The sequence below is a fragment of the Melioribacteraceae bacterium genome, assembly GCA_035362835.1.
In the GTDB taxonomy this organism is placed as follows: Bacteria; Bacteroidota; Ignavibacteria; order Ignavibacteriales; family Melioribacteraceae; genus DSXH01.
In genome coordinates, this window is record DAOSDY010000002.1 from 230687 (window position 1) to 288357 (window position 57671).

A 57671-nucleotide genomic window follows, 5' to 3' on the forward strand; every position below is an offset into this window, starting at 1 on the left:
CCCCGGGACAACCATTCCCTGATGGATGTGGAAATTGAAGGTCTATTTCCTGTCGGTGAAGGGGCAGGATATGCCGGAGGAATTGTCTCGGCGGCAATAGATGGTGAAAGATCTGCCGATGCAGTTGCTTCTTTTATTAGAAAATAATCTCCACTTTTTGCGTCTATTCTTTTACACGTTCTACGTAACCGCCGGATCGAGTATCAATCTTCAACAAATCGCCTTCGTTTACAAATAGCGGCACATTTACAGTAGCCCCGGTTTCAAGTTTTGCGGGTTTTAATGTGTTGGTTGCTGTATCGCCTTTAACTCCCGGCTCTGTATAAACTACTCTTAGATTTATAAAAAGCGGAAGTTCAACCGCAACAATCTGGGTACCGTCCAGTAGAAGGTCGATATTTATATTCTCTTTAAGAAACTGCTGACCCTCACCGATCAGTTCCGGCGATATATTGATCTGCTCATACGATTCATTATGCATCAGTACAAAATCGGCACCGTCCCTGTAAAGGTACTGATATTGATGTCGTTCAACCCTCACATCATCAACAGCTTCTCCTGAACGGAATCTATTTTCAATTACTTTGCCGGTCTTCATATTCTTTAACCTGGTTCTTACAAATGCGCGCCAGTTACCAGGATTAACATGCTGGAATTCCACAATCGACCATAATTCATTATTCCATCTAATAACCATTCCCGTACGGAAATCGGAAGTTGTTGCCATTTAATTTCTCCATCAAATAAAATTTTGTGGGCTAAAATAATCAGATGCTACTCTAACTATCAATACTACGTGACTGTAAATCCTGCATTGGAAAGGAGATCTTTTGCTTTGGAATGAGCTGACTCTGTTTCGAATGAGATTCTGAATGTACCGCCTGAACCCTGTCTTACCTTAAGCAATTCGAGATCTTTTATATCAATACCGTTTTCGAAGAGGAGTGTTGTCAGTTTTGCAAGAACTCCGGGTTCGTCTTTTACATTTATGAAGAGGTCGAAAAGTGAATTGATAAATCCTTTTGTGTTTCTCGGAATCTCGTCCCTGCGAATCCTTGCATTTTCGAACCTGCCGGCAATTGATTCTGATTCTCCTGATGTGACCAGCTTTTTCAAAACGAGCAGATCGTTTATGAAATTATCGATTGCCATTTGAACATTTTTTTTATTATTTCTGAATACGGCATCCCAGATTTTATAATCGCTTGATGCAATTCTAGTCATGTCCCTGAAACCGCCCGCTGCAAAATCGAAGAAATTAATATCGTTCTCTTTAAGACTTGCTGAATTAATTAGAGAAACTGCCATCAGCTGCGGGAGATGACTAACGGATGCGACAACAATATCATGTACTTTCGGATTCAGGAACTTAATACGCGCGCCGAGAAGTTTGATTACCTGTATAAGCGGCTCGATTCCGCTGTTCGATTCATTCTCGCTTAAAATGTAGACCGAATTTTCAAAAAGGTAGGGATCTGAATTCTCAAATCCGCTCGACTCTTTGCCCGTCATCGGGTGGCCGCCTGCATAAATTCCTTTTGAGCCGGCCCGGTTCCAGATTTCCTGAAAAACCGATTTAACTCCGCACACATCCGTTATAACCTGACCCGGTTTGAGCAACGGGATTAAATTCTCGAATGACTTTAGGGATTCATCCACGGGCAGGCATAAAAAAATTATATCGCTTACGAGAGAATCTCTTATGTTTTGTAATCCGGAATCGATTACGTTTTCCTTAAGCGCTTTCCGGAGTACCTCAGGTTTATCAAAGCCGAGGATCTCATATTCCTGATTCGAATTTTTAAGAGATCTGGCAATTGATCCGCCGATTAATCCCAATCCTAAGATTGATACTCTTTGCAAAGCCAATTACAATTTCCTTCCTATCGCATTTGCAATGAGGCGGAGTTCGTCAACAAGTTTCGAAAATGTTTCGGGTAAAAGGGCCTGGGGCCCGTCCGAAAATGCGAATTCCGGATTGTCATGTATTTCAATCATCAGTCCGTCCGCACCTGCCGCAACGGCCGCGCGGGCCATCGGCGGAACCTGATCACGTAATCCCGTAGCGTGGGACGGGTCTGCAATAATCGGCAGGTGACTCTTTTTATGAACCACAGGAATTGCAGAAAGATCGAATGTGTTTCTTGTATACTGTTCAAATGTCCTGATCCCTCTCTCACATAAAAATACATTACTGTTACCGCTTGAGAGGATATACTCTGCGGACATCAGCCACTCTTCAATTGTAGCTGCAATGCCTCTTTTAAGCATAACAGGTTTGGAAACTTTGCCAAGTTCTTTTATCAGGGAGAAGTTCTGCATATTCCGGGCCCCAACCTGGAAAATATCCACGTATTGATCCATCAGTTCAATGTGATCGATCTGCATCACTTCGGTTATTACAAGAAGATTATATTCATTCGCTGCGGCGCGGATCATTTTCAATCCTTCCTCACCAAGGCCCTGGAATGAATAGGGGGAAGTACGCGGTTTGAATGCGCCCCCTCTCAGGATTTTTCCGCCTGCGGAAGCAACTTCCTTTGCCATCCGGAAAATCTGGTCCTCGCTTTCAATTGAACATGGACCGGCAATTAAAACAACCTGGTTGCCGCCGATTTCAACATCCTTAATCTTTATGACTGTATTTTCTTCATGGAAACTTCTGCTTGCCAGTTTATATGGTGTGGTGATCCTGTAGACTTCTGCAACGCCGTCCAGTATACTTACTTTCCGCGTATCGAAATTTGGTTGAACTCCAATTGCGCCTAATATAGTCCTTTCAACGCCGATCGACTTGTGAACCTGAAAACCATAATCCTCAAGATGTTTTACAACATTATCTACCTGCTGATCAGTCGCGTTTTTTTCAAGAATGATTACCAATTTTTACTCCGTAATTATTAATCGTGAAATTTTTTCTCTCCTGCACGGATTTCAATGGGAATAAAGTCCTCCTTTGTTGGAATAGCACATGAATACTCGGGGCTGTATGCGCAATACGGATTGTATGCCAGATTGAAATCGACTTCATAAATAAATTCCGGGTCAGGATGCTTTTCAAAATCAATGTACCTTCCAACCCCGTATGATTCTTTGTTTGTAGTTTGGTCTGTAAACCAGATCGAATAGTATTTCTGTCCTGTGCGTGACATCCCCTCATAAACATTGATATTGTATTTCTTCCCCCGGTAATCGAACTGGACATATCCGAAACGCACGGTTTTCCTCTCCTCACCTTTGGTACCGAAAATTATTACGGTGTCTTTCGGTTCATATTCGAATAACCTGCTTTTAAATCTGTATTCCGGGTCTACATCAAAATAATTCAATTCATGAAATTCAATTTTACTTTTGTAATTGAAGGGTGAATTGGGATCTTCTTTCATATAAGCATTTTTACCGTGCCTGTGTTCTTCTAAAGAGGCAAGATATTTTTCATCTTCGGGAGTTAAGCTTTTACCGCATCCGGAAATAATCAGCACCAGGAGTATTATACCTGTAGAAAAGAATACTTTTAAACCCGTAAAAATTAGAGGAGAATATTTTGACCGGTCAGTTTTTAATGATTTCATTCTGTTTTTCCAATTAACTTTTGTTATCATCAAGTTTTTTCTTTAACTCACTCAATTTATTTAGTGCTTCAAGCGGAGTAAGTTCGTTTATCGGTATATCCGAAATCTCTTTCCTTAATGAGTCATCTTTCATCTCAAAAAGACTTATCTGAAGGTTATCCTGATTTTTAAGTCGGGCAAGTTTAGCTTTCTTAACCTCGTACGGTGTTAATTCCTTGCTCTCAAGATTTGCCAGTACTTCCTTTGCTCTTGAAGTTACAAACTGAGGAAGACCTGCCATCTGGGCTACCTGGATTCCGTAACTGTGATCTGCTCCGCCCGGTGTAACTTTGTGAAGAAAAATAACCTTGTCGCCGTATTCTCTGACTTCAACTTTATAATTCTTTATACGCGGAAAAAGTTCCGCCATCTCATTCAGTTCGTGGTAGTGTGTAGCGAAAAGAGTTTTTGCGTTCAGATTCGGATTCTCGTGCAGGTATTCCGTAATAGACCAGGCAATGGAAATTCCGTCGAATGTACTTGTGCCGCGCCCGATTTCATCGAGAAGTATAAGACTCTTGCCAGTTGCGTTGTTGAGAATGTTCGCAGCCTCCTGCATCTCAACCAGAAAAGTACTTTCACCGGAGGAAATATTGTCGCTTGCGCCAACACGAGTAAAAATTCGATCTACAATTCCAATCTTCGCTTCTCTAGCCGGTACGAAAGAACCGATCTGGGCCATTAGAACAATAAGACCCACCTGCCTCAGATAGACCGATTTACCGGCCATATTTGGTCCGGTTAGTACGATTATCTGCTCTTCTGAAGAAGAGAGTTTAGAACTGTTGGGTGTGAACTTTTCGCCCGGCGGAAGAATTTTTTCAACTACAGGATGACGGCCGTCAACTATTTCAATTGAATCAGATTCATCCATAACGGGTTTAATGTACTTATTCTCATCGGCTGCTTCAGCGAGAGATTGATAACAATCCAGCATTGCCACCAGACCGGCATTCTCCTGGATTTCAGCCGACGCAGTTGCGGCTGAAGAGCGGACCTGATCATACAATTCAAATTCCAGTTTTGCGATTTTTTCTTCCGCGTTAAGTATTTTGTCTTCATACTCTTTTAATTCCGGAGTTATGTACCGTTCGCTGTTTACCAGCGTCTGTTTCCGGATGTAATCCTGCGGAACTTTGTCTTTATTAGCATGGCTTATTTCAATGTAGTAACCGAAGACTTTATTATAGCTTACTTTGAGTGAGGAGATCTTAGTTCTCTCGCGTTCAGTCTTCTGCAAGTTAGAAATCCAATCCTTCGCATTTGTCGAAAGACTTCTCAATTCATCAAGTTCCGGATTGTATCCCGTTCTTATAACTCCTCCGTCAGAAACCGAAAGGGGAGGTTCGTCGCTAATTGCTAATTCAATTTTCTCTACGAGCCAGTCGATCTGATGCAGCCTGCCGTTGATTTGTGAAAGAGTCTCCGATTTTGAAAGATCCAGAAGCTGCTTAATAAGCGGAATTTTTTTAAGGGAGGTTTTCAGATTGATCATTTCTCTCGGATTAGCTCTTCCGGTACAGATTTTGGAAGTGAGTCTTTCCAGGTCACCGATTTCTTTCAGTTCATTCCGGAGATTTTTCCTGAGTGTTTTTTCTTTATAAAATTCCTCAACAGATTCCTGCCTTTTTAAAACGGGTTCCAGTTTTATCAACGGTGCGGAGATCCATTTCTTTAGCATCCTTCCGCCCATCGCTGTCTCGGTCTTATCCAGAATGGATATTAATGTTCCTTCACGGTCACCGTCATTAATCGAAAAAGTAATCTCCAGATTTTTTTTAGTTGAAAAATCCAGAATCATATAGTCGGAAGGATTATATCTCGATATTTTATTTATATGAGGTAGATTTGCCTTCTGCGTATCACGCAAATAATTAAGAACAGCCCCTGCAGATGAAATTGCCTGGTTCATTCCTTCAATTCCGAATCCCTTAAGGGTTTTTGTATTGAAGTGGTTCATTAAAAGTTCTGAACCGTAATCATAATTGTAGATCCAGTCGTCTATCCTGGTTATCCTGGAATCGGGAGAAAATTTGTTTATCAGAGGTTCCAGATCATTTTTAAGTTTTTTAGGAATTAGTATTTCGGAAGGATTAATCGATCCGACCTGCTGATTCAATTCTTTGCGGTGCACCTGGAATGCCTGAAATTCTCCTGTCGATATATCGCTGAATGCTAGTCCAGCAATCTCATCCTCAATATAGACCGAAAGGAGATAATTATTTTTCTTATGGTCCAAAAGTTTATCGTTGAACGAGACGCCCGGAGTTACAACCTCTATGACATCGCGTTTCACAATTCCTTTAGCAAACTTCGGGTCTTCGAGCTGTTCGCAGACAGCTACACGGTATCCGGCACGTACAAGTTTTGGCAGGTAGCTGTCGATAGCGTGATGTGGAAACCCGGCCAGAGGAACATCCTCGGCAGCACCGTTAGCCCGCTTGGTAAGAGTGATTCCGAGAACTTTTGAGGCCACTTTTGCATCATCCTCGAATGTCTCGAAAAAATCTCCCATTCGGAATAATAGGATCGTATCCGGATAATTCTCTTTTATCCGTGCATATTGGGCCATTAATGGTGTTACTGACATATCCTTTTATGAAAATTCGGGTTAAAAATATACGAGAATAGGGAACGAATAACAATTTAAACTATCCCTTGCTGATTCAGTAATATTTAATCGGTTTTCAGATTTTTTCATAATTCATTACGGTTTATTGATAAAGAGGGATTAGTTATATTGTGCTGCAAATAAACCTGAAAATATCACATACGAGATGATAATGCCCGGTTCCAGAAAAAAACTGCACATATTAAATAACCTTCCGGTATTCGAATTCCATGTAGCGAAAGAGATGCGCCTGAAATTTGAAATGGAAGACGAATTCTTTTCGATCGCCGGGAATGTTGTGTTTATTAATAATGCAGCAGTAAGAAGATTTGTTAAGAAGATAAATGATAAACGGCCTGAAAACCTGAAAGTGAAAGTTGGAGAAGTAAACGGCGCAGGTCTTATAGATGAAATTTATCATTTCCTCTTCAGAATTTATGAGGCCCAGGTTAATCCGGGCGTTATTAAAAAGGCATTAGCTCATTTGAATGAATCGGTCGGCGAAGATAAAATAAGAAAACTCCTTTTCGATTTTGTTGAAGTATTCCCGCCTGTTGAAGTCTTCAGAGGGCAGTCGAGTGTTTATGATTACCTTAATTCCTTTACTGCTGATCGTTCAAACCTGGAAATTACTCTGGAGGAGATGATCCTCCTCTCCTTTGCCAATATTAATCCGGCTAACAAAGGGATACTTGAACTCTTCGACCGTAATTATCTGACCGAGAAAGAAACATACAATAAGAGTCTGGAACAACTCGATAACTTCTTTAAGAACGAGAAAAAATTCGGACCCGATAATCAGGACTTTTTTACTTTCCTTAAAACTCCGATACTTACTAACCCAGAAAGCATTGAAGCTCAGCTCGATTTTATCCGTGAGAAGTGGGGAATACTGCTGGACGAGAAATTTCTGACCAGGATTTTATCCGGCAAGGATCTTATTAAAGAGGAAATTATTCTGGGCTTCGGAGGCGGAGGTGCGCCGGTTTTTGCTCCGTTCTATAAACCTGGTACAGGTGAAGCCGATTTTCTTTCTCTCGGCAAATCGGGTTACCGATATGCGCTCGATGCCTGGAAAGATTACGATGAACACGAGAATTTTACAAAAGACATCGATTGGATGCCCCGAGTTGTAATGATTGCCAAGAATAGTTATGTATGGCTCGATCAGCTTTCCAAAAAATATAACCGTCACATAAAAACTCTCGATCAGATTCCTGATGAGGAGCTCGATCAGCTTGCATGGTGGGGATTCAACGGTTTGTGGCTAATCGGAATCTGGGAAAGGAGCAGCGCGTCCAAAAAGATTAAACATATACTTGGAAATATTGACGCGGTTGCGTCGGCTTATTCGCTCTACGATTACCAGATTGCCTGGGACCTGGGCGGAGAAGGTGCTTACCGCAATCTGAATGAACGAGCTATGAAAAGGGGTATCCGCCTCGCGAGCGATATGGTACCTAATCATACCGGAATTTTTTCTAAATGGGTCATCGAAAATCCAGACTATTTTATTCAGTCGCCTTATCCGCCGTTTCCTAATTACCGCTTCAGCGGTCCGGACCTTTCCGATGATCAGTCCGTTTCGATCAGAATCGAAGACGGTTACTGGAGCCGGAGCGATGCCGCTGTTGTATTCCAGAGAATTGATAACAGATCAGGTGAAGTCCGCTACATCTATCACGGGAACGACGGAACAAACATGCCCTGGAACGACACAGCGCAGCTTAACATGATACGTGCCGATGTCCGCGAAGCCGTAATTCAAAGGATATTCGAGGTTGCGCGTAAGTTTTCCATTATCCGTTTCGATGCTGCAATGACGCTCGCTAAAAAACATTTTTCCCGCCTCTGGTATCCTGTCCCCGGTAGAGGAGGGGATATTCCGTCGAGGTCCGACTATTCAATATCGCAGGATGAATTCGACCGGCTCTTTCCTCAGGAATTCTGGCGTGAGGTTGTTGACCGTATCAATTCCGAAATGCCCGAAACTCTCCTGCTGGCAGAAGCATTCTGGCTTATGGAAGGATACTTTGTTAGAACTCTTGGAATGCACCGTGTTTATAATTCTGCTTTCATGCATATGCTGATGAAAGAGGAGAATTCCAAATACAGGGATCTGATTTCCAATACACTCGAATTCGAACCGGAGATCCTCAAACGGTACGTCAATTTTATGAGCAATCCGGATGAGGAAACCGCGATTAAACAGTTCGGCACCGACGATAAATATTTCGGTATCTGCACTCTCATGGTTACTCTGCCCGGCCTGCCGATGTTTGCGCACGGACAGGTGGAAGGATTTACGGAAAAATACGGTATGGAATACCAGCGTGCTTATTACAACGAGACGCCAAATCAATGGCTTATCGACAGGCATATTCGCGAAATCTTTCCGCTTATGAAACGCCGTTACATTTTCAGCCAGGTTACAAATTTCTGGCTGTTCGATTTTTATGACGGTTACGGTCATCTTAATGAAAATGTTTTTGCTTATTCCAACAGCGAGTACGGCGAGAAAGGATTAATCTTTTATAACAATAAGTATCAGGGTACATCCGGCAGGATTTTCCGTTCATCACCTAAACTGGTTTCGTTTTTAAACGGTGTGAAGGAACCGCAAACAAAAACTGTTGGAGAAGCATTGGGAGTTAATCCGACGCTTCAGCATTATTATATCTTTCGCGAACATGTGTCTAATCTTGAGTATCTTAAATCCGGCCATGAGCTGGCGTTTGAAGGTTTCTATATCGAACTGGGTGGATTTAAATATCAGGTCTATCTCGATTTCCGGGAGGTCTATGATTCCTCGGGTGAGTACGAAAAATTAGCAGGGAGGTTAAAGGGAAGAGGAGTTGTATCTGTTGAAAGGTCTTTGAATGAAATGCGTCTTGAACCGGTTCATTCGGCAATCAAAAACTTTTTTGATGATGAATCATTAAGCCATTTCGTAAAGTCTTTTGTAATGAATGATGAGGTTGAAAAGGCTGAAGACCGGAAGGAGTATTCAGATAAAAAATTGAAAAAACTTTTAAAAGCCGTATCAATTCATTTCAACCTTGAAAAAGATAATAAACCGGTTCTTGAAAAGTTCGACAGGGATCTGGAAAGGGTAGGACTCCTCAATAGAATTATCGAGAAGGAATTTCCATCCGAAAACAATTATATGAATAACGGCCTGCATCATATTGTTACTGTTACCCGTGATCTTAACTATAATGAGAATTCACTCCTTCTTTTGATGTTCTTCTTAATTAATTCGATAAGAGATTTGTTTGATGCCCGGGGTGAGATCAATAACTCCAATTTCTTCGAAAGACTTCTTCTCGATATACCGGTTATGAAAGTACTCAGGCATTCCGGAAGGGGTGAGGAGGAATTGCAGTGGGAAGTACTTCTCCTGGATCTTCTTATTCAGTATAACGGTTTGATCGATTTCACAAATGCCGGTAACGAAAACCCTGAACTCGATTCGGAATATCTGCCTCTCGATAAGAACCGGATTAATATTAAAGGTTTGCGTGAATTACTGGATGAGGAAAAAGTAAAGATGTACATCAGTGTTAATGATTACGAAGGCAAACTTTATTACAATAAGGAAAGATTTGAAGAATTGCTGAAGTGGCTCTTTACACTTCATCTTATCAATTACGGACTTTTAACTGTTCCGGATGATGATCCCGTTGAAAATGAGGAACCGGGAATTAAAGAAATGATCCAGGAATCATTCCATAACTTCACTGGAATTCTGCAGTTGTCAGAGCAATCCGGTTATCAGCTCGATCGGTTGCTCTTAAGTATAAAACAGCTGGATTAGATTTTTAAATTACGGGGTCTTTCAGCTAATCCCGGCTTTTTCCTTTTCAATATCTTCAGCGAGCAGTTTATTTATTGACGCTGCTGCTCTTCTGCCTTCTCCCATTGCAAGTATTACTGTAGCCGCGCCCAGCACTATATCTCCGCCGGCAAAAATTCTATCGACAGATGTTTTCTGAGTCTCGTCAACAATAATGTTTCCCCATTTGTTAACATTCATCTGCGGAGTAGTCTGGCTGATAAGCGGGTTGCTTCCGTTTCCGATTGCGACTATTACCGTATCAACATCCAGAATAAATTCGCTGTCAGGAATTACGACCGGCCTTCTTCTTCCGGATTGATCAGGCTCGCCGAGTTCGTACCTCAGGCACTCCATCGCTTTAACGCGGCCTTTATCATCTCCTATGATCCGTTTCGCATTCTGAAGGAAGTAGAATTCTATTCCTTCCTCTTTTGCGTGTGCAACCTCTTCCTTACGTGCAGGCATCTCAACTTCAGTCCGGCGGTAAACCACATAAACATTTTTTGCGCCTAATCTCTTAGCCATTCTTGCAGCATCCATCGCAACATTGCCTCCGCCCAGCACGGCAACATTTTTGGATTCGTATATCGGCGTGTCCGAATGATCCTTATCGAAAGCACGCATTAAGTTAGCGCGTGTAAGGTATTCGTTAGCGGAGAAGACACCCACAAGACTTTCGCCGTCAATACCCATAAACATCGGAAGTCCTGCCCCTGTACCGACGAATATTGCGTTGTATCCGTCTTTGTCTATAAGGTCGGTCAGTTTTCTTGTTCTTCCAACAACAAAATTTGTTTTAAACTCAACTCCCATTTCGCGCAGGACTTCAATTTCCTTATCAATGATTTCGTTCGGCAACCGGAATTCAGGAATACCATATCTCAATACACCGCCGAGTTTGTGGAATGCTTCGAAGATGGTAACGTTATGGCCTTCGCGCCGGCAATCTGCTGCAACTACGAGTCCCGCGGGACCGCTTCCGACAACTGCAACCTTTTTACCGGTTTCAGGTTTTATTTCGGGTATTGCAATTTTTCCCGTCGATCTTTCCCAATCAGCTATAAATCTTTCAAGTCTGCCGATAGCCACCGATTTATCTACATCCTTCAAAGCTTTGCCCACAGCGCAATTCTGCTGGCATTGAGTTTCCTGTGGACAGACTCTTCCGCAAATAGCTGGGAGAAGACTTGCCTCTTTAATAACTGCTGCAGCGCTCTCAAAATCCGCATGCGCAATATGATCTATGAATCTGGGTATATCGATCCGTACCGGGCAGTCTTCCACACACGATTTTTTTACACACTGCAGGCATCGCATCGCTTCAATCCGTGCCTGTTCTATTGAATAACCGAGGGCTACTTCTTCAAGATTTGAACGCCGTTCATTTGGATCCTGTGCAGGCATCTCCTGAACAGGAATCTTAGTCCGCTCTTTCGGTTTCAGATCGTCAATCCGGCCCAGATATTCAACAATAAGTTTTTTAGCTTCTTCGGATAATTGTTCGGGAGTCTTGTGGTCCATTACTTCACCTCCCTCTGTCTGATTTCTTCGTCCAGATAACATGAATGTGCATCCTGTTCAATATTTTTATACGAATTCAATCTCGATATCATATTATCGAAATCAACCTGGTGCCCGTCGAATTCAGGCCCGTCAACGCAAACGAATTTTACTTCCTTCCCGATATTAACTCTGCATCCACCGCACATCCCCGTTCCGTCCACCATAATTGTATTAAGAGAAACCTGTGTAAAAACTCCGTAAGGTCTCGTTGTTTCGGAACAGAATTTCATCATAACAGGAGGGCCTATTGCAATTACCATATCGGGCTTCGGGGATCTTTCGCAAATCTCCTTAAGAGGTTCAGTCACAAGTGCTTTCCTGCCGTATGAGCCGTCATCAGTACAGACAATAAATTCGTCGGCAATCGATTTCATCTCATCTTCAAGGATTAATAATTCTTTGTTTCGCGCACCGATAATTGTAATTACGTGATTGCCTGCTTTTTTTAATGCCTGAGCAATCGGGTGGAGCGGTGCAACACCGATTCCTCCTCCAACGCAGACGACAGTTCCGAATTTTTCTATATGTGTCGGTTTTCCAAGTGGCCCCACAAGTGTTGGAATGTCGTCCCCTTCATTTAATCCGGAAAGTTGCAATGTAGTTTTACCGACAACCTGGTATATAATCGTGATAGAACCTTCTTCAATGCTTGCGTCGGCAATTGTTAAAGGAATCCGTTCTCCGTAATCATCATCTATTTGTAAAATAATAAACTGTCCGGCAGCGCGTTCTTCCGCAATAAGAGGGGCATGAAGTCTCATCAGAAAGACATCTTTTGAAAGCTGCTCCTTAAAAAGTATTTTTGCCATCATTTCTCCGTTTGTTGATCACTTCCACACCCGTATTGATGAGCACAGTGAAAGACTTTATAAAATTTTGAGACGCAAATTATTAAATATTTCTTACCTGCGGAAAATTTTTTGATCCGATCCTTCATTTTTTTTAATTAGCACAGGAGTATTGCTCTTATTTTAAAAGGAGCATTTATTAAAACCAATGAGCAATTTTTTTTAGCAGGTTAAAAATCATCCATATTTTTCACAATTATATGTGTTAATTCAGTTTTAACAAACCGGTATATGTGACACAAAAAACTTTTCGGGAGAATGACTGATATTTAGTCCAAAATTAATATCTTTGGTTTGTCGAAAATTTCAGTTTTTATTCCACACCTCATCTCGAAAACAAACCAAACAATTAAGTTAAGGAGTAATAGATGGTTATCGGAGTACCAAAGGAAATAATAGCAGGAGAAAATCGGGTTGCGTGTGTTCCGGATGTAGCGGCTAAATTGATTAAGAAAGGATTCAAAGTTCAGATCGAAAAAGATGCCGGAATGAGAGCCGGATTCCCGGACGAAAAATATATCCATGCCGGCGCTGAAATAGCAGCCGACTTAAAACAACTCTATGATTCGAGCGATATAATTTTGAAAGTACACCGTCCGGCAGAACATCCTGACTATAAAAAGAACGAGCTCGAACTGATGAAGAAAGGATCGCTTCTTATCTGTTTCCTCTATTCGCTTCATCAGCCGGAACTTGCTAAAAAGGGTGCAGAACTCGGTATCGATATAATTTCAGTAGATGCGATTCCAAGAACTACCATCGCGCAGAGAATGGACGCACTAAGTTCTCAGGCAAACCTCGCCGGATATAAAAGCGTTATACTCGCGGCAAATCATCTCAGGAAAATATTTCCGTTAATGATGACCGCTGCGGGAACCATTTCACCTGCTAAAGTAGTGATAATGGGTGCAGGCGTTGCCGGTTTATCTGCCCTCGGTACTGCAAAAAGATTAGGCGCCGTTGTAGAAGTCTCCGACGTACGTCCTGCTGTAAAAGAGGAGGTTCAGAGTCTCGGCGGTAAATTTATCGAGGTTCCGACAGATGAAACCATGCAGGACTCCGGCGGATACGCTAAAGAGCAGTCCGAAGAGTTTTTAAAGAAACAGAAAGCGCTGATCTTTAAGCATATTACTGAAGCCGATATTGTAATCACAACCGCATTGATTCCCGGCAGAAAAGCACCTGTACTCGTTACTGAAGAAATGGTAAAACATATGAGGCCCGGATCGGTTGTACTCGATATGGCAGTTGAATTCGGCGGCAACTGCGAAGTAAGCGAAAAGAATAAAACGGTTGTTAAACATAATGTAACGATTATCGGCGAACCTAATCTGCCGAGTCTTGTACCGTATCATGCGAGTGAAATGTACGCCAAGAATCTGCTCAGTCTGATAGAGTATTCTTCCAAAGAAGGGAATTTCATTGTTAATATGGACGATGAAATTTTCAAAGGCGCCGTAATCGTTAAAGACAGTCAGGTTGTTCACGAAAGAACTAAGGAATTATTGAAGTAACAATACTTTATCAGACTCGCTGAATTTATTGAGTTTGATTGAATACTGAATCGGAAATAAAAAAGAAAATAAATAGTAGGAGTAAATAATGGAAAGTATCGGATTAATAATGCTCTTTTATGTATTTGTGCTTGCGATTTTTGTCGGCTTCGAATTGATAACAAAAGTCCCGCCTACATTGCATACGCCGCTGATGTCCGGTTCGAATGCGATTTCGGGCATAACAATTGTCGGCGCAATTCTGAGCGCAGGCCTGGAGGAATTCACTATAAGCACCATACTCGGTCTGGTTGCTATGATCTTTGCTACTATCAATGTGGTCGGGGGATTCCTGGTTACAGATAGAATGCTTAAAATGTTCAAAAAGAAGTGAGTTGAAAAATGAGAATATTAATAGAGATTTCATATTTAATTGCATCAGTACTCTTCATCTTCGGAATAAAATATTTAAGTTCACCAAAGACTGCGCGTAAAGGAAATTTCCTTTCTGCTCTCGGCATGTTCATCGCCATCATAGTTACTCTCTTCGATCAGCATGTTCTTACATTCGAGTGGATTATAATTGGATTTATAATAGGCGGATTAATAGGAGTCTTAATGGCTACCAAAACGCCTATGACCGGTATGCCCCAGATGGTGGGACTATTAAACGGATTCGGCGGAGGCGCATCGTTACTTGTAGCGCTTTCGGAATATTATAAAATGAAAAACTTTCCAGCATGGACATTTAACGATGCAACCAATATAACCGTGGTGCTCAGTTTGATTATCGGTGCCGTTACGTTTAGCGGATCACTGATTGCATTCGGGAAATTGCAGGGAATAGTTACAGGCAAGGTTGTTAAATACCCGGGACAGCACCCGATAAATGTTCTTCTCTTTATCGGAGTGATTGCTGCAGGAGTCTTTTTCGTAATCGATCCGACATTAGAAACGTTGGTTCTCCTGATCGCTGCTGTATCACTTCTTCTTGGAGTACTTCTGGTACTTCCGATAGGTGGAGCAGATATGCCGGTAGCAATTTCTCTTCTTAATTCTTATTCAGGCCTGGCTGCATCGGCAACAGGATTTGTACTACAGAACAACCAGTTAATAATTGCCGGAGCTCTTGTGGGAGCTTCAGGAATAATTCTTACGCTTATTATGTGCAGAGGCATGAACAGATCACTTCTCAATGTTGTAATGGGCGGTTGGGAAAGCGCCGGCTCAACTGGCCCGGCAGTTGCAAGCGCATCATCGCCAAAGGGACAGGTTAAATCGGTCGATTCCGAAGAACTTGCTATGATCTTTGATGCCGCGGAAAATATTATTATCGTTCCCGGATACGGTATGGCCGTTGCACAGGCCCAGCATGCGGTTAGAGACCTTGTTAACATACTTGAGTCTAGAGGAAAGAAAGTCCGGTTTGCTATTCATCCGGTTGCCGGCAGAATGCCCGGTCATATGAATGTCCTATTGGCAGAAGCGCAGATCTCCTATGATAAGATGCTCTCAATGGAGGAGATAAACGACGACTTCCCGAATACCGACATCTCTCTTATAATCGGTGCTAACGATGTTGTTAATCCGGCCGCTCGAAACGATAAGAGCAGTCCGATTTACGGAATGCCGATCCTGAACGTCGATTATTCCAAAACCGTGGTTATAAACAAGCGTTCCATGAATGTTGGTTATGCCGGAATTGAAAACGAATTGTTCTTCTATCCTAATTCGCTTATGTATTTCGGCGATTCAAAAGATGCGGTTGCCAAACTTACACAGGAATTAAAAAATCTCTAATTTTATTTAAGATCGGAATTGAAATGCCATCTTTAACCGGATGGCATTTTTATTTTAAAGAGGGATTGAGATATAAAAACTTTGTACCGGTTGAGCCGTCCCTTCATTCTGTTTATGAATTTTTGAGACCCACTTTCCCACTGAATATCCGATCAACGCGCCGATGAATACATCCGAGACCCAGTGTTTATCCTCATATACTCTTGAATATGCTGTTAATATTGCCGGAACATAATAGAGAATTTTTAATGTACCGTTGCTCGTGTTTTCCGAGAGTATTGTTGAAAGTGAGAAACCGAGACTTGTATGGCCGGAAGGGAATGACCAGTCATCGTCGCTGAACAGAGTAAGAGGTGCAAAACTGAATGCGCCGTTATCATTGTAAGGCCGTGACCTGCCGAATGTTATCTTCATAAGCTGAGTTATCAATCCGGTGTAGAGTGCCGACTGAATAATTTCGAAAGCGACTTTTCTATTCAGATAGTCATCATTCACAATTCCCGAGAGGGTATTTATTCCGCTTATCAATGCAGTGTTATATGGTTCTCCCCAGATTCTGCCGAACTCTACTGCAAAATTTGTCTCCCCGGCCCGGTTAAGAATCACTTCATCCCGGATTGATTCATCAAACTGCATTAATAAAAATGAGGAAGCGGCTGCAAGTCCGATCATTCCCCAGTCACCCGATTCCCATTTCCCGGGCTGATTTATGAATTTTTCCGTTTCCCTTCCGAATTGCCTGAAATTCAACTCGTTTTGCGGGAAAACATCCTGATATGCAATTATAACAATGATAGAGAAAAGGAGAAAATTCTTTCTCTTGTGAAATAGTGCCGGCATTTTATCCCATCTTTTTACTTTAATTATTCTGAGATACAACAATTTTAATTCCTTCTGGGTCAAAATACATGTAACTTTATAAAAACTCCATAAGTCTAAAGTAGCAGATAAATTCATAAAGAGGGAGGAATGATATGAACAGCATGACCGGCAAATCGGTAACAAAAAAAGTATTCTGGATACTTTTAATTACACTTATAGGAACTGTCTTCGCGACGGATCTATTAGCTGATAATTTGAAATTGATAAAAGAGAAATCCTTTCAGGTAAAACCGGGTGAAAATCTTCTTGTTGATGCTTCCGGTGCTGATATTAAAATTGAAAGCTGGAATAAAGATGAAGTCTATGTAAAGATCTTCGGTAACCGTAAAGCCGAAGAAAAAATGGAATTTAAAATCGAAAGAACATCGGACGGTGTAGAAGTATACGCTAAGAAAGAGAGCTCCTGGTTCTTCAACTGGGGAGGTGGCTACAGTGTTAAAATTGAAGTTTATATGCCTGCCCGTTATAATAACAATATCGAAACTTCCGGCGGCGATATTTTAATTCAGAATGTTGAAGGTAAATTCAAACTTGATACATCAGGCGGCGATATCGATCTTAAAAATACTTCCGGTGAACTAAGATGCAAAACTTCCGGCGGTGATATTACTCTTTCGAATCATAACGGCTATGCTGACGTTTCAACTTCGGGCGGCGATATTAAAACCTACGGACATAAAGGCGACCTGCTTTCATCCACTTCCGGCGGTGATATACTCATTGAAGCCGGCAACGGAAAAATCTCAGCAAAAACTTCCGGCGGGGATATCGAAATAAAATATGACGGTAACAATCAAGGAATTTATGCTTCAACATCAGGCGGTGATATTAAACTCGCTCTGCCGGCAAACCTTAAAGCATCGGTCGATTTGGCTACTTCAGGGGGGGATATCGACTGCTATTTCAATAATTACAAAACTACAAAAGTCAGCCGTGGAAAACTGAAAGGGGAGTTTAACGACGGCGGCGAATCGATTGTCTGTAAAACCACGGGCGGCGATATAGTTGTCCGCGACAAATAAAAACCATCAGCAAGAGAATTATTATAAGGGAAGGATTACACATCCTTCCCTTTTATTTCCTATCAAACCTTCAAATCTTTATCAATTGTAAAAGAATCCTTTTTTAGCTACTTTTTGAACCGTAAAATCGATAATCAAATCAACGGGAACTTGAAATGAAAATGGATTGGAATAAGCATCTGGACAAAATGCTTAACATCACAATGAATGAAAATTACGGCGTTGTATACGGAAAAGGCGGCGATGAACACCCAGCTTTCTACGAGATCGTATTCAAAACCGGGAAACTGATCTCGGCATTTGAAGACGGACTTCTTCTCGAAGCTGTCCGCGATAAAAATAATTACAATATTTTCGTCCCTTACACATCAATCAAATGCGTAGAAATTTATTAAGCCTCATCTTTTTTGTAATTCTGTCAGGCCGGATAACTGTCGCAGCCGATTTCCAGATAAAAAGCCTCCGAGTTTATTCGTCAGCCGATCAGACCGAATTCCCGCTGATTGACATGAAAGATTCTACGCGGCAGACCATTACAATCGAGTTTGATCTCCAGTCAACCTACATCCCGAATTTAAATATTGTATTCAGATTCTGTAATTCCGGGTGGGTCCCTTATGATAATGTTTTTCTAATGAATCCCGGGTACAATACGGAATACAATCTCTGGTTTGAACGCCTCCCTTTAAGAATTAAAGGGGCACGGTATCACTATTCCGGAAATTTCCCTAATCGAAATGTCACTTTCCCTTTCTCCGGAAAGTGGATCTTTCAGATAGTCGATTCTCAGAATCCGGACAAGGTCTTTGCGACAGGCAGGTTTTATGTAGTCAATCCTGAAGTCCGTATCTATTCACAAATTAATAATGAAAGGGCTCAGTCATTTAATTCCGAAACTGCTGATTTGAACAGGACTTATATCATACGCAACACATTTGATCTTCCCGATTCACATTTCGCGGCTTATGTCAAATCTGTCGAAATAATTGAGAACAGGAAAATTGCTGATCCGGTGGTAATAAACCGGAATCAGTATTCACCGACACGTTTTTACGAATGGAACGGTGCGAACCGTTTTACTTTTATCGCGAGGGATCTTCTCCCGGGCAATGAGTACAGGCAGACTGATCTTCGTGATTATAACCGTTTCAATACTCAGAATGTAAATGCACAGTACGACGGAATTGAAACCTCCAATTTTTTTAAGAAAGGAAGAAGAGACCTCAACGGCGCTTCCTTCCTAACAGACTTCCGGAACGATTATGCCGAATACCTGAATGTAAATTTCCGCATCAGGCCTCCGGATAATATAACCGACCCTGTCTTTCTTGTCGGAAGTTTTAATAACTGGAAAGTTCTCCCGGAATATGAAATGTTCGATGACAACGGTCTTCTGAACCTGAGCATTGAACTGAAAAGGGGGATCTACGATTACCAGTTCGTAACGGCGGAGATTTATGAGAATAGAATAAACAATGTTGACTGGAATATTCTTGAGGGAAATTACTGGGATACATTAAACGAGTATCATGTTTTTGTCTTTTACGAAACTCCTGAAAAAGGAGGTTATGATAAAATAATCGGTTATAAAAAGATTAAATCCGGAGAGTTATGGAGAAACTGAAAGTAGGAGTAATTGGTACAGGGCATTTAGGAAAACTTCACACAAAATTATTCAGGGAGGTTGAAGGATCGGAATTCATCGGCATCTATGATAAAGATCCGGAAAAATCCGGTGCGGTTGCGGGCGAATTCCAGGTTAAAGCGTTTGAATCTCTGGACGACCTTATTTCGAAAGTTGATGCGGTCTCGATAGTCGCCACTACAAGCGCTCATTATGAACTTGCCAAGTACGCATTTGAAAAGGGCAAACATGTATTTGTCGAAAAGCCGATAACTGCCACAATTGCCGAAGGTGAGGAACTTGTTAAAATTGCGGATCAGAAGAACCTCTTTTTCCAGGTCGGCCACATTGAAAGATTCAATCCCGCGCTTATATCGCTTGAAAAATATGCGCTTAATCCGTTGTTTATCCAGACCGACAGGCTCTCGCAATTCAATCCGAGAGGAACTGATGTCGCGGTTGTACTCGATCTGATGATTCACGACATCGATATAATCCTGAGCCTCGTGAAAAGCGAAGTAGCCAACGTTAGCGCGAGCGGTGTCGCAGTTGTATCGGACACTATCGATATTGCCAACGCCCGTCTCGAATTTGAAAACGGAGCAGTAGCCAATGTTACAGCGAGCAGAATTTCGCAGAAGAAAATGCGGAAGATGAGAATGTTCCAGCGGGATACTTATATTACGCTCGATTTTATAACAGGCGTTTCGGAAGTCTATAGGCTCGTCTCGCCCGGCGATATTCCGGAGAATCCCTTTATTTCATTCGGCGAGATCGGAATAGGCGAAAAGAAGAAAGCAGTCGTTTACGAACAGCCGGAACAGAAGGAGATAAATGCTTTGAAGCACGAGCTCCAGCTATTTGTAAATTCGGTCCGGAATAAAACTAAACCGGCAGTAACAGGGGCTGACGGATTGAAAGCCCTTAAAGTAGCCGAAATGATTATTAAAAAAATTGAGGAGTCGATTGCACGTGCGCAGGTTAATTAGTCTTCTAATAATTTTTTCTTTCCTCAGCGGATGCAGCATTCTTAAAACAATGGAGAATATCTCGCGGCTGAAGTATAAAATACATTCGGCACTTGATTATAAAATTCTCGGCATCGATGTAAAAGGAAAAAAATCGATTAAGGATTTTAATTCGATAGAGATGCTCAAACTCACTTCCGGACTTCTTAAAGGGACTCTTCCGCTTACATTCACGCTTAACATTGAGGCGAAAAATCCGAATGACGGATCTGGCGGATACCCGCGAACCGATCTTACTCTTGAATCCTTCCCGTATAAATTATTTGTGAATGAGAAGGAGATTATCACGGGAAATATTAGTCAGCCGCTAAACGTTCCGGGTATCGGCGAATCGACATTAATAAAACTGAATATAGAATTCGACCTGGCAAAAAGTGTTAAAGAAAAAAGTCTGGATGATGTTTTATCGCTCCTCCTTAATCTGGGCGGACTCGGCGGCTCCACATCCAATTTAAAATTGCTTGTTAAACCGGTCGTTGGTACTCCTATCGGCAGTATCAATTACCCGAACGAAATTACAATTGTAGATAAAACTTTTAACTGAGGAATTCATGCCTAAGAAATACGCAATCGGAGTCGACCTGGGCGGGACATCAATAAAAGCCGGACTCGTTGATGAAAAAGGGAAGATAATAGAAAAGATATCGATCGACAGCATGGCCCACAACGGACCCGAAGCTGTGGTCGAACAAATTATAAAAGGCGTTAAGCAGATTTTAAAGAAACGGAACCATAAAATTCTCGGAATCGGAATCGGATCGCCCGGAACAATCCGCACTAAGAAGGGAACGGTTGAGAATCCGCCCAACTTTCCGGGCTGGGAAAAAGTGCACCTCGGTAATATCATTAAAAAGGAATTCAAGGTTGAAGTCTTTGTCGAGAACGATGCAAACGCCGCGGCCATCGGTGAACTGATTTACGGGGCGGGGAAAAGATTTAATAACTTTATTATGATTACTCTCGGTACCGGAGTAGGCGGCGGAATTATAATCGATAAAAAAATCTACCGCGGCGAAGTAGGCGGCGCCGGAGAGCTCGGGCACGTAACAATCGATTATAACGGCGTACCGTGCAAATGCGGTTCATTCGGATGCGTGGAAGCTTATATCGGCAACAGCTACCTGATAGAACGGGTTAAAACCGAACTTCAGCAGAATAAACAGTCGCAGATTCATAAACTTGCCGGCAACAATCTCGATTATCTAACGCCTAAAATTATACACGACGCTGCGGAAGCGGGCGATAAATTTGCGCAGTCGGTAATTGTAGATACCGGTAAAAGACTCGGGTACGGCCTGAGCAACGCGGTAAACATTCTCGACATAACCACAATCATTATCGGCGGCGGTGTTGCGGGCTTCGGCGAGCTGCTCTTCTCGTCCGTATCAGAAACTCTTAAAAGCAGGGTGATGAAACCGTTCCAGAGCAGAATTGTTGTTCTACCCGCGCGGCTTAAAAATGAGGCGGGCATTAAAGGCGCGTCGGCTCTTGTATTCTATAAATCCTGAATAATTCAGCATAAACCGTGATCGATGAGATTATTTATAACGATATTATTTCTCCCGGTTCTCCTTTTTGCACAGCAGAAGGATTCAACCGTCTCAAAGGTCTTAAGCGACTCACTCGGAATTACATCCGCTGATTCACTCTCTTCGGATTCAACCCGCACTAAAAAAAACAGCGACGTGGATGCAGTCGTTTCAGCATCCTCTCTGGATTCGCTGATCTATAATGTCAGGAATAAAAAAATGTTCCTCTACGGTTCCGGCGACCTTAAATACAAACAGACCGATCTTAAGAGCGGGAAAATATTCGTCGACTATGATAGAAACGAAATAGAAGCTTTCGGTATAACCGATACTTCAGATACCGCCAAAGTAAAATTGAAACAGACTCCCGTCCTTACTGAAGGGAGTGATGTTTACGAAGGTTCGAGAATCAAATATAATTTTAAAACGCAGCAGGGATTTATCTCGTTAGCAAAGAACAAGGAACAGACATCCCGCTACGAAGGGGAAAAAGTAAAGAAGATTGATAAAGATACCTACTTCATCGAGAGCGGAATTTTTACAACCTGCGAAGAAGACACTCCCCATACCTATTTCTCCGCGAGTGAAATGAAAGTTATTCAGCGGGATAAAATAATTGCCAAGTGGATCTTCATGCATATCGGCGGAGTCCCTTTCCCCATACCGCTTCCGTTCGCCGTAATTCCGAATGAATCGGGAAGACGGTCCGGAATAATTATCCCTACATTCGGACAGGAATTCAGGCGCGGGCAGTACTTCAGGAATTTCGGATACTTCTTTGCTCTAAGCGATTATTTCGACCTCGCTCTTACAGGCGATTACTTTACAAAAGGGGGCTACGGACTCAGGAGCCGGCTCAGATACGCCAAGCGTTACGATTTTTCCGGATCATTCAATGCCGGTTACTCAAAAATTATTTTCGGCGAAGAGACCGATCCGGGCAGACAGGAACAGACCGACTGGAATTTTTCACTCTATCATAACCAGCAGATCGATCCAACATCACGGCTCGATGTTAATCTTCAATTTCAGTCATCCAACTTTTTCAGGAATAACAGCATCAACTACAACGACCTTTTATCCCAGGATATTATTTCTAACGCCACATACAGCAAGAGATGGGACGAATCCGGTAACAGTCTCTCTATCAATTACAGCAGGACTCAGAACCTCTCTACCGGAAACATCTACGAATCGCTTCCGAATATTTATTTCTCGAAAAACATTACATATCCATTCAAGAGAGAGGGAGCCGAAGCAATCGGAGATCAGAAGTGGTATGAGCTAATCGCCTATACTTATTCCGGACAGTTCAGGAATGAAAGAAGAAAGACGGAAGGGAACCTGAAGATACGCGGCGGGGTTCAGCACGACCTTTCTTTCAACGCTTCTCCCAAAATCGGTTACTTTAATGTATCGCCGAGGATAGGATACCAGGAGAAATGGTACAACAAAAGAACTAAAATTGAGAACAGGGTAATAGAGGATATTGATCCGGTCACTGGAAAAGTGAATAAGCGCGATACGCTCGTTGTGTCCGATCTTAAAGAACTTAATTTTGTCCGGACTTTCGATATGAGCGTCTCAGCGTCAACCAAACTTTACGGCATTATGCAGCCGAATATGCTTGGGATAGAATCCTTCCGTCATACATTGATGCCTTCCATCTCATATTCATACCAGCCGGACTTTGCGGATAACACATGGGGATATTACGATTCGTATACAAAGTCGAACGGTGAAGTTGTTTATTACGATAAATACCAGAACGAAATTTTCGGCGGCGCAATGGCCGGTCAAAGACAGAGTCTCAGCTTCTCGCTCGGCAACGTATTTGAAATTAAGACGATGAAGGACCCGAACGATACAACTAAGAATGCGGAGGCGAATAAGATTCAGCTCCTCAATCTCAACGCGAGCATCGGTTATAATTTTGCCGCCGACAGTATGAAATTATCCGACCTCTCTCTAAGCTACAGAACGCAGATAGGGCAGATACTCAGTTTCGACGGAAGCTCCACTTTTACATTTTACGATTACGAAGGGAATTTCAGGGTAAACCGTTTTCTCGCGTCGGCGGGGAAGGGATTATTCAGGCTTACCAATTTTAATTTTTCTATTTCAACAAATCTGATCGGCGAGGCGGACCAAAACAGAAACAGCGCTCCCAAGCGGCCCGGCGAGGATTACGGAGCGTTCCAGAAAGCCGATTATATTACGCTCTATGACGAGAATGAATCGCCCGACCTCTCAATACCCTGGAATCTGAACCTGAGCTATAATTATAACCTTGTAAAGACAACGCCGAACCAGTCGATTGCATTTTCGAATCTAAGCGCGGACCTCGGATTCAGTCTTACGAAGAACTGGAAGTTCACAGTAAGAGGCAGTTACGATTTCGAGCAGAAGCAGATTATTACGCCGCAGATTTCTATCTACCGCGACCTTCACTGCTGGGAGATGAATTTTACATGGAACCCGATCGGTACATACCGCGGATTCATGTTCGAGATACGGATGAAAGCCCCCGAGCTTCAGGATATTAAAGTGAGCAAATCGAGAGGATTGTACTCCGGCAGAAGGTGATGATAAGCATTTAATTCCGATGAATGAAACGATCTCCTTTACGGATTTGTTTTGTAAGAAAAAGAAAGAATGATTTGAGAAATAAAGTAGTAATTATCGGCGGTGGTTTCGGCGGACTTAGTGCCGCCAAAGCACTGAAGAATGCCGATGTTGAAATAACACTCATCGATAAAACCAATCATCATTTATTCCAGCCGTTACTTTATCAGGTTGCTACGGCGGCATTATCGCCGGCTGATATTGCTGCGCCTATCAGGTCGATACTGCGCTATCAGAAAAACGCTAAAGTGATTATGGGCGAAGTAAAAGGGATTGATACTGTCAACCGCAAAGTAATCCTGGATGATGATCAGTTCGAATTCGATTATCTGATTGCTGCCATAGGATCGAGGCATTCTTACTTCGGTAAGGATGAATGGGAGAATTATGCTCCCGGATTAAAAACTATGGACGACGCCCTTCAAATACGCGAAAGTATTCTTCTCGCCTTCGAAAAGGCGGAGCGCCTTAATGACCCGGACCTGATAGAAAAATATTTGACGTTTGTTATTGTCGGCGGCGGACCTACCGGTGTAGAACTTGCCGGCGCCATCTCCGAAATTGCGCGCAATACAATGCTGAAAGATTTTAGAAATATCGATACCTCCAGGACAAATGTTATTCTTGTGGAAGCGGCCGGACGGCTTCTGAGCCAGTTTGATCCGGATTTGAGCAGAAAAGCTAAAGAGGATATTGAAAAACTCGGAGTTAAAGTTGTTTTGAACAGTTCCGTTACAATGATAAATGAAAACGGCGTCTTCCTGAATGATGAATTGATACAGACTAATAATGTTATCTGGGCGGCGGGGAATAGCGTATCGGGAATTCTGAAAGAGCTTTATGCGGAATACGACAGGGCCGGACGGGTTATTGTTGAAGATGACTGCAGCATTAAAAACCATCCGGAAATATTTGTTATTGGTGATGCCGCTTTGTTTAAAGAGAATGAAAAGATTCTGCCGGCAATTGCGCCGGTCGCAATTCAGCAGGGAAAGTTCGTCGCTAAGATCATCGCTAAAGGAATCGGTAAAGAAGCGCGGCCGCGCTTCAAGTATTTTGATAAAGGGATTATGGCAACAATCGGAAAAGCTAAAGCTGTTATGCAGATAAGCGGATTTAAAACTTCCGGATTGTTCGCGTGGCTTTCGTGGGTCTTTATTCACATCCTCTACCTGATCAGCTTCCGGAACCGTTATAAAGTCCTGGTAGAATGGATCTGGCTCTATATTACTAACCGGAATGGCATTAGACTGATAACCCGGAAACATGAACTATAATTAAATTGATTGACCGGACGGTCTAAAACTCTATGCGGGTGCAGACATTAATAAATTTTAAAACTAGAAATTAGTCTTCCCGCTTCCTTCGTATGTTAAGCGGTTTCTCCAACGAATCGATCGCTTCTATTATCTCATCAACTTTCTTTTGAAGCATTGCCTGGGAATCGTGAATCCCTTTATTGTAGAAGTAGGGACCTATCACGTCCGCAATAAAGTTGAGCAGGAACTCGGCTTCGAACCGGCCGAGCTCCTGGTCTAATTTGTCCGCAAAGTACTCCTGTATCTTCGAAACTAATTCCTCTTTTTCCTGCTTCGTAAAACTGATGATTGACATAAATTGATCCTGCCCGGTAAACTTTTATTTGATATCCATTAAGAGCTTCTGATTCAATAATCCTTCTATCGGCAGGTCGCCGAAATTTATTCCCCTTGCATACTCAATGGCTTTTGCAGCAGGGAAATCTTTGTACTTAATTAAATAAGCAGCAAAGATATGGCTCGCGCGCCAGGCAACCGTGCAGTGAATTAATGCTTTCCCTTTTACACTTTCTAAAGCTTTGGCGAAATTCTCCAGCGCTTCCGGTGTGTATGGTGTCTCCGTCCCGCCTATAGGAATGTGGATATATTTCATGCAGAGAGTTTCAACAAGTTCTTTTTCATTGAAAGGGACATAATTTTTGTTATCCATCTCTCTCTGTGTTCTCAAATTGATTACTGTGGTAACGCCGTTCTCCTTGAGCCGGACAAATGCCGCGCTGTCGGGCTGACCGCTTATAAATAGATTGCCTGTTTCTACTACTGTCCCCTGGAATCCGCTTAAGTCGAGTTTTTGGGGAAATGTAAACTCACCCTGGGCTGAATTAAGTACCGGGATAAAAAGAATTAACAGATATGAAATTAATCTATATAACATTGCTGTATCCTTTCTTATTAACTGCTAACTGAATATAACGGCGTGGCCGATAAGCGGCGCCCCAGAAAAGGAATGCCGAATAGTGCAACAAATTATTATTTATTAAAAATTTTATTTAACAGAACAACTTTGCACAAGAAACATTACACGGAACTACAAAGCCAATCATTATAAAATTGCCAAATGCGAAAACGGCGTCCGCTTGATTGGCGGGTTATATGCACTTATAGGTTTTTTAATCTTTCAATTTCTTTTTTGATTTCTTCAATCACTTCTTTGTTTAAGATTTCCTTTTTATTACCTACTTTGGCTGAAAAAATAATAAATACCTTCCCACCGTATTCTTCTTCAAATTCTTCGAAATTTGCACTCATTCGATCTGAAATAGAATAATTCCCGAAATTGGATCGGGCAGTAGTTGGTTTAATTTGAATTCCAAAAGCATATTCCCCGACTTTTCCTACATAATCAATATCGCCCGAATGATCTAAATCAGAATCAGATTCTTCAAATTCGACATCTGGAAATAATTTTGCAAGATTATCATTGATGACAGATTTTTCTAATAAAAATCCATTATAGGTTCTAACAAGTGTAACTTCGTAAATATAATCAATGCAGTCTTGAAGAGTAATTTTTTTAAATGCTTCACTCCATTCAGGTATTACAACCTCTGTTATTTTTTCATATAATCGTTCACCAAGTTCATCTAATGATTCCTTAGTAACTTTTATTGGTTTTTTAGTTTTTGTGAATGCCTTCTCGAAGTAGAATTTTTCCCATTCTTCAAATGCTGTCGGTTGGCACTCTCTGATCATTTCCATTACAGCACCAACTTTCTTGGGTCGGGTTAAATGATAAGTATTACTTGTAAAATTCAATACTTTTTCTTTTTTACCAAAAGCTTTTGCTAATTTGTCAGAAGAATTATCAGGCATATTCACTCCTTTTGTAGGTCGATAAATTTATTGAGGAATTTGTAATTATATGATATGTCAATATCTACAAGTTTATTTTTTATAAGATGTGTATTAAGAAATGTTTTATTCTTTAGATATACATAACACAGTAATCTGTTTTCAGAATCGTATTTTAGCTCATCATACTTCAAAAATACTTTTTGACCTTTTGCTTTTTTCAAAAGGAATTCTTTTGCATCTCCATTCGCTTCTTTTTTAGTTTTGATACCAATTAATCTAATTATTAGATCATTATTTAGTCTTATTAATTCCGGACTAATTATTTCTTTAACAGAATAATACTCTTCCCTCTTGCTACCATTATTATCGAGCTTTGAACCAAACTGAAGTTTCTTAACGTCAATTTTTTTATCAAATTTATGAGGGTCTATGAATTTGTATGGGTGATTTTTAATTTCTTTTTTGAAATCAATTTGAATATTTCCTTGGTTGATAAACTCATACGAATGATCTTCAAACATTTTGTTTTCGTCATAGGACAATTTTTCTTTGATATTAGGGATAAACTCTGAGTTGATTTCATAACCCACAGAATTTCGGTTTAAGTTCTTAGCTGCTAAAGAAGTAGTTCCGCTACCAAGAAATGGATCAAGAATTGTATCTCCAACAAAGGAAAACATTTTAATAAGTCGTTTTGGAAGTTCTTCTGGGAACATTGCAATATGGCTATCTTGTTTTGCACCGCCAAAATTCCAATGACCTTGAAAATATAAATTCCATTCTTCAGTGGTCATCTTAGAAAGTTCTTTATTTTCTTTAGACACTTTTGGCGCAATGCCAATCTTTTTAAAAATGAGAATAAATTCGTAATCTAACTTTAGAATTCCATTGCGCGGATAAGGGAAGGAACCCATAACAGTTGCACCACCAGTTGTATTTGTGGTTGTAACCTTTTGCCAAATAATAGCTCCCATATAATCAAAACCGATTGTCTCACAGAATTTTATAATTTCAGTTCTTATAGGGATTACTTTGTATCGTCCATAGTAAACGGATCGTGCAAATTGGTCGCCAATATTGATACATAAACGGCATCCCTTATGAAGAACACGATAAGATTCTTTCCAGACAAGATTCAGATTGTTTATATAACTCTCATAGCTGTCATTAAACCCAATTTGATCGTTGGATCCGTAGTCTTTTAATTGCCAATAAGGTGGAGATGTGATTACTAAATGAACAGATTCATCAATTAGTTCGCCCATCGCCCTAGAATCGCCATTTATTATCAAGTGATTAGTTTTCATTTTATCTCAATAAGTTTCTAAATATTGTTCATAAAATACCAAAACTTGGACACAAAGTCTAGAATTTAATCTGTGCATATAACGGCGTTGTTTTTAAGCCGCCGCCCAACACAGCATGCAGCCTTGGAAAACAAACGCCAATAATTTGTTAATTACTTCGTTTACTTAACTACATTCAAAAAGCTACTTACTTTTGCAACCAAATATTTTAATTACACAAATACCGCAACGTTTAAAGCGGTCGGCCTTGAAGAACGGGTTAGGCATTAATTAATTCCATCTTGAATTTTTCACGATAACTGTTTATTAGGTTCACTTCTGTAACAGATAACTTTTTATGATAGTGTTCCCATACTTGTGGTCTTTCAATTGGCATTTTGAAAACATTACTTTCTTTAACTAGAGTATCCAGAATTTCTTCTATATCTGTGATGTGCTTTTGATTCGAATCAACTCTGTCGCCTTCATAATATTCTAGTGGAACTACAAAATGACCATTACCAAAACAAATGAATTCAAAAAGTATGTTAATCTGCGAAGTAAAATATTCTATTTCTTCAAATCTAATTTTCGTTTCTTCATTTTCGGATGGGCGAGGGATTCCTTCGAAATTCAAATGCGCAACGGCGTTATGTCGAAGCAATCTTACTTTCTCTGATAATTCAGAAACATTTTTACTATAGTTATTTTTTTTGATCTCAGAAATGAATAGAAGTCTATCTTCATCTAGTTTTAAATTACCTATGATTTCATTCTTAATCTGATTCAATGTTTTCCCCTTGTCAAAAGTATTATCGACATCTATCTTCCATAAGCTAAGCAAGCATGATTCATAGAGAGATTGACGTAGAATTTGCCAAAAATGATCCTTTGTCAAATATGAACCAAAAAACTTGAAATTAAACTTCACAATTTTATTGAGGACGAATAATGTTGAATTTAGTTTTACAATTTCCCACCAAATCGATTCAATATCTTTAGTATAGATAGGATGATATTCTATCTTGAGTAAATCTTCCGGTTTTTGTAAAAATTTTTCCATTTTCACCTAGATGCCTAACATATATTTATCAAGAATGACTTCCATCCCTAATTTGGATGAAATGCCGAAAATTTTTCGTGATAAATTCCAAATGCTCTGTCGTTTATCACGACTTAATTAATTGAAATACTTCAAAAAACAAAGAAAACTTACCTGATAACATACATTTGTAAATGTTTTTATCACGATTTATTTTTCTTGATAATAATCTAATCTAATGGACTCCTCACTCCGTGCAGATTCTCAATTATATGTGTATATATCATCGTAGTCCGGAGTGATTTATGCCCTAATAATTCCTGAATTGTCCTAATGTCGTATCCCGAAGCTAGGAGATGTGTTGCAAAACTGTGCCTGAAAGAATGTGCAGTAGCAGGTTTATGAATCCCAGCTTTTCGTATTGCTTTTTTTATCTCCTTCTGAATGGTCGAATCATGAACATGATACCTGAATTTGTATCCTATCTCTTTGGTGTAAACAAACTTATTTGCAGGAAATAAATATTGCCAGCTAAAATCCTTGGAAGCGTTTGGATATTTTTTGTCCAATGCATCGGGTAAAATTGTTTTTCCATTTCCATTCTTTAAATCTTCTTCATGTAAAAGTTTAACTTGTTCTACTTTTTCTTTGAGTTCGGGTATTATTGATTCAGCAAGCAAGGTCGTCCTGTCTTTCCCTCCTTTCGATTGTCTGATTGTAAGACTCTTAAAACCAAAATCAATATCCTTAATCCTTAGGCTTAATGCTTCGTTTAATCTTAATCCGCCTCCGTATAAAAGGGAACAGATAAGCTTTATATCACCACTTGTATTTGAAATTACATTTTTAGCTTCTTCTTTTGTAAAAACTACAGGGAGCTTTGGTTTTATTGAAGAACGTGTTATATCTTCAAGCCATCCGATCTCTTTACCTATTACATTCTTATATAAATAAACAATCGCACATAATGCCTGTCCCTGCGTGGATGCTGAAACTTTTCTAGAAACTGCTAACCAGCTGAGAAATTTTTCGATGTGGGTTTTATCTAATTCGTTAGGATGGCGTTTATTGTTGAAAAGGATAAATTCTTTTATCCACTTTAAATATGCTTCTTCAGTTTTTCTGCTGTACCTTTTTGACCTTAATGATAATCTAACCTGGTCAAGAAGCTTCGGCTTTCCCCTCGTTAACTCCATTAAGCGTCCGGCTTAATTACGAATGCAAATTATAATTTCAATTTAAAAATAGCAATAAAAATAGTTCGGGGTTCTTAGTACTTGGTTCCCCGCAAAATTTATCCGCCTCTGGCGGAAGCGCAGGGCAGGCTTGGTTTGTAGTGCTTAGTTCGTAGTTCTTGTTAATCTGTTTAATTGTTGAATTGGTGCAGAATAAAATGATAAACAGAATCTGTGTGTTATAGAAATCTGTCATGCTGAAACCTGTCCTGTAATAAATCAGGATTAATTCAGCATCTGAGCTTAAGAAATGATTATACAACCGGATTCCGGGTCAAGCCTGCATACCGCAGGCAGGCCCGGAATGACAAGCGCCCTGTCATCCTGATGAAAATCAGGATCTACACGTCACGGGACTCTTTTACGTTCAGATTCCGGGTCAAACCCGGAATGACATTATCCTAAATAAGCCTCATATCCTCCAGGAAGGGGAGCTTCTCCCTTGTCTCCTTAACCATTTCAAAATCGAGATCAACCACGCTTATCTTTTCCTCTTCGCCTGCAGTAATAAGTTCTTTACCGAGCGGATCGTATACTGAACTGTAGCCGTTATACTTTAAGCCGGGGTCGCTTCCAACTCTGTTTACGCCGGTCATAAAACACTGGTTCTCAATCGCGCGGGCTTTAAGGAGCGTCCTCCAGTGGTCGATCCTCGCGACCGGCCAGTTGGAAATATTAACAATCATATCAACGCGCTCCTTGCCGTATAACCTGTAGAGCTCCGGGAATCTGAGATCGTAGCAGACCGTCAGGCCGATCCTGTGAGTACCGATCTTAGTAATTACAATTTCCTTCCCGGCTCTGTAATTATCGCTTTCCCCGGCGTATGTGAATGGATGAATCTTCCTGTATCTCGCGGCTATCAGTCCGTCCGCATCTAAATGAACGAGCGAATTATAAATCCCTTCTTCGCTCTTCTCAATAATTCCTGCAAAGATGTTTAATTTCATTTTGCGTGAGAGGTCCATAAAAAACAGGGTTGAGACGCCGTCGAGGTCCTCCGCGAATTTTACGGAGTTCATTGTAAATCCGGTAAGCGTCATTTCGGGGAAGATCAGCAGTTCCGGCTTTTCATTTAGCTGACCGGTAAGCTTTTCGATCTTCAAAATATTCTTTTCGGGATTCTCCCATTCGGGGTCGTATTGAACCAGTCCGGCCTTCATGCTTCACTCCGTCAATTAAGATTGATCTTTTGCAAGAAAAATTTTTTTTGCGGAAAGAATTTAATAATTTTCCGGCAATTCAATCATCCTTCAGGGATTTAATGCTAAATTATATCTGGTTCACACTGCTGCTGCTCGGTATAGTTACGGCGGTAACGGTCGATCTCTCCGATAAAGCGACCAATAAATACAGAAACGGCGAACAGCTCTATGTGCTCATTAAATTCGACCAGCCCAGAATCGATTCATCCAAATCGGTCAACGCTACTCTGATGGTAAGCAGCACCGTATTCAACGACTTTTATAACGTAAAGGAGCCGGCAGATATTTTTCAGAATTTACGACTAAAGTATAATCCCGGCGAAAAGAATTTCACTTCATTTTTCGAAGCGGGCGACGGGACTCCTTCCATCTGGAAAGAGATGGCTAAGGTAGGAGGAAAGGAGAACGACCTATCGGGAAAAGTTGTGCTGCGTCAGAAACTCGATTCACTCCTTTACACCGGTTCATTCTACCCCGAGGAGATTTCATTCTCGCGTATGAGGGAGGTAACCAACGCGGCTATCGATTACGCTTCCAACGCTGTTAAGATCGCCCTCGGACTGATCGGTATTATGGCCCTCTGGCTCGGCATAATGAAAATTGCGGAACAGTCGGGACTTATCTCAATAATCGCGAGGGGATTAAGGCCGGTAACAAAATTTTTATTTCCGGATGTCCCCCAGGATCATCCCGCGATGGGATCGATGATTATGAATATATCGGCTAACATGCTCGGACTCGGCAACGCTGCCACACCGTTCGGTTTAAAAGCGATGGAGGAACTCGATTCGCTCAATCCGGAGAAAGGAACCGCGACCAACGCTATGTGCACTTTCCTCGCGATCAATACTGCGGGGCTTACACTCATTCCGGCTACAGCTATTGCAGTAAGAGCCTCTGCGGGAAGCAGCGATCCTGCGATAATAATCGGCACTTCATTCTTCGGCGCCGCGTGCGCGACGTTCACAGGAATTCTCGCCGCAAAGATCCTGGAGAAATTCTCCATACCCGGTTATAATTTCAAAGAATGGTTCAGGTCGAATATAAAATTCATAGGCGGATTTTTTATCGCAGCCGCCGCAATTCTGCTCGCCATAGTAACCGGATTCTTTTCGATGGTTGATACGGATATCATCAAATCGATCGTTCAGGGGATCTCTTTTTTAGCAATACCTTTAATAATAATTTCGTTCGTCTTTTACGGCGCGTTAAAGAAAGTAAAATTGTACGAAGTATTTGTAGAAGGAGCCAAGGAAGGATTCAATGTCGCGGTAAGGATTATTCCATACCTAGTTGCGATGCTTGTTGCAATCGGAATTTTCAGAGCCGGGGGAGCGATGGACCTTCTTATACTCATCATCTCACCTGTAACGAATCTGATCGGAATGCCCGCCGAGGCATTGCCGATGGCTTTGATGCGTCCTCTGTCCGGAAGCGGATCGCTCGGAATTATGTCCGAAATTATTTCCGTCCACGGCGCGGACTCTTTCATCGGAATACTCGTATCAACTATTATGGGAAGTACCGAAACAACTTTTTATGTGCTCGCTCTCTATTTCGGGACTGTTAATATTAAGAGGACGCGGCACGCAGTTGCAGCCGGTGTACTTGCCGATATCGCCGGAATTCTCGGAGCCCTTTTTATTGTGGGAGTATTATTCGGTTAATCTATGAAAGTATTTATAACGCAGGAACTGCCCGGAAACGTTGAGGAAATTCTGAGAAGAAAAGGATTTGAAGTTGACGTCTACCGGAAAAATAAAATTATTCCGAAAAAGGAATTGATTGAAAGGGCCAAGTCCGCAGATGCGCTGATCTGCCTCCTCACAAACAGTATTGATAAGGAAGTAATCGACAGTTTTAGGAAGTGCAGGATAATCGCGAATGTTGCCGTCGGTTTCAACAATATCGATGTCGGCTATGCAAAGTCGAAAGGAATTGTCGTAACAAATACTCCGGGAATTTTAGACGACGCTACAGCGGATCTTACGTTAGCGCTGATACTCGCATGCGCCAGGAGATTGAGGGAAGGGGATATTTATACGAGGGAAGGGAAGTTTAAAGCGTGGATGCCGCAGTTACTCCTCGGTATTGAGATGGCCGGAAAGACGGTGGGAATTATCGGTGCCGGCAGAATAGGCCTGGAGGTTGCAAACCGTCTCATACCTTTCAAGACAAAAATTATCTACTATAACCGGAACCGTAAAACCGGATTTGAAAAAAAGACAGGTGCAAAAAGAGTATCGCTCAATTCACTTCTTAAAAAATCCGATTTCATTTCTGTTCATCTTCCATTGAATAAAGAGACATTTCAAATACTGAATAAAAAGAATCTGAATCTGATGAAAAAGACCGCTGTAATCGTGAATACATCCCGCGGAGAAGTGATTGAGGAAAAAGCTCTAATCGATCTTTTGAGGAGGAAAAAAATATTTGCAGCCGGACTCGATGTATACGAAAACGAGCCCCGGTTGAATCCGGAACTCTTCGGGCTTGATAACGCTATTCTTCTGCCGCATATCGGAAGCGCTACCGTTGAAACCCGTAGTAAAATGGCCCTTTTAGCCGCCAAAAATGTGATAAATCTGTTATCGGGCAAAAGACCGGTCACACCGGTTCAGATTTAAATGAATTGTAGAAAGAATTTTTAATAACTATTTTTACATAAAATAAATTAGACAACACTATGCGAATTGGAATCCCAAAAGAAACAGCCAGAGAAGAGAAAAGAGTATCGATTGTTCCAGCGGGAGTCGACGCTCTTGTAAAAGCAGGACATACTGTTTTTCTAGAAACAGGTGCAGGATTCGAGAGTCATTTTACTGATGAAGAATACCGGAATGTAGGCGCGAATATTGTCTATACCGCCGAAGAGGTATATCAGCGTTCCGAGATGGTGGTTAAAATCGCTCCGCTTACGGATAATGAAGTGGATCTTCTTCAGGATGAACAGATTCTTTTTTCATTCCTTCATCTGGCAGTAGGCAAAAAAAATGTAATTGAAAAACTCCTTCAGAAAAAAGTGACGGCTATTGCCTATGAGCTTATTGAAAAGGAGGATCAGCTCCCGGTGCTTCAATCGATGAGTGAAATAGCCGGTCAGCTGGCAGTTCAGGTCGGTGAGAAATATCTCGGAAGCGATTCGCCGATCGGACGCGGAATACTGATGGGCGGAATAGCGGGAGTGGCTCCGGCCGCGGTTGTTATTCTTGGCGCAGGCGTCGTCGGATTTAATGCTGCGCGCGCCGCTTATACAAGAGGCGCTCACGTGATCGTTATTGATAACGACATGAGAAGATTGAGAAGAATCAATACAGATATTTCTAAAAATATCAGCACCGTTGCGGCCAATCCGTTTACAATTGCGCGCGGCTGCAAGTTTGCCGATCTTTTCATCGGCGCTATTCAGATCAAAGCCGAGAAGACTCCTCATCTAGTTACAGAACAGATGGTAAAGACAATGAAAAAGGGGGCGGTTATTGTTGATGTCTCTATCGATCAGGGCGGATGCATCGAGACCAGCCGTCCTACAACAATCTCCGATCCGGTATTCAACATGCATAATGTAATTCATTACTGTGTTCCGAATATGCCGGCTCTGGTCTGCCGTACCGCAAGTTACGGATTGACAAATGCGGCGCTCGAATATGTGGATGAGATTGCCGGACACGGTTTATCGCAGGCACTCCTGGGCGATACGGGACTTGCCAAAGGAGTTTGTACTTACAACGGTTTCTGTACAAATGAAAGTATCGCGGAAGCATTCAATATAGAATATAGACGGCTCCATATTTTTTCAAAAAATTAAGAAGAGATTTAAAAGATGACACTTGATCAGATCAAAATCGATAAGCCGGTTAGTGGACCATGGGTGAAGAAATATAATTCTAAACTTGTTTCGGCTGAAGAAGCGGTTAAAGTAATTAAATCGAATGATAAGGTTGTTGTGCAGCCCGGATGCGCCGCGCCGCTTGATTTAATTAATGCAATGGTACTGCGTAAAGAAGAACTGAGTAATGTAGAGATTTATCACATCCTTGTAGTTGGCGACCTTCCGTATGTAAAACCGGGTATGGAAAAGCATTTTCGTCATAAAGCTTTTTTTATCGGGGGCAATACACGAAGTGCTGTAAATGAAGGCCGTGCAGAGTTTATTCCGATCTTCCTTTCCGAAGTTACTATGCTTTTTAAGAGAGGAGTTTTACAGGCGGATGTTGCTTTGATTCATGTATCACCGCCCGATGAACACGGATTCTGCAGTTACGGAATTGATGTGGGAAATATTAAAACCCCGGCGGAGAAATCGAAGTGCATTATTGCTATGGTTAACAAGCAGATGCCGCGCGGACTCGGAAACAGTTTTATTCATATCAATAAGATTGATTATATAGTTGAAGCGGACAAACCGCTTCTCGAACTCCCTCAAATTGACCCTGATGCAACTCCTGAAATGTTAAAAATTTACGACCAGATCGGAAGTCATATTGCCGGAATGATTGAAGACGGTTCAACTCTTCAAATGGGAATCGGTGCTATTCCGGATGCAGTACTGAAATATCTTCATGATAAAAACGATCTCGGTGTTCATACGGAGATGTTCAGCGACGGACTTATCGAACTCGTTCAGGAAGGTGTTGTAAACGGTGAAAAGAAGACTCTGCACCAGGGTAAAATAATTGCGGGATTTGTGCTCGGTACTAAACGCTCTTATGATTTTATTGACAACAATCCGATTTTTGAGTTCCATCCCCAGGAATATGTAAATGATCCTTTCCTTATCTCAAAGAATAATAAGATGGTTGCCATTAACTCCGCGATCGAAATCGATTTAACAGGCCAGGTTTGTTCGGATTCAATCGGAACCAGATTCTACAGCGGCATCGGCGGGCAGGTCGATTTTGTGAGAGGCGCGGCTCATTCAGAAGGAGGCAAACCGATTATAGCTCTCCCTTCGGCAACAAAGGATCTGAAATTTTCGAAAATCGTTCCGACTCTCAAACCGGGTGCCGGTGTTGTAACCTCGCGCGGCGATGTCCATTATGTAGTCACGGAATACGGAGTAGCTGACCTGTTCGGTAAAACGATTCAGGAAAGGGTAAGATCGCTGATTGCAGTTTCTCATCCCGTGTTCAGAGATCAATTAACAGAATACGCAAAAAAAGTTTATTACATTTAGAAGAGTTTCTATGGTAGCGGTTATCGGAGATATACACGGCTGCTTCTATACTCTCGAAGAGCTGTATAAAAAAATAGTTAAGGGTTATCCCGGAATTAGTATTTATACTGTCGGCGACCTTGTGGACCGCGGTAATCACAGTTTCGAGGTTGTAAAATTTATTATTGATAATAAAATTATCTTTGCGCCGGGTAATCACGATTATATGTTTTTGCATTTTTTTAAAGATCCCTCCAGCGTCTTTGCCCGTTCCTGGTTTTTCAATGGCAACGAGACAACGCTGGAATCCTATGAAAACCATCAGGATGAAATGTTCCATCATCTTGAATTTATCAAGAGTGCTCCCCTCTATTATAATCTGAAAGATTGTTTTATCTGTCATGCCGGCATTTCGGTCCTATATGAAAATCTGCTTCCCAAAGATTTCAGGAATAATTTAGATTCACTCGATTCATTTATAAGGAATGATTTAAAGACCGACAGGGGAATAATGTGGACTAGGGACGCTTTATTGAACCTGGGTAAACTTCAGATAGTCGGACACACAAAGCAGCAGGATATCACTCTGGTTGAAGAATCGAATGCGTTATATCTGGATACAGGAGCATGTGTAGGCAATAAGTTATCCGCCGTAATTGTTCACGAAAGCAACATCATAGAGACAATTGAAGAAAAAACACACTTAAATGATATCATTTAAAAATGCACCTAGAATTTTTTTTTAAGGATTGCATTAAAGTAAATTTTTAGTAATTTTTGAGTCGCAAAAATTAAAGGAGGTTCGATCGATTACTTTTTACTTTAGTTAATGCGAATAATTAAAAGGTCTACTATCTTTTCCGTGCCAGAAAATACTTCGAAGTTGGGAATCAAATTATTTTTGCTTCCCTTTTTTGTTGCTGCAGTTATTTTCTCTTTCGGATTCACCCATCAGGGAAATACCAGGGAAGGTAAACAGTTTTTCTTCGATTCCTCTCTATCCCTTTTGATGGAGATGAACCGCCTTGAACAGCAATTAGAGCTTCCTTTCCATAAGAATTCTGAAAGCTTACCGGATCAATCTCCTGTTTCCGGTCATTATTTCTCCAGTCCCGATACCACAATTAAAAAAGATTCAATACTCACGCCGGATTCACTCGTTGTTAAACTTTCAAAGAGCGATTCAATTAAATTACTAGCCCGCCAGGATTCTCTCAGAATAGTTGATTCACTTATGCAGGATTCAACTGCAAGGCTGCAGCATTTCCGTTATGTCCGGCAGGATCAATATACTACCCGTTTCCGCGAAAGGAAGGAATCGTCACTTTTATTAAGACCTTCTCAGGGGACAATTACCAGACTTGCCCAGCTGGATCCGACGGGTACAAAAGTTATTATTAAAGAGGAGATCGGCGGTAATGTGCTTCGCCCTATTCTTGAACTTCCGCTGGAAGAATATATAGAGTTGAGGCTGGAAGCGATCAACCGGAAATTATGGGAAGACAAGGGATACGAATACAAACTCAAAGAAGATAAAAAAGATCTCAGTCAGCTCCTTACAGATATTACTAACATAGAAATCCCTCTTCCTAGCGCGTCGTTCCTTAGTATTTTCGGTCCGCCTAAGATTAATCTGAAAATTGCCGGCGCTGTTGATATTCACGGCGCATGGCGTAATGAAACCACTACGGGTATTACTACATCGGCTCTCGGGAATACACGTAACGAACCCGATTTCAAACAGCAGGTCCAGATAAATTTAAGCGGTACTATCGGGGATAAACTTACAATCTCCGCTGACTGGAATACAGAAAGACAGTTCCAGTACGAGAATCAGCTGAAAATAAAATATACCGGTTACGATGATGAAATAATTCAGAGTATCGAAGCCGGAAACGTTTCGCTTCAGACATCTCCTTTAATCGGGGGAAGCGAAGCATTGTTCGGCGTTAAAGCCATGATGAAGATGGGCCCTTTCAGCTTAACGGCCCTCGCTTCCCAGAAGAAAGGTGAAGTTCAGGAAGTATCGATAAGCGGCGGCGCTAAAGCGCAGAAATTTGAAATCCGGGCATACGACTATTCACCGAATCATTTCTTCCTCCATCCTGTGTACGCGGATCCGAATCTTGCCATATTCAAAAATTATTTCAGCAATCCGGTTCCGCAGATCGTCGACTCATTACGTGTTAAAGATATTCAGGTTTGGAAAACTATTACCGGTCTGGTAAATCCGAATGAACGTAAAGCCAACGCATATATTGATCTTCGTAAAAGGAACAGGAACCAGTTATATAACGATCTGAGGGACAGCACGCTTCAATCGGTTCCCGGAACCAGGGAGATCGACAGACGGTTCCTCCTTCTGCAGCAGGGCATCGATTACGAGATTCATGCCGAGACAGGATTTATAAGTTTCAAAACTCAAATTCAGGACCAGGATGCTGTAGCCGCAGCGTTCCGGCTTGAAGGGCCTACTTCCTCACCCGATGATGATATCTACTACGGAGAATTCATTCAGGATGTTGGTGCCGATTCAACAGCTAGAATTGTTCTAAGATTGATCAAACCGCCGAACCTTCAACCGCAGTTCAGAGATGCATGGAAACTCCAGCTTAGAAATATTTATCCCGTTGGCGGTAGAGATATTAAGGACGAAGGATTTTTATTCGATATAAAATATCAGATCGAAGGCGGTGAACCGCAGAACGAAATTGCAGGCAATAAACTTCTCCAGGTCTTCGGCCTCGATAAGACGGATAAAAGCGGAACATCAACTCAACCGGACGCAACTTTCGATTATTTCCCCAACAGGACAGTTTTTCCGAGTACGGGAGAAATTGTATTCCCGGTACTTCAGCCGTTCGGAGATGATTTCCCCGCGCAGCTCGGACCGGAACTCAGATACGACGCGATCTATGATACAACCGTTACTTTTGCGAAGCAGGACAGGGCAAAAGATAAATTTATTCTATCAGGCGAGTATTCCGCATCAGTCTCATCGGTTTATAATCTCGGATTTAATGTTGTTGAAAATTCCGTAAGAGTTATGCTCGGCGGAAATGAATTGAAAGAGGGAATCGATTATACTGTCGATTATAATCTCGGCCAGATTATAATCCGTAAGGATGAAGCGCTTGTACCGGGCGCGGACCTTAGAATTACTTTTGAACAGAACGATCTTTTCCAGCTTGCCTCCAAAACTCTGCTCGGTCTGCGCGGCCTTCTCGATATAAGCCGGGAAACCACGCTCGGTTTCTCTTACCTTAATTTGAATCAGCAGACACTGAGCGACAAGGTCCGGATAGGCGAGGAACCTCTTAACAACTCGATACTAGGTGTGGACTTCAATACAAGATTAAATCTTCCTTTTGTTACTAAAGCACTGGATCAGGTGATCTCCACGAGCGCACCTTCCATGTTTACTTTGAATGCGGAATACGCTTATATGAGTCCCGATCCTAATACAAAGAAAAGTACTATCTCGAGCGATAACGGTAGAAGTATTGCTTATGTAGATGATTTTGAAGGGGCAAAAAGAATTATTCCTTTGGGTATGCCGTATAATTCATGGCGGGATTTAAGCGTTCCAACAAAACTGCCTTTCATAGGCGGCCTCTCACTGAATGTTCAGATGAATTATAAAGCTAAATCCTACTGGTATAATGTGACCCCGTCGGATGTAACCGTTAAACAGATTTACGGAGACCGTAAGCAGGCATCACCGGAGGATCAGTTCATTACCGTCCTCGATTATAAATATCTCCCGGCCGAAAAGGGAACATATAACTGGTCTCCGGATCTTGCCGATAAGTCGAGGAACTGGGGAGGTATGATGAAAGTTCTTTCTTCAACGGCTAATAATCTTATTGAAGAGAATATTGAGTTCATCGAATTCTGGGTTCAGATTGTAAGAGCTCCTTCGAATCTTAAACTGAATATTGATCTTGGACAGATTAGTGAAGATGTTATCCCGAACAACCGGCTCGATACAGAGGATAAGAATCTGAATGACCTTGTTGACGAGGGTGAGGATACGGGTATAGACGGATTAAACGATTTTGAGGAACCGGGCTATAATTCTGTTACAAATCCCGATCCGAGCGGTGATAATTATACATTCCAGCTTACATCCAATGCTGATTATTCGCGTGTTAACGGAACGGAGAGGAACGCTCAATCGATTGATCAGGGCCGCCTTCCGGATTCTGAAGACCTTAACCGTAATTTTACTCTCGATCTGGTGAACAGTTATTTCAGGTATGAAGTACCGATTGATACTAACAGGTCCGTAAACCAGTTTATTCAGGGGGCCGGCGATAACGGCTGGTATCTGTTCAAGATTCCTTTAAAGGATTTTATTTTGAAGGAAGGAAGTCCGAGCTTTTCAGTAGTTGAGTTTATAAGGTTCTGGTTCTCAGGAGCCGAACAGGATGTTCATCTGCGCTTCGCCGAAATGAATCTTGTTGGAAATCAATGGCAGAAAGTTCTGGATAACAGAGTTACCATCGATGACGAAGTTCTTACTGTATCAACAATCAGCATTGAGGAAAATCCGGAGTATGATTCTCCCCCGGGAGTATTCAGGGAAAGAGACCGTTCCAAGCCCGATTACGAAATTTTCAAAAATGAACAGGCGCTGAATCTGCTTCTTAAAAATCTTGAAGACGGCGACAAACGTGAGATTGTCCGTTACCTCTACAGGCCGCTCGACGTATTTAATTATAAGGAAATGAAATTATTTATTCACGGGGATAAGGATAGTTTAAGTCAGAATTCCGTTTCGTATTACAATGATCCTTCCGATTATTCATCGGAAGTCTATATGCGCTTCGGTTCCGACTCTCTTAATTATTATGAGTACCGTCAGCCTGTTAGAGGCGGCTGGAACGAAGTAAGTCTTATCTTTTCCGAATTGACTGCAATTAAACAAAGACGTGATACTACAAATATTAAAACTGTCTACCGCGTACCGGTTGAAGGAAAAGAAGGACATCTCTACGGTGTTCTCGGAAATCCGACGCTTACCAGAATTACATTTTTTACAATCGGAATTCTTAATCCTTCCGGAAAAGGTACAGTAGGAAGGCGGGTCTCCGGAAGCGTTTGGATAAACGAATTACGCGTCCTCGAAGCCGACGATACTCCCGGCTGGGCATACAGCGCCTCATCGTCATTAACACTTGCGGATCTTGCAAAGGTTACTTTCAATATCAATCAGACCAATCCGTACTTCCACAAACTTGCGGACCGGTTCGGAACCAGGCAGGATAATCTGAGCTGGGGACTTGCGGCAGATATCGATGTTCTTAAACTGCTGCCATTTAATATGCCGGGCAGTAATTTGAGAGTTACATATAACCGGCAGGAACAATCTACCAATCCGGTTTTCGTTCCGGGAACAGATATTAAAGTTGAGGAAGCACAGAATGAATTGCGTAAATCTCTTATAGACCAGAATGTTGCCGAAGAAGACATTAACAGCGCAGTCGAAAACCTGAAGAGAGAGAGCCAGACAATTGCTGTAACGGAAACATTTACAATCTCCAATATCCGGTTAAAGATTCCTACCGATAAATGGTATATAGATGATATAATCAATAATCTCAGTTTTGGTTTCAACTATAATAAAACTGCAGGCAGGTCTCCAACTGTGGAATCATCAAACAGCTGGATCTGGAACGCGAATGCGAATTATTCAGTGGCATTCAGCCGCGACCTCTACTTCAAACCGCTCGACATCCCGATTATAGGGGATTTAATCGGGATATTTACCGATTACAAAGATGTTAAAGTTTATTTTGCTCCTCAGACATTAAGCGCTTCTATGACGGCGAGCAGGAAGAGAAGCTTTACACAAAACCGGCTTCTTGCAACCAAACCGAATATTACCAGGGATTTTACATCTACGAGAGGCGCTGGATTCACATGGGCATTTACCGAAGGCGGATTCCTGAATCTTACATTGACTTACAATTTCGACATCTCTTCAACGCTCGCCTTCCTTCTTGTCCAGGATGAAAATGAAAGGTCTGAAAGCGAGATCTGGCGGGATATTTTTGGCGGCACTTTCTTCGGAAGAGATTTCAATTACAAACAGAATTTTGACCTTAGAGCGAACCCAAAACTTCCTTCTATCTGGGATCTCAGTCGGTATATAAACCTGACTGCATCCTACGGTGTTTCCTATAACTGGCAGAATAATTTCCAGCAGGCAGAACTTGGCAGAAGCGCCGGGTATTCGAACAGAATCTCCGCGGGTTTTAATATCAGACTGAAATCTATTTTTGCTCCTCTGTTTCAGGAAGCAACACCTGTTCAGCAGACACCGCAAAGGCAGGAGGGCGGAAGAGGCGGAAGAAGGAGTCAGCAGAGATCTACTCCTGCTCAGGTTGCACAGCCTGATGTAAAAAAAGAGTTAACCGATTCAATCAATGTAGCTGTTGATTCTGTTGCCGTGAAGGATTCTTTGTTAACTGAAGAAGAAGAGATGGAAGAAGTTGATACACCGGGCACTCTTGATAAGAGTCTCGAACTTCTGAAACTGGCTGTAAAATGGCTTCTCCTCGATTATGACCAGATATCGATCAACTTTTCGCAGAACAGTTCTTATTCCGGCGGAGGACTTGCAGGCGAAGGAACCGGATTCAATAATTTCTGGGGAGTTAAGCAATCTGCTTCCAAAGGTCCGTCAAGATTATTTATGCTCGGACTTTCGAATGATATCGGCAAAAGAGCTCCGATGGGTAATCTATCGGACAGTTATTCTCATAACAATAATCTTGATTTTAAAACATCCCGTCCATTGTGGGAAGGCGCTCAACTCGATCTAAACTGGAAAATCGGCTGGGGCTTGAATAAAAATACGTCGCTTCAGACCGACCCTGAAGGAAATGTAACAATAAATAATCTTGTATCTACGGGTACAATCGACCGTTCATTCTTAACATTGCCACCTACACTTATCTTCTCATTCCTGGGTAACGGTATGAAGAAGGTGAGTGAACTCTACGATAAGAATTCGGATAATCCAAACGCGAGCTTATCCAAAGCATTCCAGGAAGGATTTGAGACCATCTCGATACTTTCCAAAATTCCGGTATTATCGCAGCTTGCGAAATATATTCCGCGGCCGAACTGGAGTTTCAGCTGGTCCGGTCTTGAACGTTATGAATTCCTCAGCTTTGCTAAGAAAGTTTCTATTCAGCACACTTATGTTTCCAACTACAGCGAAGGCTGGAAAATCAATCCTGACGGACTCCAGGAAGTTCAATCGCAGAAAATTGATTACGGGTTCCAGCCGCTTATCGGTCTTAATATGCAGTTCGACGATTTTCTCGGAGGTAACTTCCAAAGCACGGTCAGGTTCTCATCCAAATCAACATACAGTCTCGGTGCTTCTACCAGAAATATTACGGAAGCGTTTACACGCGACATAAACATATCCGCCAGCTACAGCAAATCAGGCTTCGAACTTCCCCTTTTCGGTATCTCATTAAAGAACGATCTCGAAATTTCATTCTCTTATACCAGCGGAAAAACTTCCAGTCTTATCTATGAAATGGACGATTTCAAAGAGGAAGGAAAACCTCAGGAAGGTAAAACCAATACTACTATTGAACCCAAAATTAAATACGTTATGAGTTCAAGAGTTACACTTTCAATATTTTACCGAAGAACAAGTATAGAACCAGAAGGTGCTTCCAGAATTCCCCCTACGGTTACAAATGAAGCGGGAATTGATGTTCATATAGCCATTCAGTAAAATTGATTACTAATTTTTGGATAATATGAAAAAAAATAAGATTCTCTGGGTAGATGATGAAATCGATTTGCTTCGCGCTCATATCATCTTTCTTAATGAAAAAGGGTATGATGTTCAAACAGTTACTAACGGTGAAGACGCAATTAACAAAGTAAGAAATGAACAATTCGACCTGATATTCCTAGACGAAATGATGCCCGGCATAGGCGGACTTGAAACTCTATCCCGCATAAAAGAAATCTCATCAAATCTCCCGGTTGTTATGATTACAAAAAATGAAGCCGAGTCTTTGATGAATGATGCTATCGGAAGTAAAATAAGCGATTACCTTATTAAACCCGTCGTCCCGTCTCAGGTTCTTCTTGTCTGCAAAAAAATTCTTGAAAGCAAAAAAATATCCGTTGAATATGCCGCAAAAGATTATCTGAACGACTTCAATGAAATCTCCCGCCGGCTTCTGATGAATCCAGATTTTAACGACTGGATTGAAATTTATCTGAAGCTTGTAAGCTGGGATATGGAACTGGATACGCACCCCGAGATAAATCTGCGCCAGACTCTAAGCGAACAGCGGAAGGAATGCAATCAGGAATTCTCGAAGTATGTTGAAAAAGAGTATAAGAACTGGGTTAATACCAATGATAAAGATTCTGCGCCTCTTCTTACACCCGGTATAACAGAGAAATATGTTTTGCCACATCTTGCCAAATCCGGCGGACCGCTTTTTTACATTGTAATCGATTGCCTCCGTCTCGATCAATGGCTACTAATGGAAAAACACCTGATTGATCTTTTTACGATTCAGAAAGAATATTATTACTCAATACTTCCGACAGCGACACCGTATTCAAGAAATGCTCTATTTGCAGGGCTTTATCCGTCCGAGATTGAAAAGCATTACCCAGATTTGTGGAGTTCGACGGAGGATGACGAAAACAGCATGAACAAGTACGAGAAGGATCTTTTGCAGCTCCTTCTCAACCGTAAAAAAATTCAACTCAACAATGAAATGAAGTATGTTAAAATAATTGATCCGGAAGTTGGAAGATCATTTGAACAGAATATCCTATCGTATAAGAAGACTCATTTCCTGGCGGTCGTCGTAAATTTTCTCGATATGATCGCACACGGCAGATCCGATTCACAGATTCTAAAAGAAATTGCTCCGGATGAATCTGCTTTCCGTTCTCTTACTAACAGCTGGTTCCAGCATTCTTATCTCCTCAATACTTTCAGAACAATAGCTTCCATTCCGAAAGCGAAGGTGATAGTAACGACTGATCACGGAAGCATAAGGGCTATGAGAGGTGCTAAAGTATTGGGGGACAGGGAGGCGTCATCAAATCTCAGATTTAAATTCGGACGGAATTTAAAGGTTGATGACAAGAACGCAATCTTTATTAAACAGCCGGCTGATTATAAATTGCCCAAACACAGCGTTGCGATTAGTTATATAATTGCAAAAGAGGATTATTATTTCGTCTATCCGACCGATTATCATAAGTACCTGAGTTATTACAAGGACAGTTTTCAGCATGGCGGAATTTCGATGGAGGAGATGATATTGCCTGTGATTACAATGGAGAGTAAAGTGTGATTATACTTCCGTTCAGCCGGATAGTTGAGAGTGAATCTGAGACCGAAGAAATCGCCGCCGGATTTTCTGAAATGATTTCGGAAGGGGATCTCGTTCTGCTTAACGGCGACCTCGGAAGCGGTAAAACTTTTTTTGTAAAATGCCTCTGTTCTAATTATGGTATTCAAAATGTAACCAGTCCAAGCTTTGCTATTGTTAACGAGTATTCGGGATTAAAAAAAATATTTCATTTCGATTTTTACAGAATAAAAAAACTGAACGAGTTGTACGATATCGGTATTGAGGATTATCTTAAAGATGATAAAGCAATAGCGCTGATTGAATGGGCCGAATTATGGAACGAAATAATACCTAATAAACACTACGAAGTAAGAATTGAAATGTTTAACGAACAGAAACGTAAAATATCGATCACAAAACAATGAAGACTAATTTCCCGATTCTGGGTATCGAAACTTCCGGAGAACTTTGCAGCGTTGCCCTGATGGTTAACGATTCGGAATATTATGAAGTTAATATTCTGAAAAAGCATATCCATTCCAGGAAATTAATTGATATGATCGATTCGGTTTTAAAAGAATCAGGGACTGATATCAAAAAAATCTCGTCTATCGCAGTATCTATGGGGCCGGGTTCATTCACTGGATTAAGAATCGGTCTAACAGCTGCCAAAGGTCTGGCATTCGGTTCGCAGCTGCCTGTCATTCCGGTATCTACATTCAATGCAATGGCAGTTGTAATATCGGGATTCTTAAAACCGGAAACTGAATTTGCGGTAATGCGTAATGCCAGTATTGAGGATCTCTACTTCTCTGAATTTGTGTCGGAAGGAATATCATTCCGTACTTTAAAAGAGACCTGTCTGGTAAACAAAAAAGATCTCGAACAATTATTGTCGGGAAAAGATTTGATTTTTGGGGATTTGACAGAAAATTTTCCGGTTAAAAGATTCCGCGGTCCGGAAGCGGTTGATATTTGCAGATACGCTTATTTATTTGGGAAGGATTTATTAACTTTTGACTACGATTATCTGGAACCATATTATTTGAAACAATTTATTGCCAGGGTTAAAAAATGAAACGGCTATCTATATTTTTTCTGTTTTTATTAACAGCTAATATTAATGCTCAGTCGAATTCACCAAAGATTGTTTCCCTTAAACCGGAACACAATTTCGGGGAAATTCTGGAAGGTCAGGTTGTAAGTCATACCTTTGAGATTCAGAATGCAGGCGGGGCGGATTTAAAAATCGACAAGGTGCAGGCTTCCTGCGGATGCACTGCGGTGCAGCCGGCTAAAAAAATTCTTAAGCCGGGTGAAAAAACAACTATTAAAGTTGAATTCGATTCGAGTGACCGGATGGGTATTCAGCAGAAATATGTTTATGTATTCTCCAATGATCCGATTACTCCTCAGCTCAGACTTGCATTTTCGGCACTAATTGTTGAAAAAATTGCGAATCCGACCGGCAAGGTTCCGAAGATGAAACTGGATAAAAATCAGATAGATTTCGGCAACGTTGAAGAGGGGAAAATCGTTCTGGCAAAAGTTCTTTTCCAGAATAACGGAAGCGGTGTTCTTACAATCAATGATATAAAATCGACCTGCGATTGTGCTGCCGCTTTATTAAGCAGTAAAAAACTGGAACCCGGAGAAACCGGTACATTACGGATTGAACTGGATACGGCTAATCGTTCTGGCAAGCTTACCAGAACAATTACATTGTTAACCAATGATCCTTCCGAACCCCGGCAGGTAATCACCTTATTTGCTAACATAGAAAAGAAAAAAACATAATGGGCTGGTTTAAAAGGAAAAAAGAAAATATATCGCCGGACAGTAAAAAATCAGATATTCCGGATGGGCAGTGGGCTAAGTGTGAGGATTGCAGTGAAATTATTCACAACAAACAGCTTGAAGTAAATTCGTGGGTCTGTCCTAAGTGTAATTATCATTTCAGAATTGGAAGCGATCAGTATATTTCATTCCTTTTTGATAAAGGTTCATTTAAAGAATATGATAAAAAGATGAAATCGGGTGATCCCCTTGAATTTACTGATACAAAAAAATATTCAGAAAGAATTAATCTTACAATAAAGAAATCCGGTTTGAACGATGCTGTGAAAACAGGAACCGGGAAAATTGAGAATAAAAAGGTTGCTTTTGCGTGTATGGATTTCGGATTTATCGGCGGCAGTATGGGATCGGTAGTAGGAGAGAAGATTGCAAGAATTATTGACGTGGCTTATCAGGATAAATGCCCTCTGATAATTATCAGTCAGAGCGGCGGCGCCAGAATGATGGAGGGAGCTTTTTCGTTGATGCAAATGGCTAAGACGAGCGCGCGCCTGGCAAGACTGGCAGATGCAAAAATTCCTTTCATCTCCATTCTTACAGATCCTACAACAGGAGGAGTTACAGCCAGTTATTCGATGCTGGGCGATGTTATCATAGCCGAACCGAAAGCATTGATCGGATTTGCCGGTCCAAGAGTTATCAAACAAACAATCGGTAAAGACCTTCCGCAAGGATTTCAGAGATCCGAGTTTCTGCTCGAAAACGGTTTTGTCGATTTTATTGTGAATAGAAAACAGATGAGGGAGAAAGTCTCTCAACTTATAGAATATTTGACCTGATCAGATCCTTAATTTCCTTGCCAGATTTGACAGAACGTCCAGAGCGTAATTCACCTCTTCAATTGTATTTTCATTCGAGAAAGAGAATCTGATCGTTCCTTTAGCATCAGCTTCGGATTTCCCGCTCGCTAATATTACATGAGAAGGCTTCAATGTACCTGAAGTACAGGCAGCGCCGTTTGATGCGGCAACACCGTTAATATCCAGAAACATCAGTATCGCTTCCGCATCAATTCTGTAATAACCGGCACTGAATGTGATGCTTAAAATATAGGGATGAGCATCTTCGCCCCCGTTCAGAATTATTCCGTCTTTGTCGATGTTGGAAAGACCCTTAATAAACTCGCTTCTAATTCCGGTTACATGTTCAAAATTCTGTTTCATTTCATTTTGAGCTAATCGCACAGCTTCGGCAAATCCAAGAATTGACGCAACATTCTCCGTCCCACCTCTTCTATTCCTTTCCTGCGAACCACCTGTAATTAATGGAGTAATCGGAGTACCGCTTTTTATATATGTGAAGCCGGCTCCTTTAGGTCCGTATATTTTGTGTGAAGAAGCTGATAATGAATCAACTCCTAAGTTCCGGACATCAATAGGAATCTTTGCAAAGCTTTGGACGGCATCTGTATGAAAATACACATTTTCACTTTTGCATAAAGGGGACAGAGATTTAATATCGTTAATTGAACCGGATTCATTATTGATGTGTATTAATGAAACAAAAGAAGTTTTTTCGTCTAAACTTTTCTTAAGAGTTTCTAATTCAACTCTTGTTTCAGCATTAACTGGCAGGAAACAGGAATTAAGACCGTATGCGGATAATTTTTCAGCAGAGTCGATAATGCTATGATGATCGGCTTTAGAGACTATTAATTTGTTCCGTCGGCTTTCTTTTAATTCGGCAATCGGAATCCCATAAATCACAAAATTGTTAGATTCGGTTCCGCCGCTTGTAAAATAGATTTCACTGGAATCGGCACCAATAAAATTCGCAATCGTTTCTCTTGCATCTTCAATTAATACCCGGGCTCTCCTCCCGAATGAATGCGCCGAAGAGGGATTCCCGAAATCTTCAGCGAGGTTTTTTTTTATAATCTCTATAACTCTGGGATGCGGTCTTGTAGTGGCGGCGTTGTCAAAATATACATTCATTAATTGTTCAACCTTTCCCGTTACCTCAGACTTACATCGCCGAAATGAATCTTTTCCAACTTATCGGCAACCTTCAAAATTAGAAATCCATCTTCGTCTATATCATTAAATATTCCGGTTCGGATTTTATCCTCTTCAATTATCTTGATCCGCTCGCCGATAAGTTTGCATCTGTTGCGCCAGTCATTAAGAATTTTTTCCGGGTCTTTTTTCCAGATGTCAACAATATCTTCAAACAGATTTAACACTTCGCTTAAAACCCTTTCTCTGCTTACTATCGATTTAAATTCTTTTCTAATTGAAGTCGGTTGTATATCAAATTTACCGGGGAAGTTAGGTTGATTTACGTTAATCCCGACTCCAACAACCACTTTATTTATCTTATTCCCCTTGGAAGTGGACTCAAGTAAAATTCCCGAGATTTTTTTCTTGTCCACCAGAACATCATTAGGCCATTTCAATTCAACATTTAACTGAAATAGATTTTCAAGAGCCTGAGCAACTGCCAGCGATGAACCGAGATTAATCAGATTTATCTTCTTCTCTTTAAAATCCTCTTTCAACAGTATTGAAAAAGTTAAATTCTGTCCGGAATTACTTATCCAAATTCTTTCTTTGCGTCCTCTCCCTTTTGTTTGATGTTCGGCCAATAATACTGTACCGTTCTGGCCGAATTCTTTGCTGGACAATAAGGTGGAGTTTGTTGATTCAACTTCGTCGCTGTAAATAAAATTCCTACCGATAAATTCGGTGTCTAGCTTAATATCAAATTCTTCAATATTGAACACGCTTTCCTCCGGTGCTTATGAATTTAAGTCGCTACATCTGCCAAAAATTCTACAATACATTGACATCCTGACAAAATTATATGTCTGCAAAATTTCTTTGTAAATCTTGGATGTCTCTAAGTTGTTATAATGTAATGAGTTAAATAAAATTAAATTTCTTGGCATAAGGATTGTAAAAGTTATAGAAAACATTCAAAAGTAAAAACAATATCAGGAGGTTAAAATGACACTTATCAAATTTGAACCATTAAGAGAATTCGAAAGTATTCACGACAGAATCCAGAGATACTTCGATGATTTCTCAAATTTCGGATTTCAATTTTCCGACAATTTTAATCCGAGAATAGATGTTTCAGAAGATGAGAAGACATACAACGTAATTGCTGAAATCCCCGGAATTAAAAAAGAGAATCTGAAAATCACATTACAAGATAACATTTTGACAATTGAAGGGGAAAAGAAAAAAGAAGAAGATTCAAAAGAAAAAAATTATTACAGATCCGAGAGAATTTTCGGAAGTTTTAAGAGATGTTTCACTCTGCCTTCGGAAGTTGATTCCGAAAAAGTGGATGCTAAGTTCGAAGACGGAGTTCTTAGTGTCAGTTTGAAAAAACTTGAACCGCAACCTAAGAAGGAAAAAGTAATTGAGCTGAAGTAAAAGCTTCAGCTCTTCTAAAAAATTTTCAACTTAATTAAAAGGATAAGCAAATGGGAAAGATTATAGGAATTGATTTAGGGACAACTAATTCTTGCGTTGCTGTTATGGAAGGTAATGAACCTGTTGTTATACCTAATTCCGAAGGTGGAAGAACCACTCCTTCTGTTGTTGCATTCACTAAGACCGGTGAACGTCTGGTTGGTCAACCCGCTAAAAGGCAGGCTGTTACCAATCCGCGTAATACGATTTTTTCTATCAAAAGATTCATGGGAAGAAGACTTGATGAAGTTGATACTGAAACAAAAGAAGTCCCTTATGAAGTGGTTGGCGGCGACAACGGATCCGCACGAGTTAAAATAACTGACCGTCTCTATTCTCCGCCGGAAATTTCCTCAATGGTTCTGCAGAAAATGAAAAAGACTGCTGAAGATTATCTCGGTCAGGAGATAACCGAAGCGGTTATTACTGTACCGGCCTATTTTAACGATGCTCAAAGGCAGGCGACAAAGGATGCCGGAGAAATTGCCGGATTGAAAGTAAAAAGGATTATTAACGAGCCAACAGCTGCAGCATTGGCTTACGGCCTGGATAAAAAACATAAGGATCAGATTGTTGCTGTCTATGATCTTGGCGGTGGAACATTCGATATCTCAATTTTACAGATTGGTGAAGGCGTCTTTGAAGTAAAGTCAACTAACGGTGATACACACCTTGGCGGCGATGATTTCGACCAGAGACTTATCGACTTTCTTGCCGACGAGTTTAAAAAACAGGAAGGCATTGATTTACGCAAAGACCCGATGGCACTTCAGAGATTGAAAGAAGCTGCTGAAAAAGCTAAGATCGAACTTTCGTCTTCCGTGCAGACAGATGTTAATCTGCCGTTTATTACAGCTACTCAGGACGGCCCGAAGCATCTTAATATTACATTAACGCGTTCAAAGTTTGAACAGCTTGTAGACGATCTTTTCCAGAGGACCGTCGGACCTTGCGAAAAAGCTATTAAAGATGCCGGCTTGTCTGCTTCTCAAATTGATGAAGTAATACTTGTAGGCGGTTCAACCAGAATCCCAAAGGTTCAGGAAATTGTAAAAAAGATCTTCGGTAAAGAGCCTCACAAAGGCGTTAATCCGGATGAGGTAGTTGCAGTAGGCGCTGCTATTCAGGGCGGTGTTCTTGCCGGCGACGTTAAAGATGTATTGCTTCTTGATGTAACTCCACTTTCGCTCGGTATAGAAACACTGGGAGGAGTAATGACAGTGCTGATTCAGTCCAACACTACAATTCCAACCAGGAAGAGCGAAGTCTTTTCCACAGCTTCAGATAATCAGCCTTCAGTGGAAATTCATATTCTTCAGGGTGAAAGACCGATGGCCGCAGATAACCGTACTCTCGGAAGATTTCACCTGGATGGACTTCCGCCAGCACCTCGCGGCATACCTCAGATCGAAGTATCATTCGATATCGATGCTAATGGAATTCTGAATGTGTTTGCGAAAGATAAAGCAACCAATAAAGAACAGAGTATTAGGATTACGTCTTCCAGCGGATTATCTAAAGATGAAGTGGAGAAAATGAAACAACAGGCAAAAGAACATGCTGCTGAAGACAAGAAAAAGAAAGAAGGCGTTGAAATAAGAAATAATGCAGATAATCTGGTTTTTCAAACTAAAAAACAGATTCAGGAACTTGGCGATAAAGTCCCGGCTGATGTCAAGAGCAGACTTGAAAACGAAATAACAAAAGTTGAAGATGCGCTGAAGACCAATGATTCCGATGCAATTAAATCGGCTACCGAAGGCTTAACAAAAGTCTGGAATGAAGTTGCACAGAATTTATACCAGCAGCAGGGCGATCCTGCAGGTCAGCAGCAAACTGCCGAGCAGCCGCAGGCTGAGAACCAGCAGCAATCTCAAAAGAAAGACGATAAAGAAGTGCAGGACGCTTCTTACGAAGTAGTAGACGATGACAAAAAGTAAGTTTCAACAAGTAAAAGGAGATAAACATGGTACAAAATAAAGAAGCAGTTGAAGTAAGACCCTCAAGAAGCTGGGATGAAGCTCTTGAAAGAGAATCGTGGATTGCCCCTTCGATCGATATATTCGAAACAGCAGACGATTATTTCTTAACGGCTTATCTTCCCGGCGTAACAAAAGAGAATGTTAAAATTAAACTTGAAGACGGTAATCTGGTTATTATGGGTCGTATTGATTTTGAAACTATGGTTAACCGCAAATACATTCTTAAAGAGATGGAAATCGGCAATTTCTATCGCAGGTTCAAAATCTCTGAGAGCATTGATGAATCTAAGGTAGACGCGAAGCTGGAAAACGGAATACTGAATGTAAAACTTCCGAAACATGAGCGGATTAAACCGAAGACTATCGAAATAAAGTAATTCACGATAAGGCCATAAAACTTAAAACCCCGACCAAAATCGGGGTTTTTTGTGGGCCCAGAAGGACTTGAACCTCCGACCCGCTGATTATGAGTCAGCTGCTCTAACCAACTGAGCTATGGGCCCTTAAAAGTGATGCAAAAATAGTGCTTTCAGTCTCCCGATGCAAATTTCCTGTAAAAACTTTATAAAACGACTGGGAATTTTTTTATCAATTGTTTTAATTATCCGTCTCAGTTATTAAATATTGCAATAATCCCTAAAAATAGATTATATTTGCACTCAATTTTGCCGGGGTGGCGGAATTGGTAGACGCACAGGACTTAAAATCCTGTGGGTGTTAACACCCGTGCCGGTTCGAGTCCGGCCCTCGGTACTTAATAATTATTCTGATAGGCGTAGATAAAATGACGCGTTAATTTTCGGGTTCTTAGCTCAGTTGGCTAGAGCGTCTGCTTGACGTGCAGAAGGTCATAGGTTCGAATCCTATAGAACCCACAAACAATCGGAGGCTACTCCGTTTTTTTTTACTTCGATATTACATGGAAAATATAAAAATAACATTACCCGACGGTTCAGTAAGAGAGTTCGAAAAAGGGATCAGTGCTTTTGAAATTGCACAGAAGATTTCTCAGAAACTTGCCGAAGATGCGCTGGTAGCTAAAGTTAATGGCGTTGTTAAGGATCTCACAACACGAATTTACTGTGATTCCAACCTTCAAATCCTAACTTTCGATTCTTTAGAAGGGAAGGAAACTTACTGGCACTCTACTTCGCATCTGATGGCTCATGCGATTCAGTCGATCTATCCCGAAGCTAAATTCGGCGTAGGACCTGCAATCGACGCAGGATTCTATTATGATATCGATATTAATTCGATCCTGACTGATGAAGATTTGATCAAGATCGAAAATAAAATGCTTGAAATTACAAAAGAGAAGAATCCGTTTAAGAGAACTGAACTCAGTAAAGCAGATGCAGTAAAGTTTTTTAAGAATAAAGGTGATAATTATAAACTCGAGATTCTAAGCGAACTGGACGATCAGAACGAAATTATAAGCATTTACGATGAAGGTGAATTCACCGATCTTTGCACCGGTCCGCATATACCGGACGTGGGCAGAATCAAATATTTGAAACTTCTCAACGTTTCCGGCTCCTACTGGCGCGGTGACGAAAAGAATAAAAGAATGCAGAGAATCTACGGAATCTCTTTCCCCAAGAAAAAGATGCTGGATGATTATCTACTCTTTCTGGAGGAAGCTAAGAAGAGAGATCACCGCAAACTCGGAAAGCAACTCGACCTTTTCAGCATTCATGAAGAAGCCGGTGCCGGATTGATTTACTGGCATCCTAAAGGTGCAAGAATTAGAAATACTGTTGAGACTTTCTGGCGGAAGGAACATCTTGATAACGGTTACGATCTTCTCTATTCCCCTCACATGGGAAAAAGCTGGCTCTGGGAAACCAGTGGCCACCTCGGTTTCTACAAGGAGAGTATGTATTCGCCGATGAATATTGATGAACAGGATTATTATGTTAAACCGATGAATTGCCCGTTCCACATAATGATTTACAAATCAAAACTTTACTCTTACAGAGATCTTCCTTTGAGATGGGCAGAACTCGGTACTGTTTACCGTTATGAAAAGAGCGGGGTTCTTCACGGACTCTTGCGGGTCCGCGGTTTTACTCAGGATGATGCTCATATCTTCTGTACTAGAGAACAGATTGAGGATGAAGTAATTGAAGTACTGCGGTTCTCCAGAAGTATTCTGCTAGCATTCGGATTTACAGATTTAAAATTTTTCATTGCTACGAAGCCTGAAGGTTCAGTAGGTGACGATAGTCTCTGGCAGACTGCTACAAATTCTCTAAAGAATGCTCTGGCAAGGGAAAATGTTGAATACGAAATTGATGAAGGCGGCGGAGCTTTTTACGGCCCCAAAATCGATATTAAAATAAAAGATGCTCTTGGACGCGAGTGGCAGTTGAGTACAATCCAATTTGATTTTAACCTTCCTCAAAGATTCGAAATGAAATATATTGGCGAGGACGGCAAAGAACATCAGCCTTATATGGTTCATCGTGCTCTGCTCGGTTCAATCGAAAGGTTTATGGGAATCTTGATAGAACATTATGGCGGCGCATTCCCAACCTGGCTCGCACCGGTTCAGGTTGCAGTAATACCCGTATCTCAAAACTATTTTGATTATGCAAAGAAAGTAACCGATTCATTGTCAGCTGAAGGAATAATTGTAGAATTTGATCAAAGAAACGAAAAGATCGGTTATAAAATCAGAGATTGGGAAACACAAAAAGTCCCGTATATGCTTATTGTTGGTGAAAAGGAAAAAGAATCAGGCACAGTATCGGTAAGACAGCATAAAGTCGGAGATAAAGGAAGTATTCCGCTGGATGAGTTTAAAACTCAAATAATCCATGAAATAAAGGACAGGATTAATCACAATTAAGGAGGTATTCTATTACTCAAGTTAAATTCAGAGTCAATCAGGAAATCAGAATTCCTGAAGTAAGGCTCATCGACGCAAACGGAGAACAATTAGGTGTAGTATCGGTTAAAGAAGCACTTAAGAGGGCGGAAGAAGCCGGTATGGACCTTGTTGAAATTGCCCCGCAGGCAACTCCTCCTGTTTGTAAAATAATTGACTTTGGTAAGTTTGCTTACGAACAGCAGAAAAGAGAAAAACTTCAAAAGAAAAAACAGCAGGTTAGTGTATTAAAGGAAATACGGCTTCATCCTAACACAGATACACATGATTTCGATTTTAAAGCCAGACACGCTCTTAATTTTATTGAAGAGGGGAATAAAGTAAAAGTATCGGTTATCTTTAAAGGAAGAGAATTAGCCTATACGGAACTTGGTGAAGCTCTATTAAGAAAATTTATTGAACGTCTGGATGACGTAGCAAAAGTTGAGCAGGATCCAAAATTTGAAGGTAGAGCGATGCATGCTATTCTTGCACCGCAAAAAGGTAAAAAGAAAAAATAGATAGGTGTTATAATGCCCAAAATGAAAAGTAACCGCGGAGCCGCTAAATCATTTAGAAAAACCGGTTCTGGGAAAGTAAAACGCAATAAAGCTTTTAAATCACACATACTCACTTCTAAATCGACTAAAAGAAAAAGAGGATTGAGAAAATCGA

47 protein-coding genes and 3 tRNA genes (2 of these 50 running past the window's edge) are annotated in these 57671 nt (G+C 41.2%); 32 read left to right on the forward strand and 18 right to left on the reverse strand.

The annotated features are described in order from the left end of the window. Positions 1-147: the 3' end of an FAD-dependent oxidoreductase gene (locus PLZ15_08135; GenBank protein HOI29718.1), read on the forward strand. Its footprint begins 1410 nt before the window's first position; the window shows 147 of its 1557 coding nt (coding positions 1411-1557); its start codon lies beyond the left edge, outside the window; the stop codon is at positions 145-147. Between the two features lie 16 nt (positions 148-163). On the opposite strand, the gene efp is transcribed toward PLZ15_08135, so the two are convergent. The 5 genes from efp to mutS form a co-directional block, all read right to left on the reverse strand. Then, positions 164-727, reverse strand: coding sequence for an elongation factor P (gene efp, locus PLZ15_08140; GenBank protein ID HOI29719.1), 564 nt, complete (start codon positions 725-727; stop codon positions 164-166). Positions 728-792: 65 nt separating this feature from the next. After that, complete coding sequence (locus tag PLZ15_08145; GenBank protein ID HOI29720.1) at positions 793-1869, reverse strand: prephenate dehydrogenase/arogenate dehydrogenase family protein; 1077 nt, start codon at positions 1867-1869, stop codon at positions 793-795. Next, positions 1870-2883 (reverse strand): 3-deoxy-7-phosphoheptulonate synthase, encoded by a 1014-nt coding sequence (gene aroF / locus PLZ15_08150; protein HOI29721.1) that lies wholly within the window; start codon positions 2881-2883, stop codon positions 1870-1872. Between the two features lie 17 nt (positions 2884-2900). Then, a complete protein-coding gene (locus tag PLZ15_08155) occupies positions 2901-3572 on the reverse strand; it encodes a DUF1684 domain-containing protein (protein HOI29722.1) in 672 nt (223 codons plus the stop codon). 13 nt (positions 3573-3585) lie between these two features. Beyond that, positions 3586-6201: a DNA mismatch repair protein MutS gene (gene mutS / locus PLZ15_08160; protein ID HOI29723.1), complete on the reverse strand. Its 2616-nt coding sequence runs from the start codon at positions 6199-6201 to the stop codon at positions 3586-3588. Positions 6202-6394: 193 nt separating this feature from the next. Between mutS and PLZ15_08165 the strand changes: the two genes are divergently transcribed. Next, positions 6395-10039 carry an alpha-amylase family glycosyl hydrolase gene (locus PLZ15_08165; GenBank protein ID HOI29724.1) on the forward strand — a complete coding sequence of 1215 codons (3645 nt, stop codon included), beginning with the start codon at positions 6395-6397 and terminating at the stop codon, positions 10037-10039. 21 nt (positions 10040-10060) lie between these two features. Here the strand turns inward: PLZ15_08165 and gltA are convergent, their stop codons facing one another. Together gltA and PLZ15_08175 are read right to left on the reverse strand one after the other, a co-directional pair. Beyond that, on the reverse strand, positions 10061-11581 hold the full coding sequence (gene gltA / locus PLZ15_08170; GenBank protein ID HOI29725.1) for an NADPH-dependent glutamate synthase: 1521 nt from the start codon (positions 11579-11581) through the stop codon (positions 10061-10063). Beyond that, the gene (locus PLZ15_08175; protein HOI29726.1) at positions 11581-12432 is read right to left on the reverse strand and encodes a sulfide/dihydroorotate dehydrogenase-like FAD/NAD-binding protein; all 852 of its coding nucleotides are present in this window, start codon (positions 12430-12432) and stop codon (positions 11581-11583) included. The genes gltA and PLZ15_08175 overlap by 1 nt, the downstream gene beginning before the upstream one ends. 407 nt (positions 12433-12839) lie before the next feature. Between PLZ15_08175 and PLZ15_08180 the strand changes: the two genes are divergently transcribed. The 3 genes from PLZ15_08180 (at position 12840) to PLZ15_08190 (ending at position 15764) form a co-directional block, all read left to right on the forward strand. Beyond that, a complete protein-coding gene (locus PLZ15_08180) occupies positions 12840-13985 on the forward strand; it encodes a Re/Si-specific NAD(P)(+) transhydrogenase subunit alpha (protein HOI29727.1) in 1146 nt (381 codons plus the stop codon). Between the two features lie 88 nt (positions 13986-14073). Continuing rightward, a complete protein-coding gene (locus PLZ15_08185) occupies positions 14074-14358 on the forward strand; it encodes an NAD(P) transhydrogenase subunit alpha (GenBank protein ID HOI29728.1) in 285 nt (94 codons plus the stop codon). A gap of 8 nt (positions 14359-14366) precedes the next feature. Next, positions 14367-15764 carry an NAD(P)(+) transhydrogenase (Re/Si-specific) subunit beta gene (locus PLZ15_08190; GenBank protein ID HOI29729.1) on the forward strand — a complete coding sequence of 466 codons (1398 nt, stop codon included), beginning with the start codon at positions 14367-14369 and terminating at the stop codon, positions 15762-15764. A gap of 54 nt (positions 15765-15818) precedes the next feature. Here PLZ15_08190 and PLZ15_08195 read toward each other — a convergent pair whose 3' ends face one another. After that, complete coding sequence (locus PLZ15_08195; protein HOI29730.1) at positions 15819-16604, reverse strand: phosphatase PAP2 family protein; 786 nt, start codon at positions 16602-16604, stop codon at positions 15819-15821. A gap of 134 nt (positions 16605-16738) precedes the next feature. On the opposite strand from PLZ15_08195, the gene PLZ15_08200 reads away from it, so the two are divergent. The 8 genes from PLZ15_08200 to PLZ15_08235 all read left to right on the forward strand — a co-directional run bounded on the left by PLZ15_08200 (position 16739) and on the right by PLZ15_08235 (position 25751). After that, complete coding sequence (locus PLZ15_08200) at positions 16739-17668, forward strand: DUF4097 family beta strand repeat-containing protein (protein HOI29731.1); 930 nt, start codon at positions 16739-16741, stop codon at positions 17666-17668. 155 nt (positions 17669-17823) lie between these two features. Beyond that, on the forward strand, positions 17824-18063 hold the full coding sequence (locus PLZ15_08205) for a hypothetical protein (protein ID HOI29732.1): 240 nt from the start codon (positions 17824-17826) through the stop codon (positions 18061-18063). Next, positions 18045-19292, forward strand: coding sequence for a DUF5103 domain-containing protein (locus PLZ15_08210; protein HOI29733.1), 1248 nt, complete (start codon positions 18045-18047; stop codon positions 19290-19292). The genes PLZ15_08205 and PLZ15_08210 overlap by 19 nt, the downstream gene beginning before the upstream one ends. After that, a complete protein-coding gene (locus PLZ15_08215; GenBank protein HOI29734.1) occupies positions 19280-20281 on the forward strand; it encodes a Gfo/Idh/MocA family oxidoreductase in 1002 nt (333 codons plus the stop codon). The genes PLZ15_08210 and PLZ15_08215 overlap by 13 nt, the downstream gene beginning before the upstream one ends. After that, positions 20265-20864 (forward strand): hypothetical protein, encoded by a 600-nt coding sequence (locus PLZ15_08220; protein HOI29735.1) that lies wholly within the window; start codon positions 20265-20267, stop codon positions 20862-20864. Before PLZ15_08215 ends, PLZ15_08220 begins: the two co-directional genes overlap by 17 nt. Positions 20865-20871: 7 nt before the next feature. Next, positions 20872-21828, forward strand: a complete 957-nt coding sequence (locus tag PLZ15_08225) for an ROK family protein (GenBank protein HOI29736.1) — start codon at positions 20872-20874, stop codon at positions 21826-21828. Positions 21829-21852: 24 nt separating this feature from the next. Beyond that, positions 21853-24435, forward strand: a complete 2583-nt coding sequence (locus PLZ15_08230) for a putative LPS assembly protein LptD (protein HOI29737.1) — start codon at positions 21853-21855, stop codon at positions 24433-24435. A 74-nt stretch (positions 24436-24509) separates the two neighbouring features. Continuing rightward, positions 24510-25751 carry an NAD(P)/FAD-dependent oxidoreductase gene (locus PLZ15_08235; GenBank protein ID HOI29738.1) on the forward strand — a complete coding sequence of 414 codons (1242 nt, stop codon included), beginning with the start codon at positions 24510-24512 and terminating at the stop codon, positions 25749-25751. 70 nt (positions 25752-25821) lie between these two features. Here the strand turns inward: PLZ15_08235 and PLZ15_08240 are convergent, their stop codons facing one another. The 7 genes from PLZ15_08240 to PLZ15_08270 form a co-directional block, all read right to left on the reverse strand. Then, entirely contained in the window at positions 25822-26088 is a 267-nt protein-coding gene (locus tag PLZ15_08240) for a DUF2164 domain-containing protein (protein ID HOI29739.1), read from the reverse strand. Positions 26089-26112: 24 nt separating this feature from the next. Further along, on the reverse strand, positions 26113-26667 hold the full coding sequence (locus PLZ15_08245; protein HOI29740.1) for a sulfur transferase domain-containing protein: 555 nt from the start codon (positions 26665-26667) through the stop codon (positions 26113-26115). Between the two features lie 224 nt (positions 26668-26891). After that, complete coding sequence (locus PLZ15_08250) at positions 26892-27605, reverse strand: MjaI family restriction endonuclease (protein HOI29741.1); 714 nt, start codon at positions 27603-27605, stop codon at positions 26892-26894. Between the two features lie 2 nt (positions 27606-27607). After that, a complete protein-coding gene (locus PLZ15_08255) occupies positions 27608-28894 on the reverse strand; it encodes a DNA methyltransferase (protein ID HOI29742.1) in 1287 nt (428 codons plus the stop codon). Positions 28895-29153: 259 nt separating this feature from the next. Then, positions 29154-29936 (reverse strand): hypothetical protein, encoded by a 783-nt coding sequence (locus PLZ15_08260; protein HOI29743.1) that lies wholly within the window; start codon positions 29934-29936, stop codon positions 29154-29156. Between the two features lie 209 nt (positions 29937-30145). Next, positions 30146-31111 (reverse strand): integron integrase, encoded by a 966-nt coding sequence (locus PLZ15_08265; GenBank protein ID HOI29744.1) that lies wholly within the window; start codon positions 31109-31111, stop codon positions 30146-30148. A 440-nt stretch (positions 31112-31551) separates the two neighbouring features. Then, positions 31552-32313 (reverse strand): carbon-nitrogen family hydrolase, encoded by a 762-nt coding sequence (locus tag PLZ15_08270; protein ID HOI29745.1) that lies wholly within the window; start codon positions 32311-32313, stop codon positions 31552-31554. Between the two features lie 101 nt (positions 32314-32414). Here PLZ15_08270 and PLZ15_08275 point away from each other — a divergent pair, with 101 nt between their 5' ends. The 11 genes from PLZ15_08275 (at position 32415) to accD (ending at position 49505) form a co-directional block, all read left to right on the forward strand. Further along, complete coding sequence (locus tag PLZ15_08275; protein HOI29746.1) at positions 32415-34022, forward strand: nucleoside recognition domain-containing protein; 1608 nt, start codon at positions 32415-32417, stop codon at positions 34020-34022. A gap of 3 nt (positions 34023-34025) precedes the next feature. Continuing rightward, positions 34026-34982, forward strand: a complete 957-nt coding sequence (locus tag PLZ15_08280) for a D-glycerate dehydrogenase (protein ID HOI29747.1) — start codon at positions 34026-34028, stop codon at positions 34980-34982. A 59-nt stretch (positions 34983-35041) separates the two neighbouring features. Further along, entirely contained in the window at positions 35042-36163 is a 1122-nt protein-coding gene (gene ald, locus PLZ15_08285; protein ID HOI29748.1) for an alanine dehydrogenase, read from the forward strand. Between the two features lie 15 nt (positions 36164-36178). Further along, positions 36179-37531, forward strand: a complete 1353-nt coding sequence (locus tag PLZ15_08290) for an acetyl-CoA hydrolase/transferase C-terminal domain-containing protein (protein ID HOI29749.1) — start codon at positions 36179-36181, stop codon at positions 37529-37531. A gap of 10 nt (positions 37532-37541) precedes the next feature. Then, entirely contained in the window at positions 37542-38231 is a 690-nt protein-coding gene (locus PLZ15_08295; GenBank protein ID HOI29750.1) for a metallophosphoesterase family protein, read from the forward strand. A gap of 180 nt (positions 38232-38411) precedes the next feature. Next, positions 38412-45272, forward strand: coding sequence for a cell surface protein SprA (gene sprA / locus PLZ15_08300; protein HOI29751.1), 6861 nt, complete (start codon positions 38412-38414; stop codon positions 45270-45272). 25 nt (positions 45273-45297) lie between these two features. Beyond that, the gene (locus PLZ15_08305) at positions 45298-46869 is read left to right on the forward strand and encodes a bifunctional response regulator/alkaline phosphatase family protein (GenBank protein ID HOI29752.1); all 1572 of its coding nucleotides are present in this window, start codon (positions 45298-45300) and stop codon (positions 46867-46869) included. Next, entirely contained in the window at positions 46866-47294 is a 429-nt protein-coding gene (gene tsaE, locus PLZ15_08310; protein ID HOI29753.1) for a tRNA (adenosine(37)-N6)-threonylcarbamoyltransferase complex ATPase subunit type 1 TsaE, read from the forward strand. Before PLZ15_08305 ends, tsaE begins: the two co-directional genes overlap by 4 nt. Continuing rightward, positions 47291-47947, forward strand: a complete 657-nt coding sequence (tsaB, locus tag PLZ15_08315) for a tRNA (adenosine(37)-N6)-threonylcarbamoyltransferase complex dimerization subunit type 1 TsaB (protein HOI29754.1) — start codon at positions 47291-47293, stop codon at positions 47945-47947. Before tsaE ends, tsaB begins: the two co-directional genes overlap by 4 nt. Then, positions 47944-48666 (forward strand): DUF1573 domain-containing protein, encoded by a 723-nt coding sequence (locus PLZ15_08320; GenBank protein HOI29755.1) that lies wholly within the window; start codon positions 47944-47946, stop codon positions 48664-48666. Before tsaB ends, PLZ15_08320 begins: the two co-directional genes overlap by 4 nt. Then, complete coding sequence (accD, locus tag PLZ15_08325; GenBank protein HOI29756.1) at positions 48666-49505, forward strand: acetyl-CoA carboxylase, carboxyltransferase subunit beta; 840 nt, start codon at positions 48666-48668, stop codon at positions 49503-49505. Before PLZ15_08320 ends, accD begins: the two co-directional genes overlap by 1 nt. Here accD and PLZ15_08330 read toward each other — a convergent pair whose 3' ends face one another. Then, positions 49506-50660, reverse strand: a complete 1155-nt coding sequence (locus PLZ15_08330; protein HOI29757.1) for a cysteine desulfurase family protein — start codon at positions 50658-50660, stop codon at positions 49506-49508. Between the two features lie 20 nt (positions 50661-50680). After that, on the reverse strand, positions 50681-51448 hold the full coding sequence (locus PLZ15_08335) for a biotin--[acetyl-CoA-carboxylase] ligase (protein HOI29758.1): 768 nt from the start codon (positions 51446-51448) through the stop codon (positions 50681-50683). 223 nt (positions 51449-51671) lie between these two features. Here PLZ15_08335 and PLZ15_08340 point away from each other — a divergent pair, with 223 nt between their 5' ends. From PLZ15_08340 to PLZ15_08350, 3 genes are read left to right on the forward strand one after another with little or no spacing between them, the layout of a single operon-like run. Next, positions 51672-52106 carry an Hsp20/alpha crystallin family protein gene (locus PLZ15_08340; protein HOI29759.1) on the forward strand — a complete coding sequence of 145 codons (435 nt, stop codon included), beginning with the start codon at positions 51672-51674 and terminating at the stop codon, positions 52104-52106. Between the two features lie 50 nt (positions 52107-52156). Next, positions 52157-54085 (forward strand): molecular chaperone DnaK, encoded by a 1929-nt coding sequence (gene dnaK / locus PLZ15_08345; protein ID HOI29760.1) that lies wholly within the window; start codon positions 52157-52159, stop codon positions 54083-54085. Positions 54086-54111: 26 nt separating this feature from the next. Continuing rightward, complete coding sequence (locus PLZ15_08350; protein ID HOI29761.1) at positions 54112-54504, forward strand: Hsp20/alpha crystallin family protein; 393 nt, start codon at positions 54112-54114, stop codon at positions 54502-54504. 52 nt (positions 54505-54556) lie between these two features. On the opposite strand, the gene PLZ15_08355 is transcribed toward PLZ15_08350, so the two are convergent. Next, positions 54557-54630, reverse strand: a tRNA-Ile gene (locus PLZ15_08355). Between the two features lie 164 nt (positions 54631-54794). Between PLZ15_08355 and PLZ15_08360 the strand changes: the two genes are divergently transcribed. The 5 genes from PLZ15_08360 to rpmI form a co-directional block, all read left to right on the forward strand. After that, positions 54795-54880, forward strand: a tRNA-Leu gene (locus PLZ15_08360). Between the two features lie 48 nt (positions 54881-54928). Continuing rightward, positions 54929-55002 (forward strand) — tRNA-Val (locus PLZ15_08365). Positions 55003-55046: 44 nt separating this feature from the next. Further along, entirely contained in the window at positions 55047-56978 is a 1932-nt protein-coding gene (gene thrS / locus PLZ15_08370; protein HOI29762.1) for a threonine--tRNA ligase, read from the forward strand. An 11-nt stretch (positions 56979-56989) separates the two neighbouring features. Further along, a complete protein-coding gene (gene infC / locus PLZ15_08375; GenBank protein HOI29763.1) occupies positions 56990-57517 on the forward strand; it encodes a translation initiation factor IF-3 in 528 nt (175 codons plus the stop codon). Between the two features lie 12 nt (positions 57518-57529). Beyond that, positions 57530-57671 carry the 5' portion of a 50S ribosomal protein L35 gene (gene rpmI, locus PLZ15_08380; GenBank protein HOI29764.1) on the forward strand. 50 nt of this gene lie beyond the right edge of the window, so only the first 142 of its 192 coding nucleotides appear in the window; the start codon lies at positions 57530-57532; its stop codon lies beyond the right edge, outside the window.

Excerpts from the sequence above, each read along its gene's own strand:
- efp (HOI29719.1), bottom strand. The coding sequence starts at position 727 with ATGGCAACAACTTCCGATTTCCGTACGGGAATGGTTATTAGATGGAAT.
- PLZ15_08155 (HOI29722.1), bottom strand. The coding sequence starts at position 3,572 with ATGAAATCATTAAAAACTGACCGGTCAAAATATTCTCCTCTAATTTTT.
- mutS (HOI29723.1), bottom strand. The coding sequence starts at position 6,201 with ATGTCAGTAACACCATTAATGGCCCAATATGCACGGATAAAAGAGAAT.
- PLZ15_08165 (HOI29724.1), top strand. The coding sequence starts at position 6,395 with ATGCCCGGTTCCAGAAAAAAACTGCACATATTAAATAACCTTCCGGTA.
- gltA (HOI29725.1), bottom strand. The coding sequence starts at position 11,581 with ATGGACCACAAGACTCCCGAACAATTATCCGAAGAAGCTAAAAAACTT.
- PLZ15_08175 (HOI29726.1), bottom strand. The coding sequence starts at position 12,432 with ATGGCAAAAATACTTTTTAAGGAGCAGCTTTCAAAAGATGTCTTTCTG.
- PLZ15_08180 (HOI29727.1), top strand. The coding sequence starts at position 12,840 with ATGGTTATCGGAGTACCAAAGGAAATAATAGCAGGAGAAAATCGGGTT.
- PLZ15_08185 (HOI29728.1), top strand. The coding sequence starts at position 14,074 with ATGGAAAGTATCGGATTAATAATGCTCTTTTATGTATTTGTGCTTGCG.
- PLZ15_08190 (HOI29729.1), top strand. The coding sequence starts at position 14,367 with ATGAGAATATTAATAGAGATTTCATATTTAATTGCATCAGTACTCTTC.
- PLZ15_08195 (HOI29730.1), bottom strand. The coding sequence starts at position 16,604 with ATGCCGGCACTATTTCACAAGAGAAAGAATTTTCTCCTTTTCTCTATC.
- PLZ15_08200 (HOI29731.1), top strand. The coding sequence starts at position 16,739 with ATGAACAGCATGACCGGCAAATCGGTAACAAAAAAAGTATTCTGGATA.
- PLZ15_08205 (HOI29732.1), top strand. The coding sequence starts at position 17,824 with ATGAAAATGGATTGGAATAAGCATCTGGACAAAATGCTTAACATCACA.
- PLZ15_08210 (HOI29733.1), top strand. The coding sequence starts at position 18,045 with ATGCGTAGAAATTTATTAAGCCTCATCTTTTTTGTAATTCTGTCAGGC.
- PLZ15_08215 (HOI29734.1), top strand. The coding sequence starts at position 19,280 with ATGGAGAAACTGAAAGTAGGAGTAATTGGTACAGGGCATTTAGGAAAA.
- PLZ15_08225 (HOI29736.1), top strand. The coding sequence starts at position 20,872 with ATGCCTAAGAAATACGCAATCGGAGTCGACCTGGGCGGGACATCAATA.
- PLZ15_08230 (HOI29737.1), top strand. The coding sequence starts at position 21,853 with ATGAGATTATTTATAACGATATTATTTCTCCCGGTTCTCCTTTTTGCA.
- PLZ15_08240 (HOI29739.1), bottom strand. The coding sequence starts at position 26,088 with ATGTCAATCATCAGTTTTACGAAGCAGGAAAAAGAGGAATTAGTTTCG.
- PLZ15_08245 (HOI29740.1), bottom strand. The coding sequence starts at position 26,667 with ATGTTATATAGATTAATTTCATATCTGTTAATTCTTTTTATCCCGGTA.
- PLZ15_08250 (HOI29741.1), bottom strand. The coding sequence starts at position 27,605 with ATGCCTGATAATTCTTCTGACAAATTAGCAAAAGCTTTTGGTAAAAAA.
- PLZ15_08255 (HOI29742.1), bottom strand. The coding sequence starts at position 28,894 with ATGAAAACTAATCACTTGATAATAAATGGCGATTCTAGGGCGATGGGC.
- PLZ15_08260 (HOI29743.1), bottom strand. The coding sequence starts at position 29,936 with ATGGAAAAATTTTTACAAAAACCGGAAGATTTACTCAAGATAGAATAT.
- PLZ15_08265 (HOI29744.1), bottom strand. The coding sequence starts at position 31,111 with ATGGAGTTAACGAGGGGAAAGCCGAAGCTTCTTGACCAGGTTAGATTA.
- PLZ15_08270 (HOI29745.1), bottom strand. The coding sequence starts at position 32,313 with ATGAAGGCCGGACTGGTTCAATACGACCCCGAATGGGAGAATCCCGAA.
- PLZ15_08275 (HOI29746.1), top strand. The coding sequence starts at position 32,415 with ATGCTAAATTATATCTGGTTCACACTGCTGCTGCTCGGTATAGTTACG.
- PLZ15_08280 (HOI29747.1), top strand. The coding sequence starts at position 34,026 with ATGAAAGTATTTATAACGCAGGAACTGCCCGGAAACGTTGAGGAAATT.
- ald (HOI29748.1), top strand. The coding sequence starts at position 35,042 with ATGCGAATTGGAATCCCAAAAGAAACAGCCAGAGAAGAGAAAAGAGTA.
- PLZ15_08290 (HOI29749.1), top strand. The coding sequence starts at position 36,179 with ATGACACTTGATCAGATCAAAATCGATAAGCCGGTTAGTGGACCATGG.
- PLZ15_08295 (HOI29750.1), top strand. The coding sequence starts at position 37,542 with ATGGTAGCGGTTATCGGAGATATACACGGCTGCTTCTATACTCTCGAA.
- PLZ15_08305 (HOI29752.1), top strand. The coding sequence starts at position 45,298 with ATGAAAAAAAATAAGATTCTCTGGGTAGATGATGAAATCGATTTGCTT.
- tsaB (HOI29754.1), top strand. The coding sequence starts at position 47,291 with ATGAAGACTAATTTCCCGATTCTGGGTATCGAAACTTCCGGAGAACTT.
- PLZ15_08320 (HOI29755.1), top strand. The coding sequence starts at position 47,944 with ATGAAACGGCTATCTATATTTTTTCTGTTTTTATTAACAGCTAATATT.
- accD (HOI29756.1), top strand. The coding sequence starts at position 48,666 with ATGGGCTGGTTTAAAAGGAAAAAAGAAAATATATCGCCGGACAGTAAA.
- PLZ15_08330 (HOI29757.1), bottom strand. The coding sequence starts at position 50,660 with ATGAATGTATATTTTGACAACGCCGCCACTACAAGACCGCATCCCAGA.
- PLZ15_08340 (HOI29759.1), top strand. The coding sequence starts at position 51,672 with ATGACACTTATCAAATTTGAACCATTAAGAGAATTCGAAAGTATTCAC.
- dnaK (HOI29760.1), top strand. The coding sequence starts at position 52,157 with ATGGGAAAGATTATAGGAATTGATTTAGGGACAACTAATTCTTGCGTT.
- PLZ15_08350 (HOI29761.1), top strand. The coding sequence starts at position 54,112 with ATGGTACAAAATAAAGAAGCAGTTGAAGTAAGACCCTCAAGAAGCTGG.
- thrS (HOI29762.1), top strand. The coding sequence starts at position 55,047 with ATGGAAAATATAAAAATAACATTACCCGACGGTTCAGTAAGAGAGTTC.